General features: G+C 58.0%; 47 protein-coding genes and 1 pseudogene. 39 read left to right on the top strand and 9 right to left on the bottom strand.

The features are described 5' to 3' along the window. Positions 1-534: 534 nt before the first annotated feature. On the top strand, positions 535-1,098 hold the full coding sequence (locus ABEV74_RS20630; RefSeq protein ID WP_430149141.1) for an FAD-dependent oxidoreductase: 564 nt from the start codon (positions 535-537) through the stop codon (positions 1,096-1,098). A gap of 348 nt (positions 1,099-1,446) precedes the next feature. Here ABEV74_RS20630 and chrA read toward each other — a convergent pair whose 3' ends face one another. Genes chrA through chrS form a run of 3 tightly spaced genes read right to left on the bottom strand, consistent with a single transcriptional unit; the run spans position 1,447 to position 3,094 of the window. Next, positions 1,447-1,989 (bottom strand): chromate efflux transporter ChrA, encoded by a 543-nt coding sequence (gene chrA / locus ABEV74_RS20625; RefSeq protein ID WP_213531294.1) that lies wholly within the window; start codon positions 1,987-1,989, stop codon positions 1,447-1,449. Next, positions 1,977-2,609: a chromate efflux transporter ChrB gene (chrB, locus tag ABEV74_RS20620; RefSeq protein WP_430149137.1), complete on the bottom strand. Its 633-nt coding sequence runs from the start codon at positions 2,607-2,609 to the stop codon at positions 1,977-1,979. Before chrB ends, chrA begins: the two co-directional genes overlap by 13 nt. A 2-nt stretch (positions 2,610-2,611) precedes the next feature. Further along, the gene (gene chrS / locus ABEV74_RS20615; RefSeq protein WP_062495423.1) at positions 2,612-3,094 is read right to left on the bottom strand and encodes a chromate efflux transcriptional regulator ChrS; all 483 of its coding nucleotides are present in this window, start codon (positions 3,092-3,094) and stop codon (positions 2,612-2,614) included. A gap of 217 nt (positions 3,095-3,311) precedes the next feature. Here chrS and ggt point away from each other — a divergent pair, with 217 nt between their 5' ends. The 19 genes and pseudogenes from ggt to ABEV74_RS20520 all read left to right on the top strand — a co-directional run bounded on the left by ggt (position 3,312) and on the right by ABEV74_RS20520 (position 28,483). Further along, a complete protein-coding gene (gene ggt, locus ABEV74_RS20610; RefSeq protein ID WP_430149148.1) occupies positions 3,312-4,892 on the top strand; it encodes a gamma-glutamyltransferase in 1,581 nt (526 codons plus the stop codon). Between the two features lie 303 nt (positions 4,893-5,195). Beyond that, positions 5,196-6,041 carry an ABC transporter ATP-binding protein gene (locus ABEV74_RS20605; protein ID WP_430149134.1) on the top strand — a complete coding sequence of 282 codons (846 nt, stop codon included), beginning with the start codon at positions 5,196-5,198 and terminating at the stop codon, positions 6,039-6,041. A 5-nt stretch (positions 6,042-6,046) separates the two neighbouring features. Next, positions 6,047-6,928: an ABC transporter permease gene (locus ABEV74_RS20600; RefSeq protein WP_430149131.1), complete on the top strand. Its 882-nt coding sequence runs from the start codon at positions 6,047-6,049 to the stop codon at positions 6,926-6,928. Positions 6,929-7,016: 88 nt separating this feature from the next. Next, positions 7,017-8,033, top strand: coding sequence for an ABC transporter substrate-binding protein (locus ABEV74_RS20595; protein WP_430149128.1), 1,017 nt, complete (start codon positions 7,017-7,019; stop codon positions 8,031-8,033). Between the two features lie 44 nt (positions 8,034-8,077). Then, positions 8,078-9,412 carry an FAD-binding oxidoreductase gene (locus ABEV74_RS20590; protein WP_213527009.1) on the top strand — a complete coding sequence of 445 codons (1,335 nt, stop codon included), beginning with the start codon at positions 8,078-8,080 and terminating at the stop codon, positions 9,410-9,412. After that, positions 9,409-11,199 (top strand): CocE/NonD family hydrolase, encoded by a 1,791-nt coding sequence (locus ABEV74_RS20585; protein WP_430149124.1) that lies wholly within the window; start codon positions 9,409-9,411, stop codon positions 11,197-11,199. Before ABEV74_RS20590 ends, ABEV74_RS20585 begins: the two co-directional genes overlap by 4 nt. Before the next feature lie 35 nt (positions 11,200-11,234). Then, the gene (locus ABEV74_RS20580; RefSeq protein ID WP_062495413.1) at positions 11,235-12,017 is read left to right on the top strand and encodes a cysteine hydrolase family protein; all 783 of its coding nucleotides are present in this window, start codon (positions 11,235-11,237) and stop codon (positions 12,015-12,017) included. Then, on the top strand, positions 12,014-12,445 hold the full coding sequence (locus ABEV74_RS20575) for a cupin domain-containing protein (protein WP_430149121.1): 432 nt from the start codon (positions 12,014-12,016) through the stop codon (positions 12,443-12,445). Before ABEV74_RS20580 ends, ABEV74_RS20575 begins: the two co-directional genes overlap by 4 nt. Further along, positions 12,442-13,764, top strand: a complete 1,323-nt coding sequence (locus ABEV74_RS20570; RefSeq protein WP_430149118.1) for an amidase family protein — start codon at positions 12,442-12,444, stop codon at positions 13,762-13,764. Before ABEV74_RS20575 ends, ABEV74_RS20570 begins: the two co-directional genes overlap by 4 nt. A gap of 180 nt (positions 13,765-13,944) precedes the next feature. After that, positions 13,945-14,778, top strand: coding sequence for a creatininase family protein (locus ABEV74_RS20565; RefSeq protein WP_062495407.1), 834 nt, complete (start codon positions 13,945-13,947; stop codon positions 14,776-14,778). Between the two features lie 43 nt (positions 14,779-14,821). After that, the gene (locus ABEV74_RS20560; protein WP_430149115.1) at positions 14,822-16,192 is read left to right on the top strand and encodes an amidohydrolase family protein; all 1,371 of its coding nucleotides are present in this window, start codon (positions 14,822-14,824) and stop codon (positions 16,190-16,192) included. 481 nt (positions 16,193-16,673) lie between these two features. Then, the gene (thiL, locus tag ABEV74_RS20555; RefSeq protein ID WP_430149146.1) at positions 16,674-17,666 is read left to right on the top strand and encodes a thiamine-phosphate kinase; all 993 of its coding nucleotides are present in this window, start codon (positions 16,674-16,676) and stop codon (positions 17,664-17,666) included. A gap of 14 nt (positions 17,667-17,680) precedes the next feature. Next, positions 17,681-18,205: a tRNA (adenosine(37)-N6)-threonylcarbamoyltransferase complex ATPase subunit type 1 TsaE gene (tsaE, locus tag ABEV74_RS20550; RefSeq protein WP_062495405.1), complete on the top strand. Its 525-nt coding sequence runs from the start codon at positions 17,681-17,683 to the stop codon at positions 18,203-18,205. After that, positions 18,195-19,064: a tRNA (adenosine(37)-N6)-threonylcarbamoyltransferase complex dimerization subunit type 1 TsaB gene (gene tsaB, locus ABEV74_RS20545; protein WP_430149112.1), complete on the top strand. Its 870-nt coding sequence runs from the start codon at positions 18,195-18,197 to the stop codon at positions 19,062-19,064. The genes tsaE and tsaB overlap by 11 nt, the downstream gene beginning before the upstream one ends. Beyond that, the gene (rimI, locus tag ABEV74_RS20540; protein ID WP_430149109.1) at positions 19,061-19,543 is read left to right on the top strand and encodes a ribosomal protein S18-alanine N-acetyltransferase; all 483 of its coding nucleotides are present in this window, start codon (positions 19,061-19,063) and stop codon (positions 19,541-19,543) included. The genes tsaB and rimI overlap by 4 nt, the downstream gene beginning before the upstream one ends. Further along, positions 19,540-20,667 (top strand): tRNA (adenosine(37)-N6)-threonylcarbamoyltransferase complex transferase subunit TsaD, encoded by a 1,128-nt coding sequence (gene tsaD / locus ABEV74_RS20535; protein WP_430149106.1) that lies wholly within the window; start codon positions 19,540-19,542, stop codon positions 20,665-20,667. Before rimI ends, tsaD begins: the two co-directional genes overlap by 4 nt. Before the next feature lie 1,082 nt (positions 20,668-21,749). Then, positions 21,750-23,328 (top strand): annotated as a pseudogene (locus ABEV74_RS20530) (2-isopropylmalate synthase). 325 nt (positions 23,329-23,653) lie between these two features. Beyond that, positions 23,654-24,826 carry a GntR family transcriptional regulator gene (locus ABEV74_RS20525; protein ID WP_430149103.1) on the top strand — a complete coding sequence of 391 codons (1,173 nt, stop codon included), beginning with the start codon at positions 23,654-23,656 and terminating at the stop codon, positions 24,824-24,826. A gap of 618 nt (positions 24,827-25,444) precedes the next feature. Further along, positions 25,445-28,483 carry an alpha-mannosidase gene (locus tag ABEV74_RS20520; RefSeq protein WP_430149101.1) on the top strand — a complete coding sequence of 1,013 codons (3,039 nt, stop codon included), beginning with the start codon at positions 25,445-25,447 and terminating at the stop codon, positions 28,481-28,483. Between the two features lie 788 nt (positions 28,484-29,271). Here ABEV74_RS20520 and ABEV74_RS20515 read toward each other — a convergent pair. Beyond that, on the bottom strand, positions 29,272-31,209 hold the full coding sequence (locus tag ABEV74_RS20515; protein WP_430149098.1) for an ABC-F family ATP-binding cassette domain-containing protein: 1,938 nt from the start codon (positions 31,207-31,209) through the stop codon (positions 29,272-29,274). 246 nt (positions 31,210-31,455) lie between these two features. Between ABEV74_RS20515 and ABEV74_RS20510 the strand changes: the two genes are divergently transcribed. The 9 genes from ABEV74_RS20510 (at position 31,456) to ABEV74_RS20470 (ending at position 38,761) form a co-directional block, all read left to right on the top strand. Next, positions 31,456-32,073, top strand: a complete 618-nt coding sequence (locus tag ABEV74_RS20510; protein ID WP_430149094.1) for a 5-formyltetrahydrofolate cyclo-ligase — start codon at positions 31,456-31,458, stop codon at positions 32,071-32,073. A gap of 2 nt (positions 32,074-32,075) precedes the next feature. Beyond that, complete coding sequence (gene moaC, locus ABEV74_RS20505; RefSeq protein WP_213527035.1) at positions 32,076-32,567, top strand: cyclic pyranopterin monophosphate synthase MoaC; 492 nt, start codon at positions 32,076-32,078, stop codon at positions 32,565-32,567. A 24-nt stretch (positions 32,568-32,591) separates the two neighbouring features. Next, positions 32,592-33,092 (top strand): MogA/MoaB family molybdenum cofactor biosynthesis protein, encoded by a 501-nt coding sequence (locus ABEV74_RS20500; protein WP_062495387.1) that lies wholly within the window; start codon positions 32,592-32,594, stop codon positions 33,090-33,092. After that, a complete protein-coding gene (locus tag ABEV74_RS20495) occupies positions 33,082-34,116 on the top strand; it encodes a molybdopterin-binding protein (protein ID WP_430149091.1) in 1,035 nt (344 codons plus the stop codon). The genes ABEV74_RS20500 and ABEV74_RS20495 overlap by 11 nt, the downstream gene beginning before the upstream one ends. A gap of 91 nt (positions 34,117-34,207) precedes the next feature. Beyond that, on the top strand, positions 34,208-34,441 hold the full coding sequence (locus tag ABEV74_RS20490) for a twin-arginine translocase TatA/TatE family subunit (RefSeq protein WP_213527039.1): 234 nt from the start codon (positions 34,208-34,210) through the stop codon (positions 34,439-34,441). A gap of 210 nt (positions 34,442-34,651) precedes the next feature. Next, the gene (gene tatC / locus ABEV74_RS20485) at positions 34,652-35,485 is read left to right on the top strand and encodes a twin-arginine translocase subunit TatC (protein ID WP_430149088.1); all 834 of its coding nucleotides are present in this window, start codon (positions 34,652-34,654) and stop codon (positions 35,483-35,485) included. Positions 35,486-35,673: 188 nt separating this feature from the next. Next, the gene (gene groES, locus ABEV74_RS20480; RefSeq protein ID WP_062495380.1) at positions 35,674-35,955 is read left to right on the top strand and encodes a co-chaperone GroES; all 282 of its coding nucleotides are present in this window, start codon (positions 35,674-35,676) and stop codon (positions 35,953-35,955) included. 63 nt (positions 35,956-36,018) lie between these two features. Further along, entirely contained in the window at positions 36,019-37,644 is a 1,626-nt protein-coding gene (groL, locus tag ABEV74_RS20475; protein WP_062495378.1) for a chaperonin GroEL, read from the top strand. A 928-nt stretch (positions 37,645-38,572) separates the two neighbouring features. Beyond that, positions 38,573-38,761, top strand: a complete 189-nt coding sequence (locus tag ABEV74_RS20470) for a hypothetical protein (protein ID WP_430149085.1) — start codon at positions 38,573-38,575, stop codon at positions 38,759-38,761. Positions 38,762-38,781: 20 nt separating this feature from the next. Here the strand turns inward: ABEV74_RS20470 and ABEV74_RS20465 are convergent, their stop codons facing one another. Further along, entirely contained in the window at positions 38,782-39,228 is a 447-nt protein-coding gene (locus ABEV74_RS20465) for a MarR family winged helix-turn-helix transcriptional regulator (RefSeq protein ID WP_062495374.1), read from the bottom strand. Positions 39,229-39,433: 205 nt separating this feature from the next. Between ABEV74_RS20465 and ABEV74_RS20460 the strand changes: the two genes are divergently transcribed. Both ABEV74_RS20460 and ABEV74_RS20455 read left to right on the top strand, forming a co-directional pair. Further along, complete coding sequence (locus ABEV74_RS20460) at positions 39,434-39,889, top strand: CBS domain-containing protein (RefSeq protein ID WP_062495371.1); 456 nt, start codon at positions 39,434-39,436, stop codon at positions 39,887-39,889. Positions 39,890-40,026: 137 nt separating this feature from the next. Then, on the top strand, positions 40,027-41,136 hold the full coding sequence (locus ABEV74_RS20455) for a CobW family GTP-binding protein (RefSeq protein WP_430149081.1): 1,110 nt from the start codon (positions 40,027-40,029) through the stop codon (positions 41,134-41,136). A 104-nt stretch (positions 41,137-41,240) separates the two neighbouring features. Here ABEV74_RS20455 and ABEV74_RS20450 read toward each other — a convergent pair whose 3' ends face one another. Next, positions 41,241-42,011, bottom strand: coding sequence for an AraC family transcriptional regulator (locus tag ABEV74_RS20450; RefSeq protein WP_145977279.1), 771 nt, complete (start codon positions 42,009-42,011; stop codon positions 41,241-41,243). 132 nt (positions 42,012-42,143) lie between these two features. Between ABEV74_RS20450 and ABEV74_RS20445 the strand changes: the two genes are divergently transcribed. The 3 genes from ABEV74_RS20445 (at position 42,144) to ABEV74_RS20435 (ending at position 47,103) form a co-directional block, all read left to right on the top strand. Continuing rightward, on the top strand, positions 42,144-42,965 hold the full coding sequence (locus ABEV74_RS20445) for a phytanoyl-CoA dioxygenase family protein (protein ID WP_430149078.1): 822 nt from the start codon (positions 42,144-42,146) through the stop codon (positions 42,963-42,965). A 97-nt stretch (positions 42,966-43,062) separates the two neighbouring features. Then, positions 43,063-43,896 (top strand): phytanoyl-CoA dioxygenase family protein, encoded by an 834-nt coding sequence (locus ABEV74_RS20440; protein ID WP_430149075.1) that lies wholly within the window; start codon positions 43,063-43,065, stop codon positions 43,894-43,896. A 402-nt stretch (positions 43,897-44,298) separates the two neighbouring features. Further along, positions 44,299-47,103: a sensor histidine kinase gene (locus ABEV74_RS20435; protein WP_430149073.1), complete on the top strand. Its 2,805-nt coding sequence runs from the start codon at positions 44,299-44,301 to the stop codon at positions 47,101-47,103. Here ABEV74_RS20435 and ABEV74_RS20430 read toward each other — a convergent pair. Then, entirely contained in the window at positions 47,004-48,182 is a 1,179-nt protein-coding gene (locus ABEV74_RS20430) for an LLM class flavin-dependent oxidoreductase (protein WP_430149070.1), read from the bottom strand. The genes ABEV74_RS20435 and ABEV74_RS20430 overlap by 100 nt on opposite strands. A 226-nt stretch (positions 48,183-48,408) precedes the next feature. Between ABEV74_RS20430 and ABEV74_RS20425 the strand changes: the two genes are divergently transcribed. Together ABEV74_RS20425 and ABEV74_RS20420 are read left to right on the top strand one after the other, a co-directional pair. After that, a complete protein-coding gene (locus ABEV74_RS20425) occupies positions 48,409-49,209 on the top strand; it encodes a helix-turn-helix transcriptional regulator (RefSeq protein ID WP_430149067.1) in 801 nt (266 codons plus the stop codon). Positions 49,210-49,549: 340 nt separating this feature from the next. Then, positions 49,550-49,978, top strand: a complete 429-nt coding sequence (locus ABEV74_RS20420) for a hypothetical protein (RefSeq protein WP_430149064.1) — start codon at positions 49,550-49,552, stop codon at positions 49,976-49,978. A 47-nt stretch (positions 49,979-50,025) separates the two neighbouring features. Here the strand turns inward: ABEV74_RS20420 and ABEV74_RS20415 are convergent, their stop codons facing one another. Next, entirely contained in the window at positions 50,026-51,327 is a 1,302-nt protein-coding gene (locus ABEV74_RS20415) for a copper amine oxidase N-terminal domain-containing protein (protein WP_430149061.1), read from the bottom strand. Between the two features lie 254 nt (positions 51,328-51,581). Between ABEV74_RS20415 and ABEV74_RS20410 the strand changes: the two genes are divergently transcribed. Beyond that, positions 51,582-53,297: an ATP-binding protein gene (locus tag ABEV74_RS20410; RefSeq protein WP_430149060.1), complete on the top strand. Its 1,716-nt coding sequence runs from the start codon at positions 51,582-51,584 to the stop codon at positions 53,295-53,297. A 1,214-nt stretch (positions 53,298-54,511) separates the two neighbouring features. On the opposite strand, the gene ABEV74_RS20405 is transcribed toward ABEV74_RS20410, so the two are convergent. Continuing rightward, positions 54,512-55,033 (bottom strand): hypothetical protein, encoded by a 522-nt coding sequence (locus ABEV74_RS20405; protein ID WP_430149058.1) that lies wholly within the window; start codon positions 55,031-55,033, stop codon positions 54,512-54,514. Between the two features lie 214 nt (positions 55,034-55,247). On the opposite strand from ABEV74_RS20405, the gene ABEV74_RS20400 reads away from it, so the two are divergent. Then, complete coding sequence (locus tag ABEV74_RS20400) at positions 55,248-55,535, top strand: transposase (RefSeq protein WP_430149055.1); 288 nt, start codon at positions 55,248-55,250, stop codon at positions 55,533-55,535. Then, the coding region (locus tag ABEV74_RS20395) for an IS3 family transposase (protein ID WP_430149144.1) at positions 55,532-56,120 on the top strand (589 nt) is incomplete at its 3' end. The genes ABEV74_RS20400 and ABEV74_RS20395, both read left to right, overlap by 4 nt.

Raw genomic sequence — 56,120 nt, 5'->3', positions numbered from 1 at the left:
CGTTCCGTCTGAGGTGAGCGTTCTGTCTGAGAGTAGGGGTCTGTCTGAGAGTAGGGGTCCGTCTGAGAGTAGCGTTCCGTCTGAGAGTAGCGTTCCGTCTGAGGTGAGCGTTCTGTCTGAGAATAACGTTTCCGTCTGTGCGAACGAACCTGGGCTCATCCGCTCCGCTGAATGCCGAAGCGCTCGAACCGTTCATGCTTTGGTCGAATTCAATTTCGGCCGAATGTGCTGGATGAAGAAATGCTAACAACAACATCGTCGAACTCTGCTCCTGCCGCTAGGCGAGGGCTATTTGACGTTCACGGAACAGCGACAGAGCGGAGCAAGCGATGAAGAGGAAGAACGTGGAACTGCGAACGGAAGCAGCGGCGAAGGGGGGAGAACGTGGAACGTCGGAACGGAAGCAGCGGCGAAGGGGGGGACGATAGAGCAAGAAGCTTCTCCCTCACCGGTACCCTTGGCTTATATTGGATCAACTGTGTATAATGAACATGTTGCAATCAAATTCGGCATTTCCGAAAGGAGCGAAGCGGCATGTATGATGTGGCCATTATCGGAGCAGGACCTGCCGGCGCGAGCGCGGCATTGTTCACGGCCAAGGCGGGGAAGAAGACGCTTGTTTTGGACAACGATCAGAGTATCACGAGACGGGCATGGGTGGAAAACCACTACGGCGTACCGGAAATTAGCGGAACCGATCTGGTCGATGTCGGCAAGAAGCAGGCGGCCAAATTCGGCGCCGAACTGAAGTCGGCCAAAGCCGTCAAGCTGGAGCCGATCGACGGCGGCGTACGCGTCCACACCGAGGAAGGCGAGTCGTACGAAGCCCAGCATGCCATTATCGCGACCGGCGTGTTCGTCGATCTGGCGGAAGCGAGCGGGATTTCGTTGCGCCCCGGTACAGAACCTCGCATCAAGACGGTTATTCAATGCGACGAGAACGGCAGAACGAGCCTGGAGCGCGTATGGGTCGCCGGTACGGCCGCAGGCGTAAGCGTCCATACGATTGTTACGGCCGGCGACGGCGCGAAAGTTGCCATTAACGTCATCAGCGAACTGAACGGCGAACGGTATGTAGACCATGATGTGAAGAAGTAATAGAGGTTCCCGCTGCCGGCGGGCTCCAATGTCCCCTAGTCGATTGTGACGGCTTAGGGGACTGTTTTTTTGGGTGGAGCAAGCCGGAGCGTGGCCGATAAAGCCCCGCAGGTGTGCTTGTGGTCGCGGTGACAGGCCGGCGTGAGTCAATAGAGCCCCGCAGGTGCGCTATTGACCGCGTGAGCAGGTCAGCACACGACGTGAGCCCCGCAGATGTGCTATTGACCGCGTGAGCAGGTCGGCACACGGCGCTTGAGCTCCGCAGGTGCGCTATTGACCGCGTGAGCAGGCTGATGCTGCCTGCAGCTGCTTATTGCCGGCTTGCCGCGGCGTTCGGCCTGCCAGCTTTCACGCGAATCCGTGCGACAGCACCAGGGCACCGTAGACAAAAGCGCCGCAGATGACGATGGCGGGGTGAATGTTGCGCCGTTCCATCAGCCAATACGCAACGGCGGCAATCGCAAGCGACTGCCAAATGCCGATGGAGGCCGTGGAAGCCGACGCCATTTGCCATGTCAGCAGCGCCATCATGACAGCGATCGCGGGCTGGACGAGCAGCGTCATCCCTTTGACGACAGGCGAATGGCGGTGGTTCCGCAGCAGCTTCAGCAGCAGGACGAGGGCGGCGGCCGACGGGACGACGGTAGCCGCCAGCGCGACGCCCGCGCCGATCCAGCCGGCCGCATCGTAGCCGACGATGGCCGCGATTTTGGTGGCGATCGGACCGGGCAGCGTATTCCCGAGCGCGATCATATTGGAAAAGGCGGTATCGGTCGCCCATTGATGGCGCACGACGATCTCCTGATGCATGAGCGGAATGGACGCCGGCCCGCCTCCGTAGCCAAGCGCGTTCGACAGAAAAAAGCTGATCAGCAGCTCTAGCCACTCCATGTTTCATGCGCCTCCTGCCGTTTTTCTGCTCTTCGCCTGCTCCTTCTGTCCCGCAACAGGCCGATAATCCGAAAATGAAACGCCCCGTAAGCGAGGAAGATGGCGATGACGATGGCGGCATGGAGGCCGATCCATTGCAGCAGGACGAACGAGACGGCGAACAAGCCGATGCCGGCCGCTTTCCCCAGCCCCTTGACGGCCCGCTCGCCAAACTCGTAGGCCATCACGCCGAGCATGACGCAAATGACCGGTGTAACCGCGGCGATCATGCCCTGCACAATCGGTGACCGGCTGAGCCACTGAACGGCCGACATTAGCGCGATCATGGCGAAGGCCGAGGGCAAAATATGCGCGAGCACCGCAACGGCCGCGCCGCCGCTCCCTTTCAACCGGTATCCGAGATAAGCGGCCAGCTTGGTGGCGATCGGGCCCGGCAAGGCGTTCGCTATGGCGAGCAAATCGGCAAATTCCTCTTCATCCATCCAACGATAATGGTGAACCGCCTCGTATCGAATGAGCGGAATGATGGACGGCCCTCCTCCGTACCCGAGCACGCCGGTCTTGACCATGGCCCAGGACAGCTGCGCGTAGGGTCTGATCGGTCTGGATGATCCGGCCATCGCTACAGCCTCATGCCCATCCGGCTCTTGTACCGGTTAATGAGCAGCTGACAATCCACGCCCGTCACCCCTGGCAGCACGTACAGTTTGTCTTTCATAAACGTTTCCATCTCGCGCATGTTTTTGAACAACCCGTGCATATGCAGCTTGCTCGGTCCGCTCATATGGTAAAGGCTAGTCACGAAAGGCTCGTCCGCGAGCTTGGCCGCCACCTCGTACAGATGCTTCGGCTCCACGTCCACGTTGAAAAAAGCGGATACGGTGATCCCGATACGCTCGGGGTTGATCACCGCGGTGAAACGCTCAATGACGCCTTGCTCCATCAGCGAATTGATGCGCGCCTGAACGGCGACCCGTGACAGACCGATATCCTTGGCGAGATCGGTGTAAGAGATTCTGCCATTCTGGTTCAAAGCCTGAATAATTTTGCGGTCGATATCGTCAAGTTCTACTGGCGCCGCGTATTGGTCAGCAGCGGACTGCATCGGCAATCGGCTCCTTTCTCTGCTTAATCCGAATAGCACCGCGTATTCGAATTCACTATTTTATTTACCTTATGAAATCAATATATAGATATTTGTATTCACTTTCAATACAAAAAATAGATTTTTGGTTTCGAAATTATAATTGCAACATCGTCGGCCGGCATGCTATGGTAAAAAGAAACGTGTCCTAAAACCTAACATGTCTGGAGGGCGTATGATGAAGAAACCGGTCGTTGGAACGAAAACAATGGTTGTCAGCCCGCATTACCTGGCTTCGGCAGCAGGCGCCCGCATGCTGGAGAGAGGGGGCAACGCCTTCGATGCGGCGATCGCGGTAAGCTCGGTGCTGGCGGTCGTGTACCCGCATATGACCGGACTCGGAGGCGACGCTTTCTGGCTGTTGTACCGTCCCGAAGACGGGACGGCCAGAGCGTACAACGCGACCGGCAGATCCGGCCGCAAAGCGGAAATCGCGGCTTTCGCGGGCGAGGCCGCCATCCCGGTGCGCGGGGCGAGAAGCGCGATCACGGTTCCCGGCATGGCGGACGGCTGGTATGCCGTGCACCGGGAATACGGCCGGCTGCCGTTCGCCGAAGTGCTGGAGCCGGCCATCGGTTATGCCGCGGACGGATTCCCGATGTCGCCGGACCAATATGAGCATGCCCGGAAGCACGCGGCGATGCTGGCCGGCTGCACGACGACGGCGGCGATCTATCTCCCCGGCGGGCGCGCCGCCCGTCCCGGCGAACGGTTCGTTCAGCGCGATCTGGCGCGGACGCTGCGGCAAGTGGCGCAGCGAGGCCGGAGCGGCTTCTACGAAGGCGAAGTTGCCCTGGAAATTGCCGATTATTTGGCCGCGCACGGCGGATTGCTGACCGAAGAGGACTTTGCCGACCATCGGGGAGATTGGGTGGTGCCGATTACCGGTTCGTACCGGGGATACGAGATTTGTCAGCTGCCGCCCAACTCCCAGGGCTTCGCCGCCCTGATGGCTCTTCATATTTTGGATCGCTTCGATTTGAGGGCGGTCGAGCACGGCTCCTTCGACTATTATCATCTGCTCGTGGAAGCGATCAAGCTCAGCTTTCGCGACCGTAACGCCTGGCTGACCGATCCGGCGTTTCATTCCATTCCGCTTGATCGACTGCTCAGCGCCGAATATGCGGTGGAGCTTGCCGCTTCCATCCGGCCGGACCGGGCCTCCGAAGCGGCTGCGCAGCCGGCCGGCAGCGATACGGCGTATGCCGCCGTCGTCGATGCCGAGGGCAACGCCGTGTCGTTCATCCAAAGCCTCTATTTCGAATTCGGCTCCGGCGTTGTCGCCGGCAGTACGGGCGTGCTGCTGCAAAATCGCGGCTCGTTCTTCTCGCTCGATCCGGCGCATCCGAACTGCCTGATGCCGCGCAAGCGGACGTTCCATACCTTGATGCCGGCGATGGTGTTTCAGGACGGCAAACCGGCCTATCTGCTCGGCACGCAGGGCGGAGAAGGCCAGCCGCAAACGCAGCTTGCGCTGTTGACCCGGATGATCGATTACGGGATGGACCCGCAGCGGGCGATCGACGAGCCGCGTTTCGTCTGGGGAAGGACATGGGGGGAAGCGACGACCGAATTGAAGCTGGAGAACCGCATTTCCGAAGAGACGGCGCAGGCGCTGGCTGCGGCCGGGCACGACGTCCGGCGCGTCGCTGCCTATGACGGCATTGTCGGGCATGCCCATGCGATCGCCATTGACGAACACGGTTTTCGTATCGGAGGAACGGATCCGCGCTGCGACGGTGCGGCTATTGGCTGGTAAATCGAAAAGTAATAAAACATAACATGAACTTTCGAAAAAACCCGCATAGCGAGCGGGTTTTTTTATTGTCGCAAAAAAATATATGATTTAATGTAATATAACCTTACATAAACGTATTGACGGGTTTCTGTCGTCTCGTTATAATTGACGTAAATTACTTGACAAAACGAATATCAAAACCTATCAAAACAATCGATTTGAATGTTGCGATCCAATAATTTATTAGTTTTATCAATTTTCAGTTCGTTTCTTTCAACATGTAATATTTTATGACATAAATAGACGGAGTGGAGGTTGATCAGAATGAGTTTGCGCAGTTTGGACGAGAATGCGGCGGCAGCCGCCCGCTCCGCTGTCCCCGGCAGCGGCCGGCAACTGGTCGAGTTGAACAATGTCGACAAAATCTACCCGAACGGGACGATTGCCGTCCGGCAGGTGAATCTCGCGGTTTCCGAAGGCGAGTTTATCAGTTTCGTCGGCCCGTCGGGCTGCGGCAAATCCACCATTTTCAACATGATTGCCGGCTTGACCGACCATACGCGAGGGAGGCTGTCCGTCCTCGGGACGACGCCGAGAGATGCGCGCACCCATAACGAAATCGCCTTCGTCTTTCAGGAGCATACGCTGCTGCCGTGGACGAATCTGCTCGAGAACGTGACGCTTCCGCTGAAGCTGCGGGGCGTGCCCCGCAAAGCGCGGGAGGAGGAAGGGCGAAGGGCGCTTGAGCTGGTCGGGCTCGGCGACAGCGTCAAGTCGCTGCCCCGTCAGTTGTCGGGCGGCATGAAAATGAGGGTGTCGATCGCCAGGGCGCTCGTGTCGAGGCCGAAGCTGCTGCTTATGGACGAACCGTTCGGCGCGCTGGACGAAATTACGCGGCAGACGCTGCAGGACGAACTGCTGAACATCTGGCAGAACGACAAGCGGATGACCGTGCTGTTTATTACGCACAACGTGTTCGAAGCGGTTTTTCTTTCGACCCGTGTCGCCGTCATGACGCCAAGGCCCGGCAAGATCACCGAAATCGTCGATATTCCGCAGCCGTTCCCGCGCGAAGAAACGTTCCGCTCCGATCCGCAGTTCGGCGAGTACGTCCGGGCCGTGTCGGAGGCGATGAAATTCAAGCCGGCCGCAGCCGGGGAAAGGGAGTGAATCCGATGGCCAAACCGATGCCGCAAGAAGCGCTCACCCCGTCCGTACGCCGGGGGCTGAACGCGCCATCTGCAGGAGAGGGCGGCAAGAGCGGCGCTTTCGATCCGTTCCGGGAGAGGCTGCAAAAAATATTGCCGCCGCTTGCCGTGTTCGTCCTATTCGTCGGCGGCTGGGAGCTGCTGGTTCAGCTGCTCCGGATTCCGCCGTATCTTGTGCCGAAGCCGAGCGATATCGTCAAGGCCGCGTCGGACAACGCGAGCAATCTGCTGACGTCGGTCAGCACGACCGTCATGGAAGCGGTGGTCGGGTTTCTGGCCAGCGTTGTGATCGGTACACTGATGGCCATTCTGCTCGCGCTGTCCAAGACGATCGAGAAGAGCGTCTATCCTTACGCCATTATTTTGCAGACGATCCCGATCGTCGCCGTCGCGCCGATTATCGTCATCTGGTTCGGCGCCGGGCTCAATGCCATCGTAATCATTTCGTTCATCATCAGTTTTTTTCCGATTTTGTCCAATACGCTGATCGGACTCCATTCGACTGACCGCAATATGACCAATCTGTTCGATCTGTACAATGCGACGAAGCTGCAAACGATGTGGCGGCTGCGCATTCCGGCTGCTTTGCCTTATATCGTGGCCGGGTTGAAAATTTCCTGCTCGATGTCGGTAATCGGCGCTATCGTCGGCGAGTACATCGCCGGAATCGGCGGCGGCAAGGGCGGACTGGGCTATGCGATAACGGTGGCGACGAACAAGCTCCATACGCCGTATCTGTTTGCTTGCGGGTTATCCGCTTCGCTTGTCGGCATCTGCTTCTTTTTGCTCATCAACCGGTTATCCAGATGGCTGCTCAGTTCCTGGCACGAATCCGAAATGCGCCACTAGTTCCGAATCCTCGAAACGTTAATTTCCGAAACGTAGTTTTCAGAAGCGTTAATTCAATTAGAAGCGCTAATCATTAGGGGGAGTTATCATGCAAAAACAGACGATTCCGGATTGGCCGATTCGCCGGCTCGCCGTATTGATGTTCGCCATGACGCTTGTCGCAGCCTGCGGCAACGACGCCAAAGGCGGGGAAACAAGCGGGACGGGAAGCAGCGGGGCGGAAAAGGTGAAGGTGACGGCGGTGACGAACTGGTTCGCCCAGGCCGAGCACGGGGGGCTGTACGCTGCGCTTGAGAAAGGGTTCTATGAGGAGGCCGGGCTGGACATGACGATCGAGCCGGGCGGTCCGCAAGTGTCGTCCACGCAAATCGTAGCTTCCGGGAAAGCGCAGTTCGGCATGGGCCAGGCGGACCAAATTTTGCTCGCGCGCGAAAGCGGCATTCCGCTCGTTGTCATATTCGCTTCTTTCGAGACGAGTCCCCAGGGATTGATGGTGCATAAGGAAGAAAACATCGCGTCGCCGGCGGAACTGGAAGGCCGCAACGTTTATGTGGCGAGCGGGGCGAGCTACTGGGAATATTTGAAGAAGGCTTACAATCTGCAAGACGTTCAGGAGATGGCTTATACCGGTTCGCTGGCGCCGTTCCTCGCCGACGGCAAGGTTGCCATCCAGGGCTACGTCACGAGCGAGCCGTACGAGATGCGCGAGCAAAATGTGGACGTCGACTTCCTGCTGAACGCCGATTTCGGCTACAATCCGTACGCCAACGTGCTGTTTACGACTGAGAGCTACCTGAAGGAAAATCCCGAGATCGTAAAGGCGTTCGTCAACGCTACGGCCAAAGGATTCGACTATTTCAAGGAACATTACGAAGAGATCAATCCCGTCATTCAAAAGGAAAATCCGGATATGCCCCTTGAAAAGCTGAACTATGCGGCGGAGGCGATGATCCCGCTCGTATACGGCGAGGAAGCGCAGAAGAGCGGCGTCGGCCGGATGACGCAGGAGCGCTGGGATACGTTGGCGCAGCAAATGACGGAAGCGGGGCTGCTGAAAGAAAAGCCCGATGTGACCCAAGTGTTTACAAACGAATTTTTCGAATAAGGACCGTTGCTGGAACAAAAGGGGATTCCGAAGGAGGACGGACGATGGGAAACGACTGGAGAACGCGGATCAGGCAAGAGATCGACGAAGCGTGTTTGCTGTGGGACGAAACGTCGCGCGCCAAGCTTTCGACGGACTACCACCATTTTTCGCCGGTATTGGTCAAAGAGCTGCAGGGGAAGATGGCCGAATGCATCGTCAGCCCCCGGAACGAGAAGGAGCTTGAAACGATACTCGCGTTTGCGGCGGAGGAGAAGGTGCCGGTGACGGTGCGCGGGAACGGCACGGGCAATTACGGCCAGTGCGTGCCGCTCACAGGCGGCATTGTCGTTCACTTTGCCCGGATGAACCGGATCGCGGAGATCGGTGACGGCTATATGATCGCCGAGCCGGGCGCCCGCATGGGACGGATGGAGCAGGCGGCAAGGGCGAAGGGCCAGGAAATGCTCGCTATGCCTTCCACCTATCAATCCGCTACGATCGGCGGCTTTCTGAACGGCGGTTTCGGCGGCATCGGTTCGATTCGCTGGGGCACGATCTGGGACGGCATGGTCCAGTCGATGAAGCTGAAGACGATCGAATCCCCGCCGGCCACGCTGTATACGACCGGAAACGACATGCTTCCTTATCTCCATACGTACGGGACGGTGGGTGTCCTGGCGGAGGTGCGGGTCAAGCTGGCTCCCCGCGTGGAGTGGATGCAGCTGGCGGCGACGTTCGCAAGATGGCAGGATGCGGTGCGGTTCGCGCAAGATGTCGCGGCTGACGACGCCGTCGGCAAGCGGCTCGTATCGGCGCATGAATGGCCGATTCCGCGATATTTTCAGCCGCTGCGGCTGCCGGAAGGACGATCCGCCGTGCTGCTGGAGATCGACGAACGGCATGAAGCCGCCGTCCGATCCAAGTGCGCCGAATGGAACGGAAGCATCGAGTTGACCGTGCCTGCGGAGAAATATCACAAAGGAACGGGCGTCTCCGATTTTTCATGGAACCATACGACGCTGTGGGCGCGCAAGGCCGATCCGGACATGACGTATCTCCAGACGACGTACAGCTGGGATAAGCTGTTCGAGCAGATGGCGGCGCTGAAAGCCGAGTTTCCGGAATATATTAATCATCTCGAATTCAACCGGAGCGCCGGCCAGCTCCGCATCGCCGGATTGCCGCTGATGCGGTTCGAATCGGCCGACAGGCTGAACCGGATCATAGACCGCTGCCGGGAGCTCGGCGTGGCGGTCAGCAATCCGCATACGTGGGACCTGGAAGACGGAGGCCGTTCCTACGAGCATCACAAGCTGTGGGAGCTGAAGCGGCGGAATGACCCGCATCTGCTGCTTAATCCGATGAAGCTGAGACCGGCGGCGGGTCAGGCGCGATGAGCCGATTCGGCGGCGTCGTCGTACGGCGCGCGGTACCTTGCGTCATGCGGGATGGCGTCAAGCTGTACAGCGACATTTACATGCCGGACGAACGCGGTGAATTTCCCGTATTGCTGATGCGCCAGCCGTACGGCCGCACGATCGCTTCCACCGTCACGTACGCTCATCCGGTCTGGTACGCCCGCCACGGTTACATCGTCGTCATCCAGGACGTCCGGGGCCGAGGAGATTCCGAAGGCGAGTTTGCGCCATTCATCCAGGAAGGGGCCGACGGCTTCGATACCGTCGAATGGGCGGCGGCGCTGCCCCAATCGAACGGCCGCGTCGGCATGTACGGCTTCTCCTACCAGGGCATCACCCAATGGGCGGCGGCCGCGGAACGGCCTCCTTCGCTGAAGGCGATCGCCCCGGCGATGTGTCCGGCCGATCTGTATCACGGCACGTTCTATCCGCACGGCAGCTTCGCCATCGGCGACAAGCTGCCCTGGGCGTTCCAGCTCGCTCGCGACACGGCCAGAAGAGCGGGGGATGCCGAGGCGGCCGAACAGTGCACGCGGATGATGCGCCATCCGGACGACTGGCTGTTTCACGTACCGGTGACCGATCGGCATCCGCTGTTGGAACGCTATTTTCCAACCTACTACGAATGGTGCGAGCATACGGAATACGACGGTTACTGGCGGGAGCGAAACTGGCTGCCGCGGCTGGCGGAATGCCCGATTCCGGCTCTGCATATCGGCGGCTGGTACGATTCCTACCTGATGGGCACGCTCGGCTCGTTTGCGGCGCTGCAGGAAGCGCCCGGCCGGGAACGGACGATTCACCGCCTTATCGTCGGACCCTGGGGCCATATTCCTTGGGGCCGGATGGCCGGCGGAGCGGACCATGGACCGGCGGCGGACGGGGATATTCATATGGAGCAGCTGCGCTGGTTCGATTACTGGCTGAAAGGAAACGCCGACGCCGATCCTTCCGCCGAGCCGCCCGTCCGCTATTTCGAGCAGTACAGCAATTCGTGGCGGACGGCCCGGCGCTGGCCGGCAGCGTATGCGCCGGATACCGGGAAGAGCGGCTTCCGGCTTTATCTCTCGGGAACGCCGAAACCGGCGAACGGCGCGCTGGGCGGCGGCGTTCTGGCGCCGTCGCCCGGCCGGGAAGAGGAGGAGACGGCCGACGTATTCGTCTACGACGCCCGTCTGCCGATGCGGACGGACAATTGCCTCCCCTCCGACCGGAGCGCGATTCAGGACCGCTATGAAATTTTGGTGTATTCCGGAGAGCCGCTCGACCGTACCATTCATCTGTTCGGCTCACCGAAGCTGGTCGTCCGCTGCCAGACGATGGGCGGTCCGACCGATCTCGTCGCGACCTTGACAGTCGTCAAGCCGGACGGCAAGGCGCGGTTTCTGAGCGTCGGCCGAACGGAGATCGGCCGTCCGGCCGCTCAAGGAGCCGCCGCTGCCGGCGCGGCGGACGGAGACATGGCGGACGAAGCGGAGCCGGCGGCTGAGGCTTCGGCCGGCAGCGCTGGCGAGTGGGAACGGGCGGTGATCGATATGCGGCCGTTCGCGGCCGCGATCGAAGCGGGAGACGCGCTGCGGCTCGAGCTGACGGGGAGCGCCTTTCCGCTGTTCGCGCGGCATCCGAACGCCGGACCGGAGGGCCGGCATCGGGCGGGCGAGGAGAAGCTCGGCATCGTCGCCGTGGCCGTCTGCCGGGACAACGGCGGTGCGGCGTATGTCGAACTGCCTGTTGCGCCGCTTGATGACGATGCGGTCGGCGGGTAAAGCCGAGTATAACCGAAGAAAGGGTGAGCTTCCGGATGAAGAGACTGGGTCATGCCCGCAGCCATTGGCATGTTTCGCGGGAAGGAGTCGATTTGCGGCGAAGGCTGGAGCAGCCGGACACGGTCGCCATTCATGCGGAACCGCAGCAGCTTGTTTTCGACCTGAAGCGCACAGCGCTGATCGTCGTCGATATGCAGAACGATTTTTGTTCCCGGGGCGGTTGGGTCGACTATATCGGCGGCGATTGCGACACCCTGATGGCGCCCGTGGAGCCGCTCAACCGGCTGTTGCCCGCGCTGCGGGAACGGGACGTTCCCATCCTGTGGCTGAACTGGGGCAATCGCCCGGATCGTCTCAATTTGAGCCCGTCGGTGCTTCATGTGTACAACGGTGACGGGGAAGGGCGGGGCATCGGCGATCCGCTGCCGGACAACGGCTCGCGCGTGCTGGAGAAAGGCAGTTGGGGGGCGGCGATCGTTTCCGGACTGGATGCGTCGCCGGACGATATTTATGTCGACAAGTATCGGATGAGTGGATTTTGGGATACGCCGCTCGACAGCATTTTGCGCAATCTGTCCGTGCATACGGTGCTGCTGGCCGGCGTCAATCTCGACCAATGCGTCATGGCGACGCTGCAGGACGCTGTCAATTCGGGATATGACGCGGTGCTGCTCCGGGACTGCAGCGCCACCAATTCGCCGCCGTACTGTGCGGATGCGGCGATCTACAACATTAAGCAATGCTACGGCTTCGTCGCCGATTCGGCGGAACTGCTGCGGGCGATGAACGGCGGGCATGAAAGGGGAAGCGAGCGATGACGATTTCCGGACTTCATATGGCGGCCGGGCATATCGAGACTTGTCCGGTCTACAAAATCAAAAGTACCGATTCCAACAAATTCGTGCTGTTGACCGATCGGGAACTGACGCCGTTCGTATCCGTCGTCGAAATTTTCGACGAAGGCGGCCGCACGCCGCCGAACGAGCATGCCGAAGCGTACGAATATTTCTATGTGTTGAAGGGAGAGGGGTACGCGACGGTCGGCGATACGAGCATTCCGATCCGGCAAGGCTCGTTCTTCATCGTGCCGCCGGGCCGCACCCATGCGGTCGTCAATACGGGCGAAGGCAAGCTGTATGTGCTGACGACGATGGTGCCCGACGAGAAGTTTTCGGATCTGATCAAATCCGGTCCGCGGGCGGAGCTGGACGAGGAAGATCTGGCCGTGCTGGGGGCCCTTCGATGAACGACCGGTGGAATGCCTATGCCGCGGAGCGTATCGTGCTGGAACCGACGGCGGACGGGCCGCTTTCGGGACTGGAGTTTGCGGCGAAGGACGTTTTTCGGGTGGCCGGCCATATATCCGGCGCGGGCAACCCGGACTGGCTGCGCACGCATAGTCCGTCCGAACGGACGGCGGAGGCGATTTCCCGGCTGCTCGCACAGGGCGCCCGGCTTCGCGGCATGACGCACACGGATGAGATGATGTACAGCCTGAACGGTCAGAACGTGCATTACGGCACGCCGGTCAACCCGAATGCGCCGGACCGGATTCCGGGAGGGTCGTCCAGCGGCTCGGCCGTAGCGGTTGCCGCCGGATTGGCCGATTTTGCGCTCGGCACCGACACCGGCGGCTCGATCCGGGTGCCGGCCGCTTATTGCGGCGTGTACGGGATCAGGCCGACGCACGGACTGGTTCCGACCGCCGGCGTCATTCCGCTCGCGCCCAGCTTCGACACGGTCGGATGGCTGGCGCGGGACGCGCAATTGCTGCACGATGTCGGCGTCGCTTTGCTGAACAAAACGGGGAAACGGGCAGCAGATGCGGCAGGCGCAAAAAGAAACAGGGCGGAGGAGGCGGCTGATCGGGGGGGAGCCGTACGGAAGCCTCCTGCCGCCAGCCTGAAAACAGGCGCCGCGCAGCCGTTCAAGCGGATGCTGCTCGCGATTGAGGCGTGGGAGCTGGCCGAACCGCCGGTGCGGGTGAGGCTGGTTAAAGATGTCACTTCCATGGCCAAGACCTGTGTCGACAGCGACTGGGCCGTGATCGCTCCGGAAGGGCTGGCGGCCTGGATGCGGGCGTTTCGCATCGTTCAAGGGCTGGAAATATGGGATACGCACGGACCATGGATCGAACGCGCGCATCCCGTATTCGCCCCCGACATTGCGGAGCGGTTCGCATGGGCGAGCAAATTGAAACGAAAGGATAGCGGCGCGGAACTGAGATTATGGTTCGACGTTCGGGCGCGGCTTAGGGAGCAGCTTGGGGATGACGGTCTGCTCGTCATCCCGACGGTGCCCGGTCCCGCTCCGCAGCGGAACGTATCCGGGGCGGCGAACGAAGAACGACGCTCTCGCGCCATGCAGCTGACCTGTATTGCCGGACTGGCCGGTTTGCCCCAGGTGCATATTCCGACCGGCGCGGCGGACGGCGCGCCGATCGGCCTTTCGGTCATCGCCGGACCGGGACGGGATTTGCAATTGCTGTCCTGGGTCGCGGAATGGGCGAAGCAGCGGCCGACCGGTATTCGGCAAGCGGCGTGGGGGGCCGCGGCGGAACGGTGATATCACGCGGCCTCGTTGCCTGAAAGCCGGCAGAGCGCCTGCTGCTTTCGCTTTCGCCGCGAAACGGCGAAGCCGCAGACGCTTGCAGGAGCGGGAAACCGGCAGCTTGACGTAGATGCGCAGGCGTGTCGGCGCGTCGGCGTATAGGAAGGCGCATATGAATATAGAGGAGGGAGCCTGATGTTTACAAGGTATGAGGGCGTTGCCTGGGAAGAACGTTTCCTGCCGCGGTTGACACGAAAGCAGGTGAAGGAATTGCCGAAGGAACATGCGCTCGTCATACTGCCTATCGGGGCAGTCGAGCAGCACGGCGATCATTTGCCGGTTATGACGGATGCGCTGATCGGCGAAGCGACCTTGACGGATGCGCTGGAGAAAATCGATCCGGCCGAGCAGATCTGGCTTATTCCGCCGATCGCCTACGGGAAAAGCAATGAGCATCTCGGCATTCCGGGCACGATATCGCTTTCGGCGTCCACGCTTGCCGGCATCGTCTCGGATATCGCCTACAGCCTGAAGGCCAGCGGGTTTCGCCGGTTGCTGCTGTTCAATACGCATGGCGGCAATACCGATCTGCTGAACGTGGTGGCGCGGGAAATTCGCATTGCGACCGGGATGATGGTGTTTTCCCTGTCTCCTGCAAGCCTGGGCGTCGCCGCCGATCTGCTGCCGCCGGAGGAGCTGGAATTCGGCATTCACGGCGGCGATTACGAAACGTCGATCGTCATGTATCTGAAGCCGGGCTGGGTGCAGGAGCACTGCCGCGTGCGCGAAATGCCGGCGATGAACCGGTACCGTTTTTTGACGCTCGAAAAAGCGATCCGGTTTGCCTGGAAAATGGAGGATGTGTCCCGCAGCGGCATTCTCGGGGATGCGACCCGGGCGACGGCCGAAAAAGGGCGCATCATTCAGGAGCGCGCGTCCGATCTGATGGCCAAGGCGTTCGTCGAAATTAGCAGGTTCGAAATCAAGCAGCTGCTCGAGGAAACGTCGGCGGGAGCGGCAATGGGATAATCGCGGATCGATTCGGTTTCAGGAAGAAAGGAGGCGGCAGCGAATGGCGAAAGCAGGCGCCGGCGGCGCTGTTCTGGAAATCATCAATGCCCGCCTGCCGCTAGCCGATGAGCGGCATTATTATACGCTTCGTGCGGAGAACGGCGTCTGGACGGCGATCGGGCGCCAGAGCGGGCGGCTGGAGCCGGGCGGTTATCTTTCCCTCGACATGCCGGAGGGGGCGTACGCGAAACGGCTCGATGCCGAAGGCAAGCTTGTCTTGCCCGGGTTGGTCGACGCCCATATGCATCTCGACAAGGCGTTTTCCCTGCCTTGGGCGGCCAACCGGTCGGGAACGCTCGCCGAAGCGATCGCCAGCTATTCGCGCCAGGCGCCCTTATTTGCCAAGGATGAAATCAAGGCGCGCATGACAAGGATGGCGCTGCAAGCCGTTTCCTACGGCACGACGGCCATCCGGACCCATATTGACGTGCATGCGGAAGCGGGCGCGCAAGTGGCGCTGCGATCGGTGGAAGCCGCGCTGGAAGTGAAGGAGAAGCTGGCGCCTTGGGTCCGGGTGCAAATATTCCCGATGGCGCCTTATCGCGCGCAGCCCGGCTTCGGCATGGAGCTGATCGGGGAGATGCTGGCGATGGGCGTCGACGGGATCGGCGGCGCGCCTCATCTGGCTGACGAGCCGGAAGCGCACATTGACCGGATATTCGAACTGGCGGACCGTTACGGCTGTCCGGTCGATCTGCACGTCGACGAAAGCGACGATCCGGCGATGAGGACGTGCGTCTATATCGCGGAGCGGACAGCCGCATACGGAATGGGCGGCCGTGTCGTCGCCGGCCATCTCTGCTCGCTTTCGGCCATGAATCCGGAGGACGCGGCATACGCGATCGGACGGCTGGCGGAGGCGGGGGTCGCCGCCGTCACGCTCCCCGCGGCCAATCTGTATTTGCAGGGGCGGGCCGACCGTCGGGCGGTGCGGCGCGGCGTGACGCGGGTGAAGGAGCTGGCGGCGGCGGGCGTGCCGGTCGCGGCGGCTTCGGACAACGTGCACGATCCGTTTCATCCGTTCGGCCGCGGCGATCTGCTGCAGATCGCGCTCATTGCGGCCTATGCCGCTCATATGGGGGCCCCGTCGGATTTGCGGCAACTGCTGCGGATGATCACGGAAATCCCGGCCGGCATCATCGGGATTTCCGGTTACGGCATCAAGGCCGGCTGCGAGGCGGACTTCGTCGTCATAGACGCCCGCTCGCCGGAGGAGCTGTTTGCCATGCAGCCGGAGCGGCGCTGGGTTTACCGTGCCGGCAGCTGTCTGGCAGCCGCCGCTCCGCCGGCTGCATGGGCCGATCCGGCGCTCGCGGATGAGTGGGCGGCCGCGCGGAACGTCGGCTTCGCCGGGGTGTTAGCGGAACGGTAATGTCACAATGCTGAAACGTCGCAATGCTGCAACGCCGCAATGTCGCAGTGTTGCAGCGCCGCAATGCTATAACGTCGCAACACCACAATACTGCAAAACCGCAAAACTTCATCGCGCAATGCGCAACGCCGATACAGCCGGTACGTGGGCGGGCTTCGCCGTTCGCGTCCGAGCACCCCGCGGGGCGGGCCTCGCCGTTCTCGTTCGAGCGGTACACGGGCAGGGGCGACTCTGCGGTAACAAGCGTCCAGGCAGAGGGCAGTGCCGCCGTTTCGCGCGAATGGGCGAAGAACGGGCGTTAAGGGCGGTCAGGGCATCGTCCGGCAAACTCCAGGGACATCCGACAGACGGGTGTCCCTGTTTGTTGCGGACGGAAGTGGGGACCGATATAATAAAGGTCAATAACGCAACACCGGGAGGCGAAAAAGTGGACGAATTCGCGCGCATCCGGCACTGGACGCACGGGCGCCAGAGCGCGGACATGCAGCGCCGGCAAGGCGTCGTGCTGGGCATCGGTGACGACGCCGCCGTCGTGGAGCCGCCGGCGGATGAAACGGAGCCGCTGCAATGGGTGCTCGCGGTCGACACGATGGTGGAGACCGTTCACTTCGCCGACGCGACGATGTCGGAAGAGGATGTCGGCTACAAGGCGCTCGCCGCGAATGTGAGCGACATCGCGGCGATGGGCGGAGTGCCGCGGCATGCGCTCGTCTCTGTCAGCGTGCCGCCTTCGTACGGGGCGGACCGCATGCGCCGCCTGTACGACGGGCTGTACGCGTGTGCCGACCGTTACGGCGTCGCGGTCATCGGCGGCGACACGACGTCGTCGCCGCAGCATCTTGTCATCGCCGTGACGGTGATCGGCACCGTCGCGGCGGGACGGGCGCTTCGCCGCTCAGGTGCGCAGCCTGGCGACGCCGTATTTGTGACCGGCCCGGTCGGCCTGTCGGCTGCCGGGCTGCATTGGCTGCTCGCGCGGCAGAATGAGCCGCTCGCGCAGCCGCCGCCGGAGGCGGCCGCGCTGGTGCGGGCGCATCGCCGCCCCGCGCCTTCGGTGCGCGCCGGGCAGCTGCTGGCGGCGCGCGGCACGTGCCGGTCGCTGAACGATGTCAGCGACGGGCTCGCGAGCGAGGCGTGGGAGATCGCCGAAGCGTCGGGCGTGCGCCTCGTGCTGCGCGAGGCGCTGCTGCCGCGCAGCGGCAGTCTGGCCGCCTACGCATCGCGCGCGGGCGTCGACCCGCTGGAGTGGATGCTGTACGGCGGCGAAGATTATGTGCTGGTCGGCACGCTGGCCGCGGACGATGCGGAGGCTGCAAAGGCGGCTTTCGCCGCGGAAGGGCTGCCTTTTTACGTGATCGGGGAGACGGAAGCGGGCGATCCCGGCGTCGAGCTCGTCGTCCGTTCGGAGCGGCGGGGCGCGGAGGAGCGCAGAGTGCCGCTGGCGAAGCGGGGCTACAATCATTTTGGCGGATAAGTGGTGAATAACGGATGGACAACAGCGGACAAGCCGGAAGCGGACGGCCGGATCGGGCGAGCGCAGTATGGGAGGCCCGGAACGAACGGGACACGGCCGAGCTGGCGCGCCGCCTTGCCGGTCTGGCCCGGCCCGGTACGGTGCTCGCGCTGGACGGCGATCTGGGCGCGGGCAAGACGAGATTTTCGCAAGCGTTCGCGGAGGCGCTGGGCGTGAAGGACGTCGTGAACAGTCCGACGTTTACGATCATTAAGGAATATGAGGGCGAGCGGATGCCCTTCTACCATATGGATGTATACCGGCTATCTCCGGAAGAGGCGGAAGAGCTCGGGCTGGACGACTATTTTTTCGGCGACGGCGCGACGATCGTCGAATGGGCGTCCCTCATCCGGGAGCTGCTCCCGGACGAGCGCCTGGAGATTGAGATCGAGCATGCGGGAGACGATGCCCGGCGCATCGTTTTGACGGGGATCGGTCAGCCGTACGCCTCGTGGTGCGCAACAATCGGACAGATAGGAGACGACAAACATGAACGATAAGGAGCGGAAGCGGGAGAAGATGGATAATCCCGTTGTCTTGGCGCTGGATACGTCGACCGCTTCGCTGGCTGCCGCAGTGGTCCGGGGGACGGAGGTGCTCGGCGAGATCGGCTCGGTTGCGGAGCGGAATCATTCGGTACTGGTCGTGCCGAAGCTGCAGGAGCTGCTTCGTTCGTGCGGTTTGACGGGCCGGCAGGTGGATGGCATCGCGGCCGGCCGCGGACCGGGGTCGTACACCGGCATGCGGATCGGCGTTACGGTCGCCAAGACGCTCGCCTGGGCATGGGGCAAGCCGCTCGTCGGCGTCTCCAGTCTGGAAGGGCTCGCTTACGGCGCGTTTCATCGGGGGATGGAGCAGCAGGCCGGGACGGCGGATAGAGCCGGAGCCGCTGCGGCAGATGCCGGCGCAGACGACGGCACGACCTGGATTGTGCCGATTATGGATGCGCGGCGGGGACAGGTTTATACGGGTGCCTTCGCCGCCGGCGATTCCGGAGCGAAATGGGAGCGGCTTGCGGATGACGGCATCCGGATGATGGATCGCTGGATGAGCGAGCTGCTGCAGCGGCTTGAAGCCGAGCGGCACCGCCGCGTCCGGAACTTGTGGATCGCCGGCGACCTGACGCAGCACGAAGCGGCGGCCGGCCGGCTGGGAGAAGATGTTGCCGCCGCGTTCGGCGATGACGCGCCGCAAGTGCGGCTGCTCACCTATTATATGGAGGGCCGCTGGATCGGGCGGCTGGGCGGATACCGGCTTGCGGCCGGCGAATCGGACGATGTCCATGCGCTGGTGCCGAACTATACCCAGCTGGCCGAAGCGGAAGCGAAGCTGCTCGCCAGGGAGGAGGCCAACCGGTGAAGTCGGATCATGAACTGGAATTCCGTCCGCTGCGGCTTGAGGATATTCCGGCGGTCGTAGCCATCGAACAGGAGGCGTTCACGAGTCCCTGGACGGCCGAAGCGTTCGAGAACGAGCTGCGCAACAATCATTTTGCCCGCTACTTGGCCATGTGGCACCGGGGAGAACTGATCGGATACGGGGGCATGTGGACGCTTATCGACGAAGCGCATGTCACCAATATCGCGGTGCGGGCCGATTACAGGGGACAAGGATTCGGCAAGCAGCTGATGCGGGAACTGCAGCAGCTGGCCGTTCGGAACGGCATGGAGCGGATAACGCTCGAGGTGCGGGTTTCGAACGAGCGGGCGCAGCGGCTGTACCGCCAATTCGGCTTCGAGCCGGCCGGCCTGCGTCCCGGTTATTATACCGACAACAAGGAAGACGCTTTGATCATGTGGGCGGAATTAGGGAATATGAAGGCTGGTGAGCGATCATGACGAAATGCGGGCAGCCCGATCCGACGCGCGCTGCTTCTGCCGCGGAGACCGCGGCGGTCGGAGGCGAAACGGCGGCCGCCGGGGACAGCGTCATCCTTGCGGTGGAGACCAGCTGTGACGAAACGTCCGTCGCCATCGTGAAGAATGGCCGTCAAATTCTGGCCAATCTTGTGTCGAGCCAGATTGATACGCATCGCAAATTCGGCGGCGTCGTGCCGGAAATCGCCTCACGCAAGCATGTGGAGTCCATTACGATGCTGATGGAGGAGGCGGTGCGGTCGGCGGGGCTAAGTTTGCAGGACATTACCGCGGTCGCGGTCACGCAGGGTCCCGGACTTGTCGGTTCCCTGCTCGTCGGCGTCGTCGCCGCGAAAAGTTTGGCGCTGGCGCTGGACGTTCCGCTCATCGGCACCCATCATATCGCCGGGCATATTTATGCGAACCGGCTCGTGGAGGAAATGGTCTATCCCGCTATGGCGCTGGTCGTATCCGGCGGCCATACGGAACTGGTGCTGCTGGAGCGGGAAGGCGTGTTCCGCGTGATCGGCCGCACCCGGGACGACGCCGTCGGGGAGGCTTACGACAAGGTCGCCCGGGCTCTGCAATTTCCGTATCCCGGAGGGCCGCATATCGACCGTCTGGCGCAGGAGGCCGATGAGGCGATCGAGCTCCCGCGCGCCTGGCTCGAGCCGGATTCGTACGATTTCAGCTTCAGCGGCTTGAAATCCGCTGTTCTGGCGGCGATCAACCAGGCGAAGATGCGCGGCGAAGCGCCGATGCGGGCCGCGCTCGCCCGCGGTTTTCAGGAGTCGGTCATCGACGTGCTGACGACGAAGGCGCTGCGGGCGGCCGGCGAATACGGCGCCAGACAGTTGCTGTTGTGCGGCGGCGTCGCCGCCAATGCCGGCCTTCGCGCCGCCCTGGCGGAGCGGTGCGCCGAGGCCGGCCTGCCGCTGCTCGTTCCGCCGCTGTCGCTATGCACGGACAACGCGGCGATGATCGCCGCCGCGGCCGAGCTGAAGTGGCGGCGGGCGGAGTGGACGCCGCTCGATATGAAGGCGGATCCGTTGCTTTCGCTGGAGGCGTGGTCGGTGAAGGATGAGGCTGCGGCAGCGAAACGGTAAATCGCGGCGCCTTTTCGAATTTGGGTTTGACAGTTCGCATGCGGATGACTATAATAGTCACCAATACTTCTTTATCCATACCTTGCAAACGCAATGATCGGGAACAGTAAGGCCCAGCCGGGAAAGAAGCGGCCGTCATCCTGGGGATGAGGCGGCTTTGGCAAGAGAACTGCGGGACGGTGCGACGCAGTCGAAGGCAGCCTGAAGCTCGCCCGTGAGCGGAACGGTGGAACTTGACGGCGCGATGTTATGCGGCCGGTAAGATGTACATCGTTACGGCTGACCCCCGTCATCGGGTGCGCTGGCGTCCTGTCCGGACAGGTCGCTGGCGGCAGAGTGGGCGCAGCATCCTTATAAGGGGGGCTGGCGTCAACAAGGGTGGTACCGCGCGGGCCTGTTTACAGCCTGTCGTCTCTTGAATACAAGAGGCGGCGGGCTGTTTTTAGTTGGCGGGAAGAGGCAGGTTGGACAGTATGCCACCGGAAAATTTCCGGGCGGGCGCAGTTAAGACGGAACAGTGCGTAAGTGAAAGGTAAATGACATTCATTTCATATCGGAAACGCTGTGAACAGGAGCAGTAGGGCAAAGTGGCGGAACATGTGATGACGCTGCGGAACGGAACGTCCGCGTTGGTTGTCGCGACAGAGAGCTGCGGGATGGTGCGACGCAGCCGAAGCCGCGGTCCGAACTCGCCTGGGAGCGGAATGGCGGAAGCAGCGGGCGGCAGCCGGCGATCGGCGCTGCACCCGAGTACGCCGTTACGGTTAACCCCCGTGATCGGGTGCCGTTCGGGCAAAGGCGCATTTTAAGCGGAAAACGGTCGGGAATCCATTGATCTGACGAGGTTCGGATCGATCGGACCGGTTTTCGGTGATTGAAGCGTGTTTGTCTGGCGGAGAAAGCGGTTCGAGCCGATGCTTCGAGGCTGCCTTGCAGCGGACTCAGGCATCGTGATCGAACAAGTAGAGTGGTACCGCGGCCGGTTGCAAGCCTGTCGTCTCTTCGGAAGAAGGGATGGCAGGCTTTTTTTCGTGGCGGTCTTGCGGCTGCCTTCAGTCTATTCATTCAGGAGGGATATGATCATGAACGAAAAACAGGAGTATACTCGAGTACAAATATTCGATACGACGCTGCGGGACGGTGAGCAGTCACCAGGTGCTGCGATTGAGCCCGAGCGGAAAATCGTCATCGCAAGGCAACTGGCCAAACTGGGCGTCGACGTGATTGAACCGGGCTTTCCGGTCTCAAGCCCCGGCGAATTCGCCGCGGTGCAGCAAATTTCGCGCGAGCTTCAGGGCGTGGAAATCGCCGGCTTCGCCCGCGCCGTCAAGGGCGATATCGACGCGGCGGTGCGCGCGACGCAGGATGCGGGCAAACGTCGTCTGCATCTGTTTATCTCCTCGTCGGATATCCATCTGAATTACCAGCTGCGCAAATCCCGCGAGGAGGTCGTGCGCCAGGCGCGCGAGATGGTCGCTTACGGCAAGCAGTTCGTGGACGAAATTGAATTTTCGGCAATGGATGCGACCCGTTCGGGGCGCGAATTCGTAATCGAACTGGTGGAAGCCGTCATTGCCGAAGGGGCCACGATCATCAATTTGCCGGACACGCTCGGTTATGCGCTGCCAGGGGAAATAACCGAACTGTTCCAGACGGTGCGCAAGGAAGCGCGGGGCGGAAACACGGTGCGTTACAGCGCGCATTGCCATAACGGACCTGGGGCTGGCGGTCGCCAACAGTCTGGCGGCCATCGGAGCCGGGGCGACGCAAATCGAAGTGACGGTCAACGGGATCGGCGAGCGCGCCGGCAACTGTTCGCTCGAGGAGCTCGTGATGGCGATCGAAACCCGGAAGGAGGCGCTGCGGGCGGAGACCGGCATCAACATCGGCGAAATTTATGAAACGTCCCGCCTTGTCAGCCGGTCGATGCATTTTCCGATCGCATTCAACAAGCCGATCGTCGGCAGGAACGCTTTCCAGCACGAATCGGGCATTCACCAGGATGGCTTGCTCAAAAACCGCAGCACCTATGAAATTATGGACCCGGAAGCGATGGGCATTCCGCGCAGCATGATCGTGCTCGGCAAACATTCGGGACGCCATGCGATCCGGCATCGGCTGGCCGAATTCGGCATTGAAGTGACCGACGAGCAAATGCAGGACATTTACGACCGTTTCAAAGCGAAAGCGGATGAGCAGAAGATCGTGACCGACGATCAGCTGATCCGCATTGCGGGGGAAACGACCCGGACGCAGCCTGATCCGTATGTACTGGTCGATCTTCAGGTGCTGGCCGGTTCGCAGAAATCCCGGATCGCCTCGGTGACCGTCCGCGGCAGCGCAGACGGACAAGAGCGGACCTATACCGGAGCGGGGACGGGACCGCTCGAGGCGGTCATCCAATGCATCCGGCAGGCGATTCCGGCGGCGGCGGAGTTCGAAGATCTGGAGCTTCACTCGCTGTCTACAGGCGAGGATGCGCATGGCGAAGCGGCCGTATCGATCGTGTACCAAGGCGAACGGTACCGCGGCACGGCCATTCACCAGGATATTGTGCTGGCCGCTGCGCAGGCTTATGTGGCGGCCTGCAACCAGGCGCTGATGAGCGCCGGACGTCGTCAGGCAGCCGGATACGGGGCGCGTCAAGCGGAAGCGAAGTGACTCCTGCAGCAGGTTATCCACAAACCGTGGTCTTACGTGGATAACTGCTGCGAAAGCCTGCCAGCATTGAATTCGGGCTGTGGAGAAAATGGGTGCTGTTTTTTCACAGGATAATTGTGGATAATGTGGATAATGGGGACCGAAAAGGCCGCTTTTCGGTCCTTATTTTTGCAGTCCGGGCGGGGCGTCTTCTAGCCGCAGTCTGAATTGATCAACAATTTAGAAACAATTGTGGATAATACTATGGATAAATCTCGGGTTGCGAAATAGAGCGTAAAAATATATATTATACATAACAAATTTAGACCGAAGCATGGTGATTGTGATGAATTCAACCGATCGAGTACCGTTATATCAGCAAATTCAGGATTACGTCCGCGACCTGATCGTTTCGTCCGGCCTGCAGGAGGGCGATCGCATTCCGACCGAGAAGGAATTGATGGAACGTTTTCAGGTAAGCAAAATTACGGTCGTCAATGCGCTGACGGGGCTCGCCAATGAAGGCTTGATTAAGCGGGTACCCGGACGAGGCAGCTTTGTCAGCCGGCCGGAGACCGCTCATCCGGAACCGGACGAAGCGGAGCGTGCGCCATCGGCCGCCGTCCCGGCAGGCGAGCGGAACGTTCCCCGGCACAGTGGATTTGTCGGTATCGTCATGCCGACGATCGAGGATTATTTTGCGATTCGGCTCATTGGCGGCATCCAGCGGGCCATCTTGGAGAGCGGGTACCGGAGCATGATCCTGCTGACAGAGGGCAGTCTGGAGAGGGAACAGGAAGCGATCAAGACGCTGAAAGAGATCGGCGCGGAAGGCATGCTCATTTTCCCGGTCGACGAAGAGCAGTACAATGAGGAAATATTGAGCATGAAGCTCGCGGGGTTCCCGTTCGTGCTGATCGACCGGTATTTGCCCGGCGTGGAGACTCATTATTTCGCTTCGGACGGCAAGCTCGGCACGGCGATGGCGGTGGACTACCTCTGGGAGCTCGGCCACCGCGATATCGCGATTTGCTCGGATTCCCCCTTGCAGACGGTAACCGTGCAGGAACGTATCGAAGGCTATATGAACGCGCTTAGCGCCAAAGGCGCGCTGATCAATCCGGCGCTGATGATTACCGGCTTCCGCGTAAACGGTGCGGACGGCCTGGAAGAGCATCCGCTGTACCGGTATATTCGCAACCGGATGGCTACCGCCTATATTACGCTCAACGGCAAGCTCGGCGTTCACGTTTACCGGATGGCCGAACGGGCCGGGCTGAAAGTGCCGGACGACTTGTCGATCATATCGTTCGACGATCCGACCTCTGCTGTGGAGGATTTCAGCATGTTCACGCATATTCGCCAGCATGAAGAAGATATGGGATATCAGGCGGCATTGAAGCTGCTGGAAATCGTCCGCACCGGTCACACCAACAAAGGGCCGTTCAGCAAAATGCTGATTCAACCCGAGCTCGTTATCCGCCAGACGACGGGGCCGGTACGAACGGCTGCGGAATGAGCGGTTGTTGAGGCGTAAGCGATCCGAAGATGTTTACGAACCGGAGGTCTGCGGGCGGCCAAAGCCCTGCATTGCGCAATCGGTCGCGGTTCCGTGGCGGTGCGAGTGTGAGCAGGTGCGCAATCGTTCGCAAGACCCGGTAAGCATGCGGCGCAGTAGCGTCATACAAGCTATAAAATACGAGACTGCCGAGGTCACTCCCGGCAGTCTTTTCTTCTATCCGCGCCATCCGTCAAATCTTCACCGGTCCGTCGGTGTGCCTCGCCATCCGTCAATTCGTCCAACGACCGTTTACGCGCCCCGCCTTCAGCGCCTCCATTTCTCGGCAGATTGATTTGGCGAAAAGCCTGCAAAAGCGATAAAGCCCTGCAGGTGCGCAATGGACCGCGTGGCGGGGACGTCGGGCTGCCGCCCGGCCCGGCCTCTGACAGAGATGACGGAGTCGTTGCTGCTTATGCATCCTGGCGTATGACCGCTTCACCCAAGTCGGCTCACCAATATACATATTGAATATATATAAACAATATATTATATTAGTCAATGAATAAGGTTCTTCGCGTTAACAACCGATCGGGTCAATCGGAGCAAGCCGAACGCTAAAAGTAAAGGAGAAGCATAATGCCATACGAAACCGTGAAGCCGAATCAATTAAAACCGATGCTGGACTTTTTGAAAGAAAACATTTATCGTCCGATCGCGGAACTGAAAGTAACCGCCTGGGTGACGCCTGAACCGGTTCCGTATGCGGAGCGCATGTCCGGCCGGAAGGTGGAACTGAAATCGGGCGAACGTTGGGGCGAGCTCTGGGACTGCGCCTGGTTTCATTTTCAAGGAACGGTACCGGACGAGGCTGCCGGCAACAAAACCGTCCTGCTCATCGACGTGAACGGGGAATTGTGTCTGGTCGACGATGAAGGCTCGCCGGTGCAAGGTTTGACGAACGTCAACTCGGAATTCGATCTGTCCCTCGGTTTGCCGGGGAAACGGGTCGTGCATATCAGCGATGCGGCTTCCGGCGGCGAAACGATCGATTTGTGGGGAGACGCGGGCTGCAACGATCTGTTCGGCCGCTATCGCAGCGGCACGTTGAAGGAAGCTTGCGTGGCGATATGCCGGGAAGACGTCCGCCGATTATATTACGACGCCGAGGTGCTGCTCGAAACCGCGGAATGGCTGCCGGAACGCTCGGCCCGCCGGGAGCGCATTTTGCGCGCGCTCTACGACGTATCGCTGCTGCTGACACCGGAATTGCCGGAAGAAGCGGTCGGTCGGGCGCTGGCGCTGCTCGGCGAACAGCTTGCCAAGCGGGGCGGCGATCCGGTTCTGACGATCAGCGCGATCGGTCATGCCCATATCGACCTGGCCTGGCTGTGGCCGATTCGCGAAACGATCCGCAAAGGAGCCCGTACGTTCGCCACGGCGCTGCGCATGATGGAACGGTATCCCGATTATGTGTTCGGCGCCAGCCAGCCGCAGCTGTATGACTGGATCAAGCAGCGCTATCCGAAGCTGTATGCGCAAATTCGCGAACGAATCAAGGAGGGGCGCTGGGAACCGCAAGGGGCGATGTGGGTCGAATCCGATACGAACGTGCCGGGCGGCGAATCGCTCGTACGCCAGATTTTGTACGGCAAACGGTTCTTTATGAAGGAATTCGGTCAGGAGATGAAGTCGCTCTGGATGCCGGACGTATTCGGCTACACCGCCAGCCTGCCGCAAATTTTGAAGAAATCGAATGTCGATTACATGATGACGCAGAAGCTGTCGTGGAGCATCTACAACCGCCACCCCCACCACACCTTCATGTGGGAAGGCATCGACGGCTCGCGCGTGCTGACCCATATGCCGCCGGAGGATACGTACAACAGTCCGGCCGCGCCAAGGTCGATCGCCAAGGCAGAGGCTCAATATCTGGATAAGGGCGTGTCGGAGCATTGCTTGATGCTGTTCGGCATCGGCGACGGCGGCGGCGGTCCCGGCGAGGAGCACCTGGAGCGGCTAGCGCGGGAGAAAAACTTGCTCGGGCTTAGCCCGGTTGTGCAGGAGACGTCCGCGGCGTTTTTCGAGAAGTTGAAGGCCGGCCAGGACCGGTACCAGGTATGGCGCGGCGAGCTGTATCTGGAGCGGCACCAGGGGACGCTGACGACCCAGGCCCGCAACAAGTGGTACAACCGCCGACTGGAGAAAGCGTTGCGGGAGCTGGAGTTTGCCGCCGTGCTGGCCCAAGCGGTTTCCGGCATGCCGTATCCGGCCGCGGAACTGGAGGAGATTTGGAAGGAAGTGCTGCTGTACCAGTTCCACGATATTTTGCCCGGATCGTCGATCAAGCGGGTATACGATGAATCGCTGGCCCGATATGCGCTGCTCGCTGAGCGGGTCGAATCGCTTATTGCCGAACGTTACGGCGAGCTGGCGAAGCGGGCTGCCGGCGGCGATCGGACGATTGTGTTCAACTCCTTGCCGTGGGAGCGGGACGAGTGGTTGAACATCGACGGGCGATGGACGAAAGTCCGCGTTCCATCCATGGGGTATGCCGGAGCGGACGGATTGCTTGGCGGGGACGGTCAGCCGGAGGCGATCGGGAGTCTGCGCGCTTCGGCCGAAGAGCGGCGGATCGAGAACGAGCTGCTTGCGGTCGTCTTCGATGCCGACGGCTCGATCGTCTCGATATTCGACAAGGAGAACGGCCGGGAAGTCGTGTCTGCCGGCGAACGCGCCAACGCGCTGCGCATTTATAACGACAACGGAGATGCCTGGGACTTCCGCCAGGATTACCGTCAGCGGGGAAGCGCGGCGCCTGAATTGGCGGAAACCGAGGCGTTCGCGGACGGACCGGCCGCCGGGCTCATTCACCGCTACCGTTTTGGTCAATCGGCCATTACCCAGAAGGTGGTTTTGACGGCGGGAAGCCGGCGCATCGATTTTGTGACGAATGTGGATTGGAAGGAATCGAGGAAAATGCTGCGGACGTCGTTCCCGGTCGACGTGCGTTCGGATTCGGTTGCATGCGAAATCCAGTTCGGCCATCTGAAGCGGCAGACGCACCGCAACACGTCGTGGGATTATGCGCGCGACGAAATTTGCGCACATCACTGGATCGATCTGTCTGCACCGGATTACGGCGTCGCGTTGCTCAACGACAGCAAATACGGGCATCGTGCCGAAGGGAATACGCTCGATCTCAATTTGCTGCGCAGCCCGTCTTATCCGGACCCGGAGGCTGACCGGGCGGAGCATACATTTACGTATTCACTTTATCCTCATAAAGGGGATTACATTCAGGCAGAAGTGTATAAGAGAGGGTATGAGCTGAATGTGCCGCTGCGGGCGATAAGCGCAGGTCCTGCCGATGGCGTTGTCGGGGAAGCGGTCCTGCCGTCGCGTTCGTTCCTGCGAATCGACCATCCGCATATTATGATAGAGGCTGTCAAAAAAGCCGAGGATGACGACGATTGGATCGTTCGTCTGTATGAAACGGCCGGCACGCGGGCCGAAGCCGAGCTTCGGACGGACTTTGCGGTCGAATCGGCATGGATTGCCGACTTGATGGAGCAACCGCTTGAGCCGGTATCGACGGAAAACGGTGCGATCGCGCTCTCCTTTGCGCCGTTCGAAATTTTGACGGTGAAAATTCGGCTTTCGGAGACACAGTCATAATATAACGTGCCATAACATCATATTATAATAGAAAGGCAGCATCGGCCGCAGACGGAATTGCGGTTGATGCTGCTTATTACATTTTACTTAAATTATAACCAATGATTCACATATGCAATTAATCCTAACATAGCTCCAATTGCAGCTCCGACAAATACAAAGCAGCTTGTTTTTAACTCGGCCATGTTCCGTTTCATTTTTGTATCGCTCACGAACAGCCCTTCCTTCTATTCCAATCTAATATTTGTACGTTTTTATGAACGATATGTTTCATTAGCGGGAAAGGGCGGATACGGGATAACTTTCATCAACAACCTGTGGATATTGTGAATAAAACCGATCCGGTTTTTGTCGATAAGTATGCTGCACTCATTTTTCTTGAGAAAATGCTGATCGAAGAACGTGCTAAACGTATCGTTGTCGACAGAATTGTATCACAATTCATAGCAAATTGTGGATAAACCTGTGGAAAGAGTGGATGAATGAAAATGAAGAAAGCGGATAGACGGAAATAGCATGACCGTAATTGCGATGGCGGGAATAACGGAGTCGAGTAGCATGATCGTATGCGATGACGAGAATGCGTGACAGGAATAGCGAGACGAGAATAGCGTGGACGAATCGTGATGCCGGAAGGTATCAGGCAGGGATAGCGGTGTCAAATAGCGATACCGGGAATAGCGACGACAGGAATAGCGCGACGAAAATAACGGAAACGGCAGCGCGGCCGCGGCGGGGGTTCCCCCTCGCCGCAAGGCCAAGCCGGCAGCATAACGGCAGCAGACAGGCTACTCCAGCAGCGCTTCCCAGGCTTCGTACGCTTGCTGCAGCTCCGCTTTTTTCGCTTCCAGCTCGGTTTGAATTTGCTGAACTTTGACATAATCGGGATAAACATCCGGATCGGCGAGCTGCTCCTCCAGTTTGGACGTTTCCTCCTCCAGCCGGGCGATTTGCTGTTCGAGCTGCTCCAGCTTGCGCTGCCGGTTCCGCTCTTCCCGTTTCGCCTGTTTTTCGGCTTCGTATGACATGACAGCTCCTGCGGTCTGACCGGACGGCGACTTCGCCGCTTGATTGGCATGCTCCCCGGACTCCAGCAGTAATTCTTCGGTTTCCCGCTTTTTCTCGAGCATTTCGTCATAATTTCCCAGGAAATGATTCGTGCCGTCCGGTTTCAATTCGACAATGCGTTCGGCCATCTTGTTCAGAAAATAGCGGTCATGCGAAATGAACAGCAGCGTACCTTCATAATCGATTAATGCGGCTTCGAGCACTTCCTTGCTGTACAGATCGAGATGGTTCGTCGGCTCGTCAAGAATAAGCACGTTGGCCCGCTGCAGCATCAGCTTGGCCAACGCGATGCGAGCTTTCTCGCCGCCGCTAAGCGACGAAACCCGCTTCAGCACGTCTTCGCCGCTGAACAGGAACTGTCCGAGAACGGTTCGAACGCTCGTTTCCTCCATATGCGGGTAGGCGCTCCAAAGCTCTTCCAAAACCGTTTTTTCTCCGTTCAAATCGCTCTGTTCCTGATCGTAATAACCGATTTTGACATTCGCGCCCCATCGGATCGTCCCTGCCGAAGGCTGTCGCCTGCCGACAAGCGTCTGCAGCAGCGTCGATTTCCCGATGCCGTTCGGACCGATCAGCGCAACGGTTTCGCCCCGCTGCAGGCGGAAACCGACATGTTCGAACAACGGGCGATCCTTCCCTTCGAACGTCACGGCCAGATCGCTTACCTCCAGCACGTCGAACCCGGTCTGCCGATCGATGTCGAATGTGAAGTACGCTTTTTTCACTTCGCCGGCAGGCTTGTCGACGCGCTCCATCCGCTCGAGCGCCTTGCGCCGGCTTTGCGCCCGTTTCGTCGTCGACGCGCGCGCGATGTTCCGCCGGATGAAATCTTCCATTCTGGCGATTTCGGTTTGCTGCTTCTCGTATTGTTTCATCGCGGATTCGTATTCGGCGGCTTTCAGCTTGACGAATCTGGTATAGTTGCCGGCGTAGCGCTTCGCCCCGTGCCGTTCGATCTCGACGATGGTCTGAACGAGCGCATCGAGAAAATAGCGGTCGTGCGAGACGACGAGGATGGCGCCTGGGTACCCTCGCAAATAATCTTCCAGCCAGGTCAAGGTTTCGATGTCGAGATGGTTCGTCGGTTCGTCCAGCAACAGCAGGTCGGGGGCCTGCAGCAGCAGCCGGGCAAGCGCAAGGCGCGTCTTCTGTCCGCCGCTTAACGTTGCGACCGGCGTATCGGGCGGGAACTGGCCGAAGCCCATGCCGTGCAGCACGCTGCGGATGCGCGTCTCCATCTCGAAGCCGCCCTGGTCCCGGAACCAATCCGATTTGCGCGCGTATCGCTCCAACGTTTCCTGGTACCGCTTGTCGTCGGCCTGCAGCTTTGGATCGGCAATAAGCCGTTCCAGTTCTCTCAATTCGGCTTCCGCTTCCGTCAGATGGCTGAAGACCGCCCGCATTTCGGCATCGATCGTGCGATCGGAGTGAAAGCCGCTATTTTGCGGCAGATAGCCGATCGTGCATTCTTTCGTCTTGTAGATCGCACCGCCGTCGGGAGACAGCTCGCCGGCCAATATTTTCAACAAGGTGGACTTGCCGGCGCCGTTGACGCCGACGAGCCCGATCCGCTCGCGTTCCTGTATTTGAAACGAAATGCCTTCGATAATCGGCGTTGCGCCGTAGCTTTTGGAAATATCGGATAATTGCAGCAGCATCGTTTGCGTAACCTCCATACGAATCGGCCTGTCGACAACGGACAAAGCGCCGCTTGTTTACCAATTACAGTTTACATGATATCGCCGCTTTGCGCGACTGGCGGGAAGGGTCGGAGATGGCCGGGATATTCGCCGCTGTGTGCATTGGCTATTATTGAAGTTAATGGTACACTAGTAGCATCTGGCGTTAATGGCTTCGCCGTCGTTGACGGGCGAAAATATGTGAATAAAGGCAGAAGAAGCATAATGCAGGATAAAGCGAATGATACCGCAGGCCAGAAGCGCGAATGGCGCCGCCGGATGTCGGCGCTGCGCGACGGGCTCCCTCTGGAGCGGCGTCTCGCCTGGTCGCTGGACGCATGTCGCGCGGCGGCCGCATGGATGGAGGAGCGCGGCATCGAATCGTTTATGACGTATGTCCCATTCCGTTCGGAGCTGGATACGCGGCCCTTGATCGAATGGGGTTGGGAACGGGGCGTCGCCGTAACGGTACCGCGCGCCAATCCCGCCGACCGTTCGATGACGCTGTACCGGATTGCCGGATGGGACGATCTGGAAACCGGGGCATACGGCATCCCGGAGCCGAACCCTTCCCGGGCCAAAGCCTTCCGTCGCATACCGGATGCGGTATGGGTCCCGGGTCTTGCCTTCGATCTGCGCGGCGGCAGACTGGGGTACGGGGGCGGCTATTACGACCGGTTCGACGCCTATCTTCGTTCCTTGCCCGGCGGCAGACCGCCATGGATCGGGATGGCCTATGAAGCGCAGTTGACCGCCGATGTGCCGACGGAGGATCACGATGCGCGCGTCGACGGCGTGATGACCGAGCGGGGCTTCTATCCTGCGGTGCGGAAAGGATCGTAGCGATGGAAACGGGATTCAGCCATTTCAACGAGCAGGGGCGGGCGAAAATGGTGGACGTGTCGGACAAGGAGGCCACGCCGCGAGAGGCGACTGCCGGCACATGCGTCCGGATGCGCGCGGATACGCTGGCGCGGATCAAGGAAGGAAAGGTCGGCAAGGGCGATGTGCTTGCAGTCGCGCAGGTGGCGGGCATTATGGCGGCGAAGAAAACGTCGGAATGGATTCCGATGTGCCACCCGTTGCCGCTGACCGGCATCGATCTGAAGTTTGCCGATAACGGCGAAGATGAACTATATATTGAAGCGACAGTCAAGACGACCGGCAAAACCGGCGTGGAGATGGAGGCGCTGACTGCGGTATCGGCAGCGGCGCTGACGGTATACGACATGTGCAAGGCGCTGCAGAAGGATATGGAGATCGGTCCGACCCGGCTGCTCGCCAAAACCGGCGGAAAATCGGGAGATTACACATTTCCTGCGCGGACGGGTGAATGACGGAACAGTTGGGAGGAATGGGACATGCGATGGAAAGTGGCGATTTTGACGGCCAGCGACAAAGGTTCCCGCGGAGAGCGGGAAGATACGAGCGCACAGGTGATACGCGAGCTGGTGGAAGAGGAGTTGGGCGGCGAGATCGTGGATTATCGCATCGTGCCCGACGAACAGGATGAAATTATGGCGGCTCTGATCGAGATGACGGATTATTATAAAGCCGATCTTGTGCTGACGACCGGGGGAACCGGTCTCGGACCGCGGGACGTGACGCCCGAAGCGACGCTTAAGGTGGCGGACCGGAACGTGCCCGGCATGGCCGAAGCGATGCGGATGGCCGCCATGCAGCGCACCCCCCGGGCGATGCTGTCGCGGGGCGTGTGCTGCATTCGGGGAACAAGTCTGATCGTCAACCTGCCCGGCAGTCCGAAAGGCGTGCACGAAAATTTAATGGCGGTTATGGACCAGCTGCCGCATGCGCTCGGCGTGCTGTCCGGACGGATCGGAGAGCATTCGTATGAAGGCTAACGGGAAATCGGGCGGCACGATATTGAAGGAAGTGCCGGTGCGCGAAGCGATCGGCATGGCGCTCGCCCACGATTTGACGCAAATCGTGCCGGGTTCCTTCAAAGGGCGGCTGTTCGCCAAAGGCCACATCATTACCGAAGAAGATATTCCGCGGCTTCTGGATATCGGCAAGGAACATATCTATGTTATGGAGCTCGCGCCGGGAGAGCTGCACGAGGACGATGCGGCGATCCGGATGGCGCGGGCGCTGGCCGGGGAAGGGACGGAGCTTGCCGGGCCGCGCGAAGGCAAAGTCACGGTACGGTCGAATATAACGGGACTGGCTGCCGTGGACGAGCGGTTCGTTCATGCCGTTAATGAAATCGGGGACATCGCCCTTGCGACCGTGCGCACGCATACGGTTGTCCGTCCCGGGGATCCGCTTGCGGCGACCCGGGCCATCCCGCTCGTCGTGCCGGCCGGCAAGGTGGAAACTGTGGAACGGCTGGCCGCGGAATATCGGGATGCGCATGGCGGTGCCGCTCCCGTCGGCGTTCGTCCGCTGCACAGAAAGCGGATCGGATTGCTGACGACGGGCGGGGAAGTGTACAGCGGCCGGATCGCCGACCGATTCGGTCCCGTCGTCCGCCAGAAAGTCGAGGCGCTCGGTTCGGAAGTAGCGGAGCAGCGATTTGCGCCTGACGACCGCCAAATAATTGTTAACGAAATTTACTATTTGTTGGAGTGCGGTTATGATATAATACTCGTGACAGGCGGGATGTCCGTCGATCCGGACGATCGGACGCCGGGAGCGATTCGGGAGACCGGAGCGGACATCGTCAGCTACGGTACGCCGATGTTGCCGGGTTCGATGCTGCTGATGGGCTACTTGAAAGGTCGCCCGATCATGGGGCTTCCCGGATGCGTCATGCATGACCCGTATACCTCGTTCGATGCGCTGCTGCCGCGAATTTTGGCGGGCGACACGATAACGCGGGACGATATTGTCGCCCTCGGATACGGAGGTCTGCTGCACAACTGCTAGCATCGTCGGCTTGGCGGTCGGTTTCGACCGATCGTTGATCGTTGCGAATAGAAGCGTTTGTTTGCGTAATGCTGATAAGGAGGGAATGATCATGGTAAACTCGATTGGCGTAACGGGCGTCATTTTGCTCGTTCTGGTTGCGTTGCTGTTGTTCGGGCCGAACAAGCTTCCGGAGCTTGGCCGGGCGTTTGGACGAACGCTGCGGGAGTTCAAATCCGGAGCCAGGGAGTTAATGGACGACGATCAAGACCGCAAAAATGAGAAACGGGTTGACGTCAGCCGCACGGAAGACAATCCATCGGATAACAAACGGCTTCCGGACTGACGGAAGCCCGCTTTTTTTAACATGAGCATAATGTCGAAATTACTATTAATCACATGAAAAAAAATTCAGTCGGAGAAGAGCGTAAAATGATTTGTCATTGCAGACACTATGCCGGTACCGGTTTGAAATGCGAAGCCATGCTTCTTCTCCCCTTGAAAGGTGCAAGCTTGACTACCTTATGCAATCATGCAAGGAAGGAGGCGGTGGCTCATGGCAGTTGACCGTTCTTCGGGTGCGTCTGCGGACGACAACCGTTTGAAAAAGCGGCTTCGGGAAGAAGGACTGATGTCGCTATTCGAGCATATTGGCGAACTGCGCAAACGTGTGATCGTCATCTTTGTCGTGCTGGTGCTCAGCATGGTTGCCGGCCTGCTGCTCGCCGACCCCGCTTACCGGCTGCTGATGGCCCAGGAGCCGGTTAAAGACATGGAGTTGCATGCTTTTTCCTTGTGGGACGGCATCGGCATGTACATGAAATTTGCGTTTGTTATCGCACTGCTCATCACGATTCCGGTCGCTTTTTATCAAATATGGTCGTTTGTCAAACCGGGTCTGCATCCGGCGGAGCAGCGGGCGACGGTTCGCTATGTGCCTTATGCGGCGTTGTTGTTTGTGCTGGGGCTTTCATTTGCCTATTTTGTCATTTTTCCGATGGCATTCGGGTTTACGACGACCGTATCCCGCAATCTCGGGCTTGAAGAGACGTACGGCGTGACGCAGTATTTCGCGTTCATGTTCAACATTTTGATCCCGGTATCGCTGCTGTTCGAATTGCCGCTTGTCATTATGTTTCTGACGAAGCTGCGAATCGTCACCCCGCAAAGACTAAAAAAAATGCGCAGAGTCGCTTATTTCATCATGGTGTTAATCGGTACGACGATTACGCCGCCGGATGTGATATCCGATATTTTGGTGTCGATTCCGCTAATTGTTTTGTATGAGGCGAGCCTGTTTTTTTCCGGTATCGTGTATCGCAAGCAGCAGGAGAAGGATGCGGCGCGGGAGCGCGAATACGGAGAACTTGAAAGCCATGCGCAAACGTAATAAGGTCCCTGATAACCGAGGGACCTTTTCGGCGAAGCGCTTGCAAGGCGGCGGTGAAATTGTTGAAAATTGCACCTGCCCCCTTGAAATCCGAAACCAAGTTGAGTATTATAAAAATGGTTATTAGCACTAAACCATTACGAGTGCTAATAAAAGTAAAATGAATCCAAAAAGGAGGCTATTTTTTCATGATCAGACCTTTGGGTGAACGCGTATTGGTCGAACCTATCGCGAAAGAGGAGACGACTGCCAGCGGTATCGTATTGCCGGAAACGGCAAAAGAAAAACCGCAAGAAGGCCGAGTCGTTGCCGTGGGCAGCGGAACGTTGAAAGACGGCGTTCGTGTCGCACTCGAAGTTAAAGAAGGCGATCGCGTTCTGTTCTCCAAATATTCCGGTACGGAGATCAAATACGATGGCAAAGAGTATTTGATTATGAAGGAAAGCGAAATTCACGCGATCCTGGACTAAGCCTCTTTCACTAAATAGAAGGCTAATCGTTACTTAGAATCCAATATTAGGAGGTCACTGACGATGGCAAAAGAAATCAAGTTCAGTGAAGACGCCCGCCGTGCGATGCTGCGTGGTGTCGATGCACTTGCAAACGCGGTAAAAGTAACGCTCGGACCGAAAGGCCGCAACGTCGTGCTTGAGAAGAAATTCGGCAGCCCGCTCATCACCAACGACGGCGTGTCCATTGCCAAAGAAATCGAACTCGAAGACGCGTTCGAAAACATGGGCGCTCAGCTCGTTAAAGAAGTAGCGACGAAAACGAACGACGTAGCCGGCGACGGTACGACGACGGCAACCGTTCTCGCGCAAGCGATGATCCGCGAAGGGCTGAAAAACGTTACGGCAGGCGCCAACCCGATGGTAATCCGCAGAGGGATCGAGAAAGCGGTCAACGCAGCTGTGGAAGAGCTGAAGTCGATCGCCAAGCCGATCGAAGGCAAACAATCGATCGCGCAAGTAGCCGCTATCTCCGCATCGGACGAAGAACTCGGCCAACTGATCGCCGACGCGATGGAGAAAGTCGGCAACGACGGTGTCGTGACCGTTGAAGAGTCCAAAGGTATCCAAACCGAGCTGGAAGTTGTCGAAGGTATGCAATTCGACCGCGGTTACACTTCCGCATACATGGTTACCGATACGGACAAAATGGAAGCTGTACTCGAAAATCCGTATATCCTGATCACGGACAAAAAGATTTCCAATATTCAAGAGATTCTGCCGATTCTCGAGAAAGTGGTACAATCCGGACGTCAACTGCTCATCATCGCGGAAGATGTCGAAGGCGAAGCGCAAGCTACCCTGGTCGTCAACAAGCTGCGCGGCACCTTTACCTGCGTAGCGGTTAAAGCTCCGGGCTTCGGCGATCGCCGCAAAGCGATGCTGGGAGACATTGCCGCTCTGACCGGCGGTCAAGTCATTACGGAAGAGCTTGGTCTCGACCTGAAATCGGCTACGCTGGAACAACTGGGCAGCGCGCGCCAAGTTCGCGTATCCAAAGAAAACACCATCATCGTCGATGGCGCTGGCGACAAGAAAGACATCGACGCCCGCGTAACGCAAATTCGGGCTCAGCTCGAAGAAACGACTTCCGATTTCGACCGCGAGAAGCTGCAAGAACGTCTGGCCAAACTGGCTGGCGGCGTAGCGGTCATCAAAGTCGGCGCCGCTACGGAAACCGAGCTGAAAGAGCGCAAACTGCGCATCGAAGACGCTTTGAACTCCACTCGCGCTGCGGTTGAAGAAGGTATCGTATCCGGCGGCGGTACGGCGCTCGTGAACGTATACAAAGCAGTGGCGGCCGTTCAAGCGGAAGGCGACGAGAAAACGGGTGTCAACATCGTGCTGCGCGCGCTGGAAGAGCCGGTTCGCACGATCGCGGCCAACGCCGGCCAAGAAGGCTCCGTTATCGTCGAGCGCCTGAAAAACGAGAAACCCGGCATCGGCTACAACGCTGCAACCGGCGAATGGGTTGACATGTTCGAAGCCGGTATCGTTGACCCGGCGAAAGTTACCCGCTCCGCACTGCAAAACGCGGCTTCTGTTGCGGCTATGTTCCTGACGACCGAAGCGGTCGTTGCCGACAAGCCGGAGAAAGAAAAAGCCGCTCCCGACATGGGCGGAATGGGCGGCATGGGCGGCATGATGTAATCGTCAGGCCGAAAACCCTGAATATCAAGGAAAACGGGACCTTCAAAGGTCCCGTTTTATCATAAAAGTCACAAAAAGGTCACCTTCTTCCCGCAATGATTGAACGAGAAGCTTCTCTATAAGTTCCTTCGGACTTGTGAGAAGCTTTTTTCTTTTTCCGGAGCCGCTGCAAGACGGTATTAAGCCACCTGATTGCAGCCGATCAACAGCCCTGACACCTGTTCGCTGCCTTTTGCCCCCGCACCTATTCGTTACCTTTTGCCCCCGCACCTATTCGTTGCCGTTTTGTTCCGACACCTGTCCGCTACCGTTCTCATCGTTTTCATTCGTTTTAAATCAACCAATCTTGCAAAAGTGCAGCTTTTTCCCGCTATCGATAGCCCGAACGTTCAAATTCCTGCGATAATACAGTTTTTTGGACCTCCAAGCGGCTTGTAAAACGGAAATGATCAAAAAATCCTGCACTATCGCAGGAATTTGAGCCAAAGTCGTCTATTCGGGCCCAAAATCCTGCACTTTTGCAGTTTTCACCGCATTCAGCTGTTGCCGACCGCCCCTGTCCGCCGGCACAGCCCGCTTGGGCTGCCACCGGCAGTATCAGTTCGCCAGCACAGCCCACTTGGGCTGCAACGGTGCCACTGGTTCGCCGGCTTAGCCCGCGTGGGCTGCCACCGGCGGCATCGGTTCGCCAGCACAGCCCGCTTGGCTGCCACCGGCAGCATCAGTTCGCCGGCACAGCCCGCTTGGCTGCCACCGGCGGCATCGGTTCGCCAGCACAGCCCGCTTGGCTGTCACCGGCGGCATCGGTTCGCCGGCATCGCATTTTCCGGATTACAAAAATCTACATATAATGCTTATATTTTGAACTTGAATACGAACGAATGTTCCGGATATAATAAGAACAAACGTTCTGATTCGGAGGTTGGCCATGCGAATTGAAAAATACGTCGTCATCATGATCTACCTGGATCGGCGCGGCAAGTTTTCGAAGCGCGAGGTCCGGGTACAGTCCGCCCGTGACGGCCTTGTCCGGGCATTCTGTCTGACGACCGGCGCGCCGCGGGTGTTCCGGATCGAAAACATCCTCGCTCTGGAACCGGTGCGCCATGCGGGATGACGATAAGTTCGGCAGCCGATCTACCCACCTTTTTTGACTTCTTCATATTCTTTCAACACCCGGTTCAGCTTCTTCAGTTGCTCCCCGAATTGCCGGCGTTCTTCCTCGGACCAGTCGCTTAGCAGTTTGTCGATCATATCTGCCCGCGCTTTTTTTTCCTCGAGTAACGCTTTCGCGCCTTGTTCCGTAATGTGGTAGAAGTACGCTCTGCCGTCCTGCGGGTCCGGAAGCTTAACGACGTAGCCCTTTTGATCCAATGCCGAGGCTTGTCTGCTGACGGTGGACACGTCGAGCTGCAGGCTGGCGGCCAAATCTTTTACGCCTACGGCACCTTGAACCATGAGCTGATGCAGCAATAAATAAGCCGAACGGTCCAGATTCCCGATTTTTCTGTCGGATATATTGGATATAATACGAACAAACAACGCCATCTCGTATTCGAGCGTTTCCAATGAATGACGATCCATTGTCGACCAGCTCCTGACAAACCGTTGTACTGCCATCATAACTTGCGGACTGCACCTTTCAAATCGGAAGAAAGGATTATATTTGACACTATTGGAGTTGAGCTATACAATTAGCGGTAATAGTAGTTGTATTATACAACTTTATAGGGCGGGTTGGCAAAATTCTATTATGGAAACCATAATCCGGGAGGTTGAAGAATGAAGGATGAAAGCCTATGAAATTATGAAAACCCCGGTCATTAAAGTCAAACAGGACGATCGGGTGCAGGCCGTGATCGAAAAGTTTATCGACCATGGCATCAGCGGTTTGCCGGTTGTGAACGACCGCAACGAAATTGTCGCGTACATCAGCGACGGGGATATCGTCCGTTATATCGGCAAACATCAGGATATTATCGTCGATACGTTTTTTTATATCCATGTCGTCAAAGGGGATGAAAAAGAGTTCGAAGAAAGGGCCAAGGAAATTTTGAAATTGAATGTGATGAGTCTGGCCCAAAAAACGGTGCACAAGGTGGCCTGGGATGAGGATGTCGAGAACATCGCGACTATTCTCGGAAAGAAACGGATCAAAAAATTGCCGGTTGAGCGCAACGGCGTCCTGGTCGGCATTGTCAGCCGGGGCGATGTGATCCGCAACTCCTTTAAAGCGTTGCTGTAAACATGATCTTCAAACGCAGCACTGCCATCGCGACGGGACGACGCGTCCTGAGCAAACGGCAGTTTTTTGCTTTTTTTAAGGCCGGCCAAACGATATAATGAGTGAAACAGACAAGCGATGAAAGGGAAGATCGGATCGTGAGCGCGAATCAACATCATGACAAAATTATTCCGGTGGATCTATTGACCGGTTTTCTGGGCAGCGGCAAGACGACGCTGCTCCTTCGCATGCTGGAGGAATATCGCGAGCGGGGACTCCAGCCCGCCGTCATTATGAACGAGCTCGGCGAGGCGAACCTCGACGGCGAGATGATCGGGGAGGGAGCGCCGATGGCCGAGCTGCTCGGCGGCTGCGCCTGCTGCACCGTGCGCGGCGACCTGGGGCTTGCGATCAAGTCGCTGGCGGAGCAGTATCGGCCCGACGTCCTCATTATCGAAGCGACGGGAGCGGCCAATCCGCTCGAGCTGATGGACGGCGTGGCCGATTCTTCGATGTATGTGCGAACGGCGCTTCGCTCCGTCATCGCCGTCGCGGACGGGCCGGAACTGTTGCGCCGCCGCCGCGCCGGGCAGAGCCGCACGTTCCGGCTGATGCGGGAGCAGATTCGCTGTGCTTCGCGGCTTGTGCTCAACAAGACGGACCGGCTCGACCCGGAAGAGCTGGTGGAAGCGCAGCAGCTGCTGCGCGAATGGAACCCGCATGCGCCGATCGTCGCGACCGTCCGCGCCATGGCCGATCTGGCCTGGCTTACGGGCGGCGATCCCGCTGTCTTGCCCGGCGAAGACACCGCGGTGCTGCGGCCGGAGGGGACGTCTCTTGCGAACGCGCAGCACCGCCGGGATGCGCCAGACGGCTGCGGTCCCTCTTGCGGTCCGGCATGCGGCCATCTTCACGAAGACAAGCCTACCCACGAATCGCATGATCACGAACATGAACATGATCACGAACATGCTCATGAATCGCATGCCCATGTATCCGCGCTTACGCATTATTTCCGCGGAGCGGTGGACAGCCATGCATTCGAGGCGCTGCTTCGTTCGCTTCCGCCGGACGTATACCGGGCCAAAGGCATCGTCGAATTTCGCGATACGAACAGCCGGTTTCTGTTTCAATATGCGTTTCGGGAAACGGACTTCATGCGCATTACGCCGCAAGGCACCGTCCATAACGTGGCGGTGTTTATCGGGGAAGGGTTCGATCGCGAAGCGCTGCGCGCACGGCTTCATAGCCTGGAGTCGCACTCATGAACGGAACGGAGATGCAAAATTTTTAAGGCGGGAAAGCCCCGCTTCCTTCGCGCAGCCGCGGAAAAGGGAGCGGGGCTGCTTTCATTTTCATGCGAACGGCCGTTTCAATAAGTCTGTATCCCCTTAATCCGGAATTGCAGCGGCGTCCTCCCGGTTTCCCGCTTGAACAGCTCGATGAACTGGGACGTCGTCGAGAACCCGCATTCCAGGCCGATCGCGCTAACGCTTGCGTTCGTGTTCAGCAGCATGTGCTTCGCTGCCTCCAATCGTTTGTTCAACACATAGCGGGAGGGCGACATGCCGGTCCGTTCCTTGAACAGATGGCGAAAGTGGTCGCTGCTGTAGCCCGACAATTCGGCCAGCGTCTGCATGTTGACCGGCTGGGTAAAGTTTTCGTCAAGGTAACGTCGCGCATAGAAAAGCTTCTCCGGCCGATTGTCCTCGGCGTCCAGATTGGCCAACCTTCCGATCAGCAAAATCGTCTCGTTCAGGAGCAAATCGACTCGATAATCATAGTGGCGTTTCTGCTCCAGAAGCTCTTCCTTCATGCTGAGCACAAGCCTCAGAATATCGCGCCGCTCTGAATCCGGCACCAAGCCATTGCGGAGCGGTACGGGAAAGTCGTCATACCGAAAACCGAAGAAGATGACGTCCGTCGCCTCGTCGTGCCGTTCGTCATGCATGAAATTCGGCCGTGTCACCGTCATGGTGTTCGGCGTGTACCGCAGCAACTCTCCGTCCAGATTCATCGTTCCTGTACCCGTTACATAGTATACGAGTTCGTAGCAGTTATGCTTGTGAAAGTCCACATAGCTGCCGGCATTCTCGGATTTGTAGTAGAAAAATTCAAGCTTGCCGTTCACGGTGTTCAGCACCTTTCGCCGGATCCTGATATTTTTACCACAGTTTATTATATTCCGTAAGCGTTGTCATCCCTAATATGATAAGTGTAAAGTCAATCCATCTGCGGGGAGTGAAGAACCATTCTCGACCAAAAGGAGATCGGCTTGAGCGAACAGGAAGTAGAACGGTATTGGGAAGACGGATTCCTCGTATTCGACAACGTCATAACGGACGAGGAGGTAGAGGAGCTCCGCGCGGCTTGCGAGCAGCCTCAGATTGTCGCTATGCGCACCCAGAAAGAATATGAATCCAGGACGGTTCACGCACTCGGCATTACATCCCGGCATCCCGCGTTTCTTAGGCTGGCCAAACACCCTGCCATCGTCGCCAAAATCCGGCCGCTGCTGGGTCCCCATATTCAGCTGCAGCACTCCAAGTTGGCAACGAAGCCGCCCACCAAGGGCGTCGGGGCGTTTCCGTGGCATCAGGACTATGCGTTCTATCCGCATACGAATACCGACCTGCTGTCGGTCATGGTTATGCTGGACGATGCCACTCCGGAGAACGGCTGCATGAAGATGGTAAGAGGCAGCCACAAGTTCGGCGTCCTGAATCATGAGAGAGACGGCCGATTCGTTTCGGAATGCCAGGATAACTCCTATTGGCACGATCCTTACGAGGTAGTCGATATTACGCCCAAAGCGGGCGGGATCAGCATCCACCATGCCCTTACGCTGCACGGCTCGGATGCCAACATCTCGGGCAGACCGCGCAGAGGTCTTGTTTTCTCATATCGGGCGGGTGATGCGCACCAGCTTGCGGACAACATTTACGACGACACGGGCCTGCTCATCTGCGGAAGCCGTCTCGGTGCCGTGCGCTGCGACGTCGGTCTTGTCCAATTGCCGAACCGTGGGGGACCTATTCCGTACGGAACGTCCTGGAACCAGGTCGGCAGCTTCGCAGAAGAAGAAAACAGGCGGTAGCGGGAACGAAGCGAAAGAACATGAGCGGTTATCGATTTCGAATCCGATCGCCGGATGCGAAAGATGAACAGCAAAATGCGTAAAAGGAGAAAATCGAATGATTCATAACGTTCATATGGACGAATTGCCGATCATGGATGACGAGTATGAGTTGACCCGGGAACAGATCGAGAGCTATCAAAAGGACGGCCATATCCTTCTTCGCAATGTGGCTTCGCAGACGGAAATACTGCAGTATGAACCGGTGATCAGCCAAATTGTCGAACAGAAGAATTACCATGACAAGCCTGTGTCGGAACGGGATACGTACGGCAAAGCATTTATTCAAATCGGCAATATATGGACAATGAGCGAAGCCGGAAAACGGTTTGTCCTGGCGAAGCGGTTTGCCAAAATTGCCGCAGACCTGATGGGCGTGAAGGGTGTCCGAATCTATCACGACCAGGCTCTGTATAAAGAACCGGGCGGCGGACACACGCCCTGGCACCAGGATCAAATCTACTGGCCGCTGGATTCCGACAAAACGATCACCCTGTGGATGCCGCTGGTCCCGATTTCCGAAGAAATGGGAACGATGACATTTGCGTCCGGGTCCCATCATTTGGGCTATATCAGCAAGCTCGCAATCTCCGACGAATCCCACAAGACTCTCGGGCAATTTATTGAAGTAAAGAAAATCCCCCAGGTCAACTACGGGGCCATGGACGCCGGGGATGCCACGTTCCATGCCGGATGGACGCTGCACAGCGCGCCGAGCAATCCGACGAATCGAACGCGCAAGGTCATGACGATCATTTATTATGCGGATGGCACCCGGGTGGCCGAACCGGACAGCAACGCCAGACGCAACGATCTCGCCGGGTGGCTGCCGGGCTGCAAAGCGGGCGATGTTGCCGTCAGTCCGCTCAACCCACTCGTATATCGGCGCTGAAGTTGCATAGCTCTCGTCCGAAAGGCGGGCTGCCGGGACCGTTTGCGAATACGGGGTGACTCCGGTCAACGCCTTATATCGAAGTGAAGATCCGATCGGGAAGAGAATGATGCGATATACTGTCTTTGGTACTTTGGCACATCGATTGAATTAACTTTAGCAGGCAACTGTGTGCACTTCAGTGTATACAGTTGCTTCGTTTTTTACCCAACTGCACTCCGCTCCAATCCGCCAGCGTGACAATAGAGGAGATTATTATAAAATGCCGAATTAATATCTACTTCATGTTGTACGGGTAGGAGACGCCTACCCGCATCTCCGCCGACCGCCAAAATGGAAGCGCTTCACTCTAAAAACCATCGAAACGCCGCGTAAAAATCGGAACCGTGGAGAGGTGTAAGCATGCATAAATCCGGTTTATACAGTCCCACGCTCGGCCGGATCGTCCTGCTGTCGGTAGCGCTCACGTTTGCCGTGCAGCTGGTGCTCTGTTACATCGGCTTAGTCTATACGAATTCGATCGACCAAAGTCTGAACGACAAACGCGCGGAAGCCATGCTTAGGCAGTACCAGCAAAACATGCTGGGCCAATTAAACAGCATTAACAATCTGATGCTGCTGTTTCAAACGCCGGAATTCAGCGATTTTTTTAAAAACTTTATGCGGCTTCGCGACGAGCGAGTCGTCCTTGCGGAGAAGGAGCAGCTGTTGAACAAGCTGGAGACGCTCCGACTTTCCTCTTACATGGTGGATGCGGTTTACTTCATCGGTGCCAACGTCAATCAGTTATCGTACCGCAAGCAGGCGGCATCCCCAGGGGTAGAGGAACTTCCGAATCTCCATATGGAGCTCCTTCATCATTCGAAGTTGGAAAATGTATTCCTCCCCGACCGCGATCAATTGATTGTGTATACGGAAGAGGATTTGATGCGGCGGTTCCGTACCGACAGCGAGCTGCTCAGTTCGGCCGACATCGCTGGGCTTCAGCGGTTTATGAAGGAGATCCAGGGCAGGGTGGTGATGACAAACGGCAATGCCAACGGCGTGTTTATCGTCATTGTACTGGAAGACGGCTTCTTCGGTCGGGCGATCCCCGAGCAGGATGTTGCGGGCTCCTTTTTCTCCGTTGCGAACGGGGAGCGAATCTTGTGGTCTACGGCGCCTGGGCCGTTCCCGGCGTACGTGCCGGAACTGTCCGAAGGGGAAACGATCACGGAGGGAACGACGTACCGGCATGCGGTCAAGGAGCTGTCGCCGTTCCGGCTCAGCGTGATCCACACGGTGCGGGAATACGGTCCGTACCGGTTCGACACGGAACTGCTGCTCAAGATGGCGGGGATATCGCTGCTGACGCTCCTTTTTTCACTGTTAATCAGTTTCGTCTATGTGAAAAGGGTGCTGCGGCCGTTCCGGATCATTTCCGCAAAGCTCAAAAACCAATCCGTAACGAACGGAAAAGAATTGGTGCTGCGGTCGCTGCCGGAAAATTTATTCCGCAAAGGGTTTCATTCGATTTCGATGCGCAACAAGTTCATTCTCGTGCTGCTCGCTGCCGTGAGCGTTCCATCTGTGGCCGACGGCCTCCTGTACGCCCGGCTGCTGAATCAGGACGTGCAGCGCAAGATGGAATCGTCCATGGAGGCTATTGCCGATTTCGCCGCCGTCAACGTACGCAACCGGGCGCGATTCATGGAGAACACGTTGAATGAGCTGTCCGTCAGCCGGCAGCTGCAGGGGCACCTGACGTCGGGGGTCCCGTTTCCGACGATCGGAAGCATGAAGACGATCAATTTGACCATGTTCCCGGGACTCAACGAAGTTTCCTATTTCGTCCTGTTGGACGAGTCGGGAAACAGCATTTATTCTTCGATCTACTCGAACAGCAGGGATATTTTCCAAACCGATCCGATTTTTTTTCGCAACGCAGAAGACGCCTATTGGATTTACAACTATAAGACCGTGTTCAATCAGCCGTCGGCCGCCGTCGTCAAGCGGCTCGAACTCGGGACGGCGGGTACAGCCGCGAATTACTTGCTGCTAGTCCCGAAAGACTCGCTGTTCGCCGATGTGGAAACGGGGCTCTTCGATGCTTCTTATCTCATATCCGCCGAAGGAGGGGAGACGCTCTATCGGTCGAAGCCGCCTGTCCGGTCCGATGCCAATGCGTCGGTAGCTTTTAGAAAGAGAATTCCGGATACGGACTGGCACATCTCCGTCGAATACGCGCTCACCGAAGTCATAGAAAAGAAAAAGATGCTGCATGACCAATATTTGCTGTGCATGCTGGTCGTATTGCTCGTTTCCGTCACTTGCGCGTTCGTCATCGCCAACCTGTTGGTCAAACCGATCAAACGGCTGAAGGATACGATGGCTGCCGTCGGCGTCGGGGATTTGAGCGCGCGCGTCGAGTACGAAGGCGACAACGAGATCGGAGACATTATCAAGAGCTATAACCGGATGATTGCCCGTCTGGAGCAGACGATCGGACAGAATATGCGGATGATGGAAGAGAATGCGCAAAACAAAATCCGGGAAAACGAACTGCGCTCGATGAAAACGCGTGCCGAACTTCAGATGCTGCAAGCCCAAATCAATCCGCATTTCCTGTACAATACGCTCGAATCGATCAATATGCGAAGCATGAAAAGCGGCAATCATGAGATCATCACCATTGTCGGCGCGCTTGCGGACCTGTTCCGGTACAGCATATCGAAAGGATCGGACGTCGTAGAGCTCGGGAAGGAGCTTTCGCATGCGGCGAATTATGTGACGATCCAGCAATTCCGGTTCGGACACAGCTTTGAGGCCCGATTCGACGTCCCCGACGAGCTGATGCGGGTGCGCGTATTGAAGCTCCTTCTTCAGCCCATCATCGAAAACTCGATTAAACATGGGTTTGCGGGTTGGGAGGAAGGCGGAATCATTCAGGTCACGGCCCGGATATCGGAGGGGCGTCTCACGCTCGAGGTGAGCGACAACGGAGTCGGCATGGACAGCGATGCGCTTCGCAGTCTGAGGGAGTCTCTTGATGGCGATTGGGACGAGCGAAATGAGGAGAAAAGAGGAATCGGACTCAAAAATGTGTTCTATAGGCTGAAATTGTATTATCAAGACGCCATGTCGATGGAAATCGAGAGCGCACTGATGAAAGGAACCGTCGTTCGGATAACGCTCCCGTTAGCCGTCGAGGCAGAGGAAAGGTGCTGATTCGATGTATATATTTCGGCTTCTTCAAGATGCGGATATCCGGACAAAATAAACGACGTAATGCCGGCCTCGACAAACTCGACAATGCGGTCGGACACCTGCTCGGGCGTGCCTACGAACGTCACGCCGCCGCCGCCGCGCACCGCCGACAGTCCGGACCACAGATTCGGGCCGATCAGATAATCCTTGTTTTTGGCGCCCGCGAACAGCTCCATTTGCCGTTTCTGGCCGACAGCGTCCGTGTTGGCATGGCGCTTTTCCCGTTCGTCGATCAGCTTGCGGTCGGCTTTGCTCAAAATGTTCCATGCTGCTTCCCACGCTTCGTCTTCCGACTCCCGCACCACAATTTGCGCGCGGATGCCGTAGCGCAGTTCGCGCTTGACGCCTTTTTCCGCCTCCACCTCGTCCAGATAGCGGCGCATTTCGGCGATTTGTTCGCGGATCCAGTCCACCGGCTCTGTCCACATCAGGTACACATCCGCCATTTCCGCCGCGACGCGCTTGCCCGCGGGCGAGCTGCCGCCGAAATACAGCGGCGGATACGGACGCTGCACTACAGACGGCTTGCAGACACCGCCTTCTATCCGGTAGTGCCGTCCCTCATAATGGAATCCGCCGGACTCCGCAGACGTTTGCCATACCCCTGTCAACACGTCCAGAAACTCTTTGGTGCGCGCGTAGCGCTCGTCATGGTCGCCGTAGAGCGGATCGCCCGTCGCTTTCAAGTCTTCCGGATAGTGGCCGGTTACGACATTGATCAGCGCTCGTCCGCCCGACATCTGGTCCAGCGTCGCCGCGATGCGGGCGGCAAGCCCCGGCGTCAGCAAACCGGGCCGCACGGCGACAAGCGGCTTCAGCCTGGTGGTCGATGCCGCCACCCAGGAGCCGACGATCCAGCCGTCCCAACAATCTCCTCCCGCCGGAATGAGTGCGAACTCGTATCCGGCCCGTTCGGCAGCCTGCGCAACCTGAACGAAATATTGCGGAGAAGGTTCCCGTTCCGGCTTGACGCCCAAATATCGGCCGTCCCCGTTTGTTGGAATAAACCAACCGAATTCGACTTTGGTTTGCTTTGCCATGTTTTCGAGCCCCTTTGTACGCGATGTTTCGTAATAATCGTGATTTCCCGAATTGCCATAACCAGATGTCTGGTATATAACCGATTAAAATGATAGGATTAATATTGATAATGATCATAGCAGGTCGCTTCCGTCGTCGTCTATGGCAATTCGTGGCGGAAATTGTTTGTCATTTTGTGGTTTTGCCATATCTTTCATTGCATGTAGATTCCTATGAGGTGGTCGTATGTTCAACAACATGAAAGAGGATCATCACGAACTGCTGGAAATCCACTATTTCACGCCGTCCGCTTTCGAGCGCGCGGGCGCGGCCTGGCCGATCCGGCTCGGCGCCAATATCGCCAAGCCCAACTATCATATCGGTCCGCGCATTACGCCATACTACTATCTGCTTTTTGTGGTTGAAGGGGAAGGGACGTTCATCCAGGGGAACCGGACGTACCGTCTGCGTCCGAACGACCTGTTTTGCCTGTTTCCAAAGGTGACGCACGAATATTATACAAACCCCCGCAAATTGCTCAAAAAAGTGTTCTTCGCTTTTGACGGCAAGCTTGCGCTGCAATTGCTGGAACGGATCGGGCTCGGGCCTTACCATTCGCATATTGAGAACGCGCTGACGGAAGATACGCTGGAGCTGATCGAGCAGTTTTTCAAGCTTGTCGAGACGGACACGCATTCCGATCTGGCGAGGCTGAGCATGTTTTACCGGATTCTGGGCTCCGTGACGGCCGCAACTTATGCAAACGGTGCGCGCGCCGAGGAGCCGCGGAATTGGTTGCAGAAAGGAAAGGACTATCTGGAAATTCACTATGCGGACGGGATTTCGATCGAGGGCGTGGCCGACTATGTCGGCGTCGAACGAACCTATTTTACCAAGCAGTTTACGCGGACATACGGGATGCCGCCGCTTAAATACTTGCAAAGCTTGAAGATGAACGAAGCGAAGCTGTTGATGGAGCAGACCGACTACAGGTTGGCCGAAATCGCGCAATCGGTAGGATATCCCGACCTGCCGTCTTTTTCGTAAGCGTTCAAAAAGTATACCGGCGTGACGCCTGCCGTATGGCGGCAGCGCGCGCATCATAAGGCCGACAAAAATAAAAAATGAAAGTAACGGCCATGCTTGAAAAAGCAAAGACAGCTGGCGATCGGCTATACGGTCTGAACATAACGTATATCGAAGGGGATGTGGACCGTCTCCGCGTATCGCAATAAAAAGCGGAACATTATATGTCCGGCATGCTGCATTTGGTCTGGTGTCTCCCCGCCGCTGACGGAAAAACCCCGCTCGAATGAAACTTTACCACGCCGGGTATTCTATACATGGAAAAAGCGGCCAGTGCCGCACTGAAGAAAGGGGAGCATCCATGTATCGAAAACTGCTCGTGTCCGCAATCGTTATTGCGCTGACGGCCGGCGGCGCATCGGCGCTCGCTGCGGTGCCGCAGGCAGCCGAGACGGCGCCGCAAGCTGCCGAGCAAGCGCCCGGGGCCGCCAAGCCGCCGCAGGCTGCAGAGCAGAAGCCTTCCTCCGCCGAACGGGAGCCGGACGCTGCGGACGGCAAGGTGCATAAGCAACGCAAGGAATGCGACAAAGACCGGGAAGCCAGAGAGATGGCGCGGCTGCAATACGTGGCCCGGTATTTCGGACTGCCGGTTGAGGGCAAGACGAAGGAACAGCTGCGCGAGGATATCCGCAAGGCGAAAGAAGCGAACAAGGACAAATGGGAAGAGCTGAAAAAAGAGCTGCGGAAAAAGCATCTCGAGAAGCTTCGGAACAACGCTTCCCGGTCGTGAACAAACGAAAGCGAAGGGGCTACCGCGGGCAGCCCCTTCTTCTATTATTATTGATCCGTACGGATCGTTACCGTTCTTTCCGCTGCGTTCCACTTGACTTCCGCTCCCAACGCTTCGCTTACGAAACGAAGCGGCACCATCGTCGTTTGGCGGATCGCCTGCGCCGGAACGGACAGTTCGACTTCCGCCCCGCCGACGAGCGCGTTTTTGCTTTTCAGCTTGAGCACGATTTGCGTGCCGTTTTTACCTGCGGTTACCGTTTGGGTCGCCGAATTCCACGTTATTTTGGCGCCCAGCCGCTCGAAGATCGCGCGCATCGGCACAAGCGTATTGCCATTGATGACGACGGGCGGCTGTTCGAACGATTGCAGCTCGCCGTCGATATAGACTCTGATTTCGTTCAGCGCCGGCACTCTTGCGGAGAGCGGCGGGAATTTGATTTCAAGCGGCCGGACGGTCAGCGTTCCGCCGAAAGACGACTGTCTCATCTCGTTCAGCTTCGTGATCGCGTTTTCGCGCTTCTCCAGAATGGTCGCGATCATGCTGTCGCGGATTTCCGTCAGTTGCCGTACCGAGCTGTCGCGGACGTTGTCGAGCTTGCGCTTCGTATCCGAACGGAATTGCTGCAGACTGGCCTGGGCGTCCCGGAATATTTGATCCATTTGTTTCTGGGCGGCGGCTTTCGTGATTTTCCCCTTGGCATAGCGCCACATCGTGCCGGCACTGTAGTTCTCGTTCGCCTCATTGCGCAATTTCCACATCGTGCTTGACGAGTAATGCGGATTGACCGTATTGCGGTACTTCCACATCGTACTCGTCGAGTAGTACGGATTCACTTCATTTTTGTATTTCCACATGACGCCCATCGAATAGCTTGGCGAAACGGCTTTGTCGAATTTCCAGTGCGCGCTCGAGGTGTAGGACTTGTTGGCCACCTTATAGTAGTCCCACATGACCCCTGGCGTATAGCTTGGGCTGAGCTGCCTCCTGTAGTCGTTCAGTTTTGCCCTGTAGTCCCGATTGTCTCCGTATGTGCGCTCCAGCTGTTCAAGATCCTCTTCGTACAAGTTCTCCAGGTATTTCTGGTCCTCCTCGATAATGCGTTCCAGCTCCTTCTGCTGTTCGGTTGCCGATTGCAGCAATGTTTCGAACTCCAGTGTCCGATGCTTGAGAGTTTCCAGGTACAGCTTTTCTTCCGCTTTCTCGATATTGGTATAGCGTTTCCAGATCGAATCCACGAATTTCGAGTCTGCGGCCGAAGCGGCAGCCGGCGCAAATACGGTGCCAATGAAGACGCTGGCGGCAAGCAAACTTCCCCAAATTTTCCGTTTCAGTACGTATTTCCTCATATAATTCCTCCTCTTCCATATAAAATTTTAATGTATCATATGTACATTTACGCGAAGAAAAGCTTTCAGGTCCACTTTTACCGGCAAATCTCCGCCGTTTGGAAAAAAATGAAACGTAAAACCTACCGGCATGTAGGAAAATGGATTCAAATATATCCTTCTTTTGGCGCAGTTCTTTGCCGTTTGGCGTCTTCCGACTCGTGGTATATAGTGAGCATCGGACTAATAAGAACCGGATTGGCAGAATCGGCTTTATGGTAAAATTTATGATCAGGCAGGTGATAGGCATGGTCGTGTTTGACGGTCCCATCAATATTTTGCTGGTCGACGACAATCCGGAAAATTTGCTGGCGCTTGAAGCGGTGCTTGGGGATTCGAACTATCGTCTCGTTAAATGCCTCTCCGGGGAAGAGGCGCTTCGCTGCTTGCGGTACGACGATTTCGCGGTTATCGTGCTCGATGTGCAGATGCCCGGCATGGACGGGTTCGAAACCGCCCGGCTGATCAAGTCGCATGAAAAAACGAAGGAAATTCCGATCATTTTCATCTCCGCGGCGGGCAACGACAACCGCCATCAGTTTACCGGCTACGCCGTGGGCGCGATTGATTACATGCTGAAGCCCTTCGACCCGCAAATATTGCGGACCAAGATCGAAGGGTTCGTCAGCATGTTCGTCAACAACAAGAAGCTGCAGCTGCAAAGCGAACTGCTCCATCAGAAGACGAAGGAACTGGAGCGAATCAACAAGGAACTGATGCGCACCGCCTACCAGCTGTCCAAGGCGGAAGCCCAGGCGCGGATCGTCAGCGGCACGTCGGTCGATACGATGATCACGTTCGATCAGGAAGGGCGAATCCTGTCCGTCAATCCGGCGCTGGAAACGATGTTCGGGTATACCGAAACCGAAGTGCTCGGCCGGTCGGTTACGATGCTCCTCCCTTCCCTGATGAGCGGAGATCTTATCCCGGCCAATATGGTCGGCGGCGCCGACGGTCCGTCCGGCGCTTCGATGCCGCTCGAAATCCGCCTTGCGCGCAAGGACGGCAGCGTCTTCGATGCGGAGATCAAGCTGGGCGGCACGATCGTCGACAACGAGCGGATATACGCCTGCACGGTCAGCGATATTACCCAGCGCAAGCAAAGCGAGATGGAGCTTGTCGCAGCCAAGGAGGAAGCGGAAATCGCGGCGCGCGCCAAAACCGATTTTCTGGCGATGGTCAGCCACGAAATCCGCACGCCGATGAACGGCGTCCTCGGCATGGCGGCCTTGCTGCTGGAAACCGATCTGGACGAGGAGCAGCGGGGATACGCGGAAATTATCAAGAATAGCGGCGACGCTTTGCTGTCGGTCATCAACGACATACTCGATTATGCCAAGATCGAGTCGGGCAAGATGGAGCTTGAAGAAGTGGAGTTTCATCTCGAGTCGTGCATGAATGAAGCGATCGATCTGTTCGTGGCGAAATCCAGAAAGCAAAATCTTGAGCTGAGCTATTCCATGGACCCGGCGCTGCCGGAATATGTCGTCGGCGACGTGACGAAGCTGCGCCAGGTGCTCATCAACCTGGTCGGCAACGCCGTCAAGTTTACGAACGAGGGCAGCGTTCACGTCCTCGTCCGCCCGGTTCGTTCCGACGGTGAAGCCGTCGAGCTGGAATTCGAAGTTCGCGATACGGGGGTCGGCATACCCGAGGAAAAAAGGCCGCTCCTCTTCCAGCCGTTCTCGCAGCTCGATTCTTCGATGACCCGCAAATACGGAGGCACCGGATTGGGGCTTGCCATATGCAAAAACCTGGTCGAGCTGATGCGCGGGCGGATCGAAGTGCGGAGCAACAAGCCTCGCGGAGCGGTATTCGCGTTCACGGTCCGCATGAAGACGCCGGACGGCCACGCTCGGGAACAGGCTGACGAGGCGTGCGGGTCCGGGCATCGTTTCCCCCCTCCTCCCTGCTCTTCCGGTACGACATAGCGGCTCGAATGCTGCAATCACCGTAACCATGCCCGGTTACGGTCCGGACGGAACCCCTCTTCTCCGCACGGATTCGCGCGGGACGCAAATTCGGTTGCGTCCCCTCCTGTCCCCTCCTCAAAACTTGTCACGCTTGTTCACGCCAGTCCGCATAGCTGGACAATGGGCGTTTTCAGTGTGTCGGATCGCATCTTCTAGATCCTTTGGGGGCAGGCATTCGCCGGGATTCTGCCCGGTTTCGACCTATTGCCTTGAGGGTATGACCGTAGTGCCTGTTGTTTGCAACGTGTTTGCAGATTGTCCGCCGCGCATACATGCCGGGTGCGGTTTCTGGTTGCAAGGGGCGGATTCGGCATACAGCGGCAGGACATACACCCTCGCCTTCTCTGCCACCGGGGTGGCGTTTGTGCCAGCCGCGCGGCCATTGTCAAGTCGTTGCTCCGGCAGCGCACTGGCACCCAAGCCGCGCCCACTGCTTTCTCATCTGCTTCCTCCGCCCCCAACTTGCCGCTGTTGTTTCGGCTTCGTTCCCGCCGAAGGTGGCATCGCGGTGGCATCTGCCGCCGCTTCGCCTTCCGGTTTCCCGGTTCCCTTCCCGACGAAAGCCGATTTACCTGTATACAGAGTACAGATGCCACCACAACACGAACGGTGGCATCTACAGTGGCACCCTTGTAGAAAAGGGACTCTACCCCTCTAAAATAGATCTACACGCCACCAGAGAGAATAAAAAAATTAAAAAATACAGCACTCTGTATCCAACAACAGGAGGCTGTATTTTTAAAAACGGTGGCACTCTGACCTTTTGAAAACGGTTGTGCCCCTTGCGGGAAAGGACGCCACCGGGGTGGCGCTGGGGTGGCGGCCAGGGAAGCCGGAAAAAAATTTCGAGCAGGCTGGGAACGAGAGCCGGAGCACGTGACGATGGGTGGCATCTTGGTGGCATTGGCAGCTGTAAACGATTACACCGGTTGGGAAGCCCGGATTCGCCTTGCGACGCAAGGTATCCCGCACGCCAGAGTGTATACCTGCGGCATGATCGCAGTTCTGACTGCACCAGTTTGCGGCGGCAGGTCTCAAGCGTGGTATTTACTCCTTGCCAACGGCTGGCTTTCCGGCAAACGGAAAGGCATTTCTCTTGCGCTCCAAATTGCCGGAGAAGATTTCGGTACGTCCCCGGCACCTGAAAGCCAAAGGAAGGCAAAGACAAATGCTTACACCACGCTTGTAGTTTCGGAAGTCGGAATTCCCTGCACGACATCGAATACACCGTCCGCAGCGATCTGTCCGGTGGCGTTCGGATTCATGACCGAACCCGTTTGTCGCGTGCCGCCGCTCGGTGCGCTAATGGTCCAAGTACAGGAACCGGAACTGCCGCCCGTGCCGGGGTCGGACCCGCCGGGATCCGGATCGCCGCCGCATTGGGGGAGGCTTGGATTTTGTTCACATGGGTCCCGTTGCGGTCTGTACTTGCCTATGACATCCACGCCGCCGAATGCCATGGTAAAGTCCCGTACTGCTACCTTGTCGTTGTCTGGGTTGTCGTCGCTGAGGTCTTGTTCCCATGAATCCCTTCCCGTAAGCTTCGATCTGAGCGTGGAATAGTAGATTTCCCACGTCTGTCCGTTGTATTCCATCGTTTCAGGGAACCGCACTTGCAAGGTAGTGCCAGCGGGGTAGTTGCCCAGTTCATCATCGGGTCGCATCGGCGTACCGTTCCAAGTCCAATACTTCACCGTGAGCGGATATCCTTCGCTTTTACCTTCGAATGTGAAGGCAACGTCAAAATACGATCGAAGGTCTTGTGGTACCCTCCAACCTTCTGCGTTGACTATACCTTGGAGCGTGTAAAATGGACCCTTACGGATAACAGGGTGATGCTAGACTAAATAGTGGACACCGAGAATCGAGAATGCAACAATAAACCTAGCAAAATCGAGGTGTCCGAAGATGAGTCAGAAATACGACAAAGAGTTTAAAATCCAAACCGTGAAAATGATTCAAGAACAGGGGAAGCCGGTGGCGCAGGCTGCTCGGGAATTGGGCGTGTCCGACAATACCCTGTACCGCTGGATCAACGAATTCAAACAGGATCCGGTCAACGCTTTTCGCGGCAGCGGCAATCTGAAAATGGAGGAAAAGACCTTCCTCGACATGCAGAAACGAATTCGCCAACTTGAGATGGAGAATGAGATTCTAAAAAAAGCGATGCACATCTTCGCAAAAGACCGGAACTGATCTTTTCGTTTATTCACAAGCACCGCTCCAAGTATCCGGTGTCGGAGATGTGCAGGATTTTGAATGTATCCCGGAGCGGTTATTATCAATGGACCCGGCGCAAGGAAAGTGAACGGAAAAAACGCCGCGAACGGTTAAAACAGCAAATTAGCCGCATCTTCCTGGAATCGCGCCGTCTGTATGGCAGTCCGAAGATCGCTCAAGTCTTGCGCCAGCAAGGGATGCGGGTGTCCGAGAAAACCGTCGCCCGCATCATGCAGGAGTTGGGGCTTAAGTCGCGCACCGTCCGAAAATACAAGGCGACGACGAACTCGAGGCACAACCTGCCAGTGCATGACAATGTGCTGAATCAGCAGTTCACAGCGCAAGCTCCCAACCAAGTCTGGATGGCGGACATCACGTACGTTCCGACAGACGAAGGATGGCTCTATGTCGCGAGCGTCATGGACTTGTACACGCGCAAAATCGTAGGCTGGCACGCTGATGAGCGGATGACCAAGGAACTGGTCTTGCAAGCTCTGGACCAGGCTTACAGCCGTCAGCGGCCCAAAGGTAAGGTTCTTCATCCTGAATTTCGAAAGCCCA

This window comes from Paenibacillus cisolokensis (genome assembly GCF_050481165.1).
Taxonomy (GTDB): domain Bacteria; phylum Bacillota; class Bacilli; order Paenibacillales; family Paenibacillaceae; genus Paenibacillus_AH; species Paenibacillus_AH cisolokensis.
This window is presented reverse-complemented; position numbering and strand designations above follow the sequence as displayed.

Excerpts from the sequence above, each read along its gene's own strand:
- ABEV74_RS20630 (WP_430149141.1), top strand. The coding sequence starts at position 535 with ATGTATGATGTGGCCATTATCGGAGCAGGACCTGCCGGCGCGAGCGCG.
- chrA (WP_213531294.1), bottom strand. The coding sequence starts at position 1,989 with ATGGAGTGGCTAGAGCTGCTGATCAGCTTTTTTCTGTCGAACGCGCTT.
- chrB (WP_430149137.1), bottom strand. The coding sequence starts at position 2,609 with ATGGCCGGATCATCCAGACCGATCAGACCCTACGCGCAGCTGTCCTGG.
- chrS (WP_062495423.1), bottom strand. The coding sequence starts at position 3,094 with ATGCAGTCCGCTGCTGACCAATACGCGGCGCCAGTAGAACTTGACGAT.
- ggt (WP_430149148.1), top strand. The coding sequence starts at position 3,312 with ATGAAGAAACCGGTCGTTGGAACGAAAACAATGGTTGTCAGCCCGCAT.
- ABEV74_RS20605 (WP_430149134.1), top strand. The coding sequence starts at position 5,196 with ATGAGTTTGCGCAGTTTGGACGAGAATGCGGCGGCAGCCGCCCGCTCC.
- ABEV74_RS20600 (WP_430149131.1), top strand. The coding sequence starts at position 6,047 with ATGGCCAAACCGATGCCGCAAGAAGCGCTCACCCCGTCCGTACGCCGG.
- ABEV74_RS20595 (WP_430149128.1), top strand. The coding sequence starts at position 7,017 with ATGCAAAAACAGACGATTCCGGATTGGCCGATTCGCCGGCTCGCCGTA.
- ABEV74_RS20590 (WP_213527009.1), top strand. The coding sequence starts at position 8,078 with ATGGGAAACGACTGGAGAACGCGGATCAGGCAAGAGATCGACGAAGCG.
- ABEV74_RS20585 (WP_430149124.1), top strand. The coding sequence starts at position 9,409 with ATGAGCCGATTCGGCGGCGTCGTCGTACGGCGCGCGGTACCTTGCGTC.
- ABEV74_RS20580 (WP_062495413.1), top strand. The coding sequence starts at position 11,235 with ATGAAGAGACTGGGTCATGCCCGCAGCCATTGGCATGTTTCGCGGGAA.
- ABEV74_RS20575 (WP_430149121.1), top strand. The coding sequence starts at position 12,014 with ATGACGATTTCCGGACTTCATATGGCGGCCGGGCATATCGAGACTTGT.
- ABEV74_RS20570 (WP_430149118.1), top strand. The coding sequence starts at position 12,442 with ATGAACGACCGGTGGAATGCCTATGCCGCGGAGCGTATCGTGCTGGAA.
- ABEV74_RS20565 (WP_062495407.1), top strand. The coding sequence starts at position 13,945 with ATGTTTACAAGGTATGAGGGCGTTGCCTGGGAAGAACGTTTCCTGCCG.
- ABEV74_RS20560 (WP_430149115.1), top strand. The coding sequence starts at position 14,822 with ATGGCGAAAGCAGGCGCCGGCGGCGCTGTTCTGGAAATCATCAATGCC.
- thiL (WP_430149146.1), top strand. The coding sequence starts at position 16,674 with ATGCAGCGCCGGCAAGGCGTCGTGCTGGGCATCGGTGACGACGCCGCC.
- tsaE (WP_062495405.1), top strand. The coding sequence starts at position 17,681 with ATGGACAACAGCGGACAAGCCGGAAGCGGACGGCCGGATCGGGCGAGC.
- tsaB (WP_430149112.1), top strand. The coding sequence starts at position 18,195 with ATGAACGATAAGGAGCGGAAGCGGGAGAAGATGGATAATCCCGTTGTC.
- tsaD (WP_430149106.1), top strand. The coding sequence starts at position 19,540 with ATGACGAAATGCGGGCAGCCCGATCCGACGCGCGCTGCTTCTGCCGCG.
- ABEV74_RS20525 (WP_430149103.1), top strand. The coding sequence starts at position 23,654 with ATGAATTCAACCGATCGAGTACCGTTATATCAGCAAATTCAGGATTAC.
- ABEV74_RS20520 (WP_430149101.1), top strand. The coding sequence starts at position 25,445 with ATGCCATACGAAACCGTGAAGCCGAATCAATTAAAACCGATGCTGGAC.
- ABEV74_RS20515 (WP_430149098.1), bottom strand. The coding sequence starts at position 31,209 with ATGCTGCTGCAATTATCCGATATTTCCAAAAGCTACGGCGCAACGCCG.
- ABEV74_RS20510 (WP_430149094.1), top strand. The coding sequence starts at position 31,456 with ATGCAGGATAAAGCGAATGATACCGCAGGCCAGAAGCGCGAATGGCGC.
- moaC (WP_213527035.1), top strand. The coding sequence starts at position 32,076 with ATGGAAACGGGATTCAGCCATTTCAACGAGCAGGGGCGGGCGAAAATG.
- ABEV74_RS20500 (WP_062495387.1), top strand. The coding sequence starts at position 32,592 with ATGCGATGGAAAGTGGCGATTTTGACGGCCAGCGACAAAGGTTCCCGC.
- ABEV74_RS20495 (WP_430149091.1), top strand. The coding sequence starts at position 33,082 with ATGAAGGCTAACGGGAAATCGGGCGGCACGATATTGAAGGAAGTGCCG.
- ABEV74_RS20490 (WP_213527039.1), top strand. The coding sequence starts at position 34,208 with ATGGTAAACTCGATTGGCGTAACGGGCGTCATTTTGCTCGTTCTGGTT.
- tatC (WP_430149088.1), top strand. The coding sequence starts at position 34,652 with ATGGCAGTTGACCGTTCTTCGGGTGCGTCTGCGGACGACAACCGTTTG.
- groES (WP_062495380.1), top strand. The coding sequence starts at position 35,674 with ATGATCAGACCTTTGGGTGAACGCGTATTGGTCGAACCTATCGCGAAA.
- groL (WP_062495378.1), top strand. The coding sequence starts at position 36,019 with ATGGCAAAAGAAATCAAGTTCAGTGAAGACGCCCGCCGTGCGATGCTG.
- ABEV74_RS20470 (WP_430149085.1), top strand. The coding sequence starts at position 38,573 with ATGCGAATTGAAAAATACGTCGTCATCATGATCTACCTGGATCGGCGC.
- ABEV74_RS20465 (WP_062495374.1), bottom strand. The coding sequence starts at position 39,228 with ATGGATCGTCATTCATTGGAAACGCTCGAATACGAGATGGCGTTGTTT.
- ABEV74_RS20460 (WP_062495371.1), top strand. The coding sequence starts at position 39,434 with ATGAAAGCCTATGAAATTATGAAAACCCCGGTCATTAAAGTCAAACAG.
- ABEV74_RS20440 (WP_430149075.1), top strand. The coding sequence starts at position 43,063 with ATGATTCATAACGTTCATATGGACGAATTGCCGATCATGGATGACGAG.
- ABEV74_RS20435 (WP_430149073.1), top strand. The coding sequence starts at position 44,299 with ATGCATAAATCCGGTTTATACAGTCCCACGCTCGGCCGGATCGTCCTG.
- ABEV74_RS20430 (WP_430149070.1), bottom strand. The coding sequence starts at position 48,182 with ATGGCAAAGCAAACCAAAGTCGAATTCGGTTGGTTTATTCCAACAAAC.
- ABEV74_RS20425 (WP_430149067.1), top strand. The coding sequence starts at position 48,409 with ATGTTCAACAACATGAAAGAGGATCATCACGAACTGCTGGAAATCCAC.
- ABEV74_RS20420 (WP_430149064.1), top strand. The coding sequence starts at position 49,550 with ATGTATCGAAAACTGCTCGTGTCCGCAATCGTTATTGCGCTGACGGCC.
- ABEV74_RS20415 (WP_430149061.1), bottom strand. The coding sequence starts at position 51,327 with ATGAGGAAATACGTACTGAAACGGAAAATTTGGGGAAGTTTGCTTGCC.
- ABEV74_RS20410 (WP_430149060.1), top strand. The coding sequence starts at position 51,582 with ATGGTAAAATTTATGATCAGGCAGGTGATAGGCATGGTCGTGTTTGAC.
- ABEV74_RS20400 (WP_430149055.1), top strand. The coding sequence starts at position 55,248 with ATGAGTCAGAAATACGACAAAGAGTTTAAAATCCAAACCGTGAAAATG.